This is a genomic window from Streptococcus sp. 21.1 (assembly GCF_016648635.1).
GTDB lineage: Bacteria > Bacillota > Bacilli > Lactobacillales > Streptococcaceae > Streptococcus.
The window spans coordinates 230,687-272,772 of record NZ_JACLQL010000001.1; the positions used below are offsets into that span (position 1 = coordinate 230,687).

A 42,086-nucleotide genomic window follows, 5' to 3' on the forward strand; every position below is an offset into this window, starting at 1 on the left:
GAACAAACTCCGCAAAGCCTCGTTGGTTCCCGTAACCTAAGACCTGACTTACAGTCATTCCCTTTGCCAAGCCACTACCAGTCAAGGCATTTTTCAAATCTTCCAATTTATCCGAACGAATAATCGCTTCTACTTTTTTCATCTGTATTCTCCTACGAATCTAAGCCCATAAAGGTTGGATAGGCTGTTTCCTTGTGTTCACAGTCATCAAGACCAATAGCTTCATCACGGTCACTAACACGCAAAGGCATATAATGAGCAATTACTTTAATAATACCATAGGTCACAAGAGCAGACCAAATAGCTGTAAAGATAATAGCTAAAATAGTCACTATAAACAGATGCGCCTTTCCATAGATCAAACCAATATTAGCCTTATCTAGAGCTAAATCTGGTGTCGTAAAAATCGCAGTAGCCAAACCACCAAAGATTCCTCCAACGCCGTGGCAACCAAAAGCATCCAAAGCATCATCATAGGCAAAACGTTTCTTCAAGACAGAAATAGCATAAAAACAAATCGGACTAACCATAAGACCAATTAGAATCGCACTCCAAATTGAAACAAAACCAGCCCCAGGTGTGATTGCAACCAGACCTGCCACCAAACCGGTTGAACCACCAACCAAGGATGGATGTCCTGTGACATGTTTTTCAATTGCCAACCATGAAAACATGGCTGCAGCTGCTGAAACATGGGTGGTCACTAGCGCGTGAACTGCCAAGCCATTAGCAGCCAAGGCTGATCCTGCATTAAAGCCAAACCAACCAAACCATAAGAGACCCGCTCCCAATAGAACAAAAGGAACATTATGAGGACGGTGTTCTAAAATGGCAAAATCACGACGTTTACCAACAACGATTGCCAGAACCAAGGCCGATACACCAGAGGTAATATGAACCACATCACCACCTGCGAAGTCAATCGTCCCCCATTTAGCAAGGAGCCCTTCGTCCCAAACCATATGTGCAAATGGATAGTAGACAAGAAGTAACCAAAAGACAACAAAAATGGCTAAAGGCGTAAAGCGCATCCTTCCTACTACTGAACCCGTCAAAATCGCCACACAGATAATCGAAAACATCATCTGAAAAGCAGCAAACAGCATATCAGGAATGGTTAGACCACGACTTGAAGCCGTTTCAGACACGCCATTTAAAAAAAGGTGACTGAAATTACCGAAGAAGTTCCCATGACCGCCAAAAGAAAGCGAGTAGCCAGCAACAATCCACAAGAGGGAAGCTATAGCTAAGGGAAGAACAGACATCATCATGGTATTGATAACATTCTTACGACGTCCAAGCCCACCATAGAAGAAGGCCAAGGCCGGTGTCATCAAACAAACCATGGCTGAACAAATCAATATAAAGGCACTGCTACCTGTATCCATGAAACCACTCCAATGCGTAAATTATTTTATGTCAGATAATATAACACAAAATTACGAGGCATACAAGTTTATTTGCGGAATTTTTTGATAATTCTTTCTTTTCTAACATCTTATGTTGCCACAAAAAAAAGAGCCTCTTAAACCCCATGAAAAAGGTTATAAAGCTCTTGTCTGTTCATTTTTCGCTCTTTAGCAACGGTTTTTATAGCCTGATTAGGTTTCATTCCAGAGGCAATTAAAGCTTCTATAGCCTCTACCGGGGTAACATTTGATGTTAGATTTTCTTCCTTATCATTTTCAGAAGCTCCAGCCACAATCAGTAAACATTCACCCTTGAGAGGATTACTAGCAATATAATCTAAAACTTCTGAAATAGATCCTCGTTGGTACTCTTCATAAAGCTTGGTCAATTCTCGAACTAAAGTTACTTGACGGTTGCCATAGACCTCATGCATATTTTCAAGAGTATCCGCCACACGGTAAGGTGACTCGTAAAAAATCTGTGTCTCAGGATAAGATACTTTTTCTTTAAAGAAATCAATCTGCTGTCCTTTTTTACGGGGTAGGAAGCCATAAAAAATATGAGGTTGAGGTGCTAAACCACTGGCAATCAAGGCTGTAATACCAGCCGATGCTCCCGGTAAGGCCACCACTGGAATATCCTCTGCAATGGCAGCTTTGACCAAATCATGCCCAGGATCCGAAATAGAAGGCATCCCCGCATCAGAAACCTGAGCCAAAGAAAGACCTGACTTCAAGCGCTCCAGTAAATCTGGAATTTTCTCATAAGCATTGTGCTCATGAAAAGAATACTGCTTCGTTTCAATCTCAAAATGCTTGAGCAAGAGACCCGTATTGCGCGTGTCCTCCGCACAAATAAAATCCACCTCTTTCAGGATTTGCACACTGCGAAAAGTCATATCCTGCAAATTCCCAATAGGTGTGGGAACCAGATAGAGGGTACCGTAGCTAGATTGTCCCTTAAAACTCTTTTGAACCTGCATGTTTAGTCTCCGTACAACAATTCTGCACAGAAGCCACAAGCTTCATTATTATCACGACGTTGGCCATAAAAATCTGGACAAATATGGAATCCATCATCATAAATAGCCTCGAGGTTCACCTTACCATGAGACATTTTAGTCCCCGTCTCCTCTTGAACCACCTGACTCAAGTGCTCACGTAGCTTGTCGTTTTCCAACTTGAGGGCCGTATTTTCATCAAGAATCCCTGAGAAGTTCGCCTTAATTGCTTCCACTTCTGCCAACATCGACATCAAATTTTGTGATAATTCCTCGAATTTATCATACAATTCACGCTTTTCCATTTAGCTGAACTTCCTCCACTCCATAAGTTAGGGGCGCACGCCCTTTTTCAAATACAACCTTAATGGTCCCTGCAATTACATCAATGGCAACAACCTGACCTGTACCATCCTTGGTTTCAATGTCATCACCCAAGTCAGGATAACTAGCCTTGCTATCTCGGTAAAAGTCATCTTCATAACTGAGACAACACATGAGTCGTCCGCAGACTCCGTTCATCTTACCAGAATTCAAAGATAAACTTTGGTTTTTAGCCATCTTAATCGATACTGGTGGGAATTCACCCAAAAAACTAGAACAACAAAGTGCCCGCCCACAAGGTCCTAAGCCACCATAAATCTTTGATTCCTCACGACTTGAAATTTGGCGCAACTCAATACGTGTCTTAAAGTAAGAAGCCAGATCTTTGAGTAACTGACGAAAATCTACCCGTTTTTCAGCAACAAAACTGATTAGTACATAAGAGCAATTTAGCGGAAAGACAATGTCAACGACCTTCATTTCTAGCTGATTTTGAGCAATTAAATCAGCTACTACTCCCATACTCTTTTCAGCCTTCAAAAGATTTTCATCATATCTGGCAAAATCCCTCTCTCCAGCTAGGCCTTCAACTCGATTCAAATCAGTAGGCAAACTAACTTCAGGAAAATTTGTATTCTCCATAACGACCTGAGCCAGACGCTTATCCTTTTTATCCAAAACGACTACAAAGTCATCTTTGGCATAATTTCTATCAGGTACAACATATTCTATTGTACCAGTTTCTTCAAATTTTATTCCAATGACTTCAGTCATGATAACACCATATACTCCATCGCATTTTGAAAACTGACATTAGCTAGCCACATTTTTCGTGCCTCATATACTAAGTCTAGCCATCGTCTTGCTTGTGGATTTTGTATATCCTTCCCCAATTGATAAGTTAAAAAAGCCCAGACCATCTCTTGTTCTGACTTTTCACTACACTGGACAGCCAGTTTTGCAACATCCAGATAAAGCAGGTCCTGATTAGCCAGCAGAGACTGTGAAAAACGCTCCACTGTATTGACCAAATCAAGAACCTTATTATCCTTAGCTAGCTCCAAAGCCTGTGCTTCATCCTTAGCAAAATCTGCCAAGACCTTAGCTTGTGTCAATAACAAACCTTCCTTCTGCAGCAAGTCTTCCAGATAAACTCTGTTCTTAGGAAAATAAAAGAGTTGAGCTCGGCTTTTAATCGTCGGTAACATACGACTATCATCAGCTGTCAAAAGAAAAATATAAATCTGACTTTGAGGTTCTTCAATAAACTTTAATAGACTATTGGCAGCATTGACATGCATCTTATCTGCATCACGAATGATAAAAACCTGAGCCTGCCCTTCAAAACTCGATTGACTAAACTCTCTAGTCAACTGACGAATCGTGTCCGTCTTAATAATCTGTCCTTGTGGCTCTACTAATTTAACATCAGAAAAGTCCCCCTGAGCAATCAAACGACAAGGACGACAGTGACCACAAGGTAGACTATTCTCAGGAGTCACACAAAAACGACTCTGTGCTAGCCAAATAGCCATGTCGAGACTTCCAAAATCACCCGAAAACAAATAAGCATGACTCAAACGATTTTCTCTGATAATTTGTGAAAACTCTTCAAATAGTTTGCTTTGACTTTCAGCTAACTTCATCTTGCTCCTTATAAATAGTCTTTAATTACATTCCAAGCTTGCTCTACAACATCCTCAAAATCCTGTGAGGCATCAATTAGCTTGATACGTTCTGGTTCAGCCTGTGCCAAATCCAAATAACCTTGACGTACACGCTGATGTAGGTCAAGTTTCTCTAAATCCAACCGATTGACTTCACGTTCGCCGCTAGCTGCAATGCGGTCCAAACCAGTCTCAGAATCCACATCAAACAATAGGGTCACATCAGGTTTATACCCATCAGTCGCATAGGCATTTAACCAGGCAATCTCATTCTGATTCAAGCCACGACCAGTACCTTGATAGGCAACTGATGAATCAATAAAGCGATCCATGATGACCATATTGCCCTTTTCAAGCTCTGGCAAAACCTTCTCAACCAGATGTTGACGGCGAGCAGCAATATAGAGCAAGAGCTCTGTCTTAGCATCCATAGCCGTATTATCTACATCCAGAATAACCTCACGGATTTGCTCTGCAATAGCTACTCCTCCTGGTTCACGTGTCGTCACGACTTTGGCTGGATAGGCTTCTCTAAGACGAGGTAAAAGTGCCTCCAAAACTGTGGTCTTTCCAGCACCATCTGGCCCTTCGATTGAGATTAATAACCCTTTTGACATGATACTTCCTTTTTGATTTCTTTACTTTCTATTTTATCAAATTTTAGCTCAAATGAACAATCAAGGGCAAAAGAAAACAGAGGTTTCTAAAAACCCCTGTTTCTATCTGAATACTTCTGACCATGCCGATTGCAGGTTTCGAACCTGTGACCTACGCGTTACGAGTGCGTTGCTCTACCAACTGAGCTAAATCGGCTGACACAGTCATTCTAACACTATGTCCTAAAAAGTCAAGTTCTGTATGAAATTTACAAAAAAGAACTTGGACTAGCCAAGCTCATTCTTTTCTTACAATGATTTGTAAAGTTGACTTGCATTTTCAACAGTGAATCCATATTCTTTAAAGATACGGTCACCAGGTGCTGAGGCACCCCAAGTATCAATAGTAAGTGTTTTACCTGCAAGACCAACATATTTGCCCCAACCAAAGCTAGTTCCAGCTTCGATAGCCAAACGTTTTGTCACAGCTGCTGGAAGAACTTCTTCTTTATATGCAGCATCTTGTTCATCAAAGAGATTTTGTGATGGCATTGAAACAACACGAACATGCACACCTTCAGCTTCAAGAGCAGCCTGCGTATCAAGAGCCAATTTTACTTCAGAACCAGTTGCAATGATGATACCATCAAGATCACCTTTTGCTTCTGAGATGATGTAAGCTCCTTTATTGACACCAGTTTCAGCATTTTCAGCAGTACCATCAAGGACTGGCAAGTTTTGACGTGTCAAGACTAGCATTGTTGGACGTTCAGTCTCAGCCAAGGCACGTTTCCATGCAGCATTAGTTTCATTACCATCTGCAGGACGGATAACGTTAAGGTTAGGCATTGAACGCACACTTGCCAATTGTTCGATTGGTTCGTGAGTAGGTCCATCTTCACCAACTGCTACTGAGTCGTGTGTCATAACATAAGTTACTGGCAAGTTTTGAAGAGCTGCCATACGTACTGCTGGAAGCAAGTAGTTTGAGAAGACGAAGAAGGTACCACCATAAACACGAGTACCACCATGAAGAGCAATACCATTCATCGCTGCAGCCATAGCAAACTCACGCACACCAAACCAAATATTACGTCCAACATAGTTATCTGCTTGGAAATCAGACTCAGCCTTAACCATAGTATTGTTAGAAGCTGAAAGGTCTGCTGAACCTCCCCAGAATGAAGGAACTTGTTCAGAAATCTGTTGGATAGCTTGTTGGCTTGATACACGGCTAGCTACTGCTGAACCCAATTCATGAGCATTCAAGTTAACGTTTACAGGTTCATTTGCAAAGGCAGCCTTGTATTCAGTAGCCAATTCTGGGTAAGCAGTTTCATATTCTGCAAATTTAGTTTGCCAAGCATTTTCAGCAGCTTCACCACGGAATTTAATACCAACTTCAAAACGACGAGCAACTTCATCTGGAACTGTAAATGCCGGTGCATCATAACCGTAAACACCTTTTGCGTGATCAATGCCATCTTGACCGATTGGAGCACCGTGGACAGCTGATGTCCCTTGTCCTTCAGCTCCATAACCAATGATTGTCTTAACTTCAATGATAGATGGTTTATCTGTCTCAGCCTTAGCTTCTTCGATGGCTTTAGCAATAGCTTCCAAATCATTACCATCTTTGACAAGAATGTGTTGCCAACCATAAGCTTCAAACTTAGCCTTAACATCTTCTGTGAAAGCCATTGAAGTTGGTCCATCAAGTGAGATATCATTTGAATCGTAAAGAAGTACCAACTTACCAAGTTTAAGGTGACCAGCAAGACTGGCAGCTTCTTGAGAAACACCTTCCATCAAACAACCATCGCCATGGAGGGCATAAGTATAATGGTCAACAATATCAAAACCAGGTTTGTTAAATTTAGCTGCCAAGTGAGCTTCAGCCATTGCCATACCTACAGCATTAGCAATCCCTTGACCAAGAGGACCTGATGTTGCTTCAACACCATCAGTATGGTTAACTTCAGGGTGACCTGGAGTCTTAGAGCCCCATTGACGGAAATTCTTCAAGTCGTCCATTGTCACATCATAGCCAGAAAGATGCAATAGACTATAAAGCAAGGCAGAACCATGACCAGCAGAAAGAACAAAACGGTCACGGTTTGTCCAGTTACGGCTAGTCTTTGGATTAACATTCATCACATGGTTCCAAAGCACATAAGCCATTGGCGCTGCACCCATAGGAAGACCTGGGTGCCCAGAATTCGCGGCTTGAATTGCCTCGATCGAAAGCGAACGAATAGTGCTGACCGCCATTTGGTCAATTGCATCAAAAGTCATGATTCTAACTCTCCTTTTTTGGAAAAAAATGCGGAGCATACAGACTATTAGCGTCTGAGCTCTAGTTATACTATTTTAATTATAGCATATTATCTATCTCTTTGGGCAATCCAATTCTATTTGTGAGCCCCTAAACCTATAAAATACAGGACCTAAAGCGTTCGTTTTTACAAACCAATAGCATTTGTCTTATCCCAAGCAATTATTAAATCTATTCATCAAAAAAAGCCGAGGGAAACCCCGACTTTATGTAAAATTATTTAACGAAGTCAAGCAATGCCAAGAAGCTTTCAGCTTCAAGTGATGCACCACCTACAAGAGCTCCGTCAACGTCTGGACAAGCCATGTATTCAGCAACGTTTTCAGGTTTAACTGATCCACCGTATTGAACACGTACTTTGTCAGCAACTTCTTGACCAAAGTCAGCAGCTACAACGTCACGAACAACTTTACACATTTTTTGTGCGTCGTCTTGTGAAGCTGATTTACCAGTACCGATAGCCCAGATTGGTTCGTATGCGATTACTGTTGAAGCTACTTGTTCTGCAGTCAATCCAGCAAGAGCAGCTGAAACTTGAGCTCCTACGAATTCTGCTGCTTTACCAGCTTCGTAAGTTTCAAGTGATTCACCACAACAGATGATTGGAAGCATACCGTTAGCAAAGATTGCTTTTGCTTTTTTGTTGATGTCTTCATCAGTTTCGTGGAAGTAGTCACGACGTTCTGAGTGACCGATAACAACGTAGTCAGTACCGATTTCTTTCAAAACTTGTGGGCTAGTTTCACCAGTGAAGGCACCAGCATTTTCAAAGTAAGTGTTTTGTGCAGCAACTTTAAGGTTTGAACCTTTAGCAGCGGCAAGTACAGCTGTCAAGTCAACTGCAGGAGCTGCGATACCAGCTTCAACAAGATCTGATGAAGGAAGTTTTGATGCTACAGCTTCAACGAATGCTTTTGCTTCTTCTGGATTTTTGTTCATTTTCCAGTTACCAGCGATAAATGGTTTACGTGACATTTCACATACCTCTTCTTTTATTTATTTACTCGTTTATTTTATCACAAATCCCTTACTATTACTAGGATTTTAGGAAAATTCCGAAAACTCGACTTGCTTTATGATTTTTTTCACTATCAAAACTTAGCTTAAGCACCTTAAACAGTTTAAAAGTATAGAATCACAAGTATTTTTTAACACCAAAAAGAGCCGAGTAACCTCGACTCTCTCAATTATTGTCTGACGAATAATTGTATTGGGAACTTAATATTAATTAAGCTTCGATTTCAGATACGATACCTGAACCAACAGTACGTCCACCTTCACGGATAGAGAATGTTGTACCTTGTTCAACGGCGATTGGGTGGATCAACTCAACGTCGATAGTCACGTTATCACCAGGCATAACCATTTCAGTACCTGCAGGAAGTTCGATTGAACCTGTTACGTCAGTTGTACGGAAGTAGAACTGTGGACGGTAGTTGTTGAAGAATGGAGTGTGACGTCCACCTTCTTCTTTAGAAAGGATGTAAACTTCACCTTTGAATTTAGTGTGTGGGTTGATTGAACCAGGTGCAGCCAATACTTGACCACGTTCGATTTCATCACGTTGGATACCACGAAGAAGGACACCGACGTTATCTCCGGCAATACCTTCGTCAAGTTGTTTACGGAACATTTCAACACCAGTAACAACTGCTTTTTGGATTTCTTCTTTAAGACCAACGATTTCAACTTCGTCATTGACACGAACAACACCACGGTCGATACGTCCTGAAGCAACAGTACCACGACCAGTAATTGAGAATACGTCTTCGACTGGAAGCAACAATGGTTTGTCAGTGTCACGTTCTGGTTCTGGAATGTATTCGTCAACAGTGTTCATCAAGTCCATGATGATGTCTTCGTATTTAGAATCACCTTCAAGAGCTTTAAGAGCTGAACCTTGGATAACTGGAATGTCATCACCTGGGAAATCGTATTCTGAAAGAAGGTCACGGATTTCCATTTCAACCAATTCAAGCAATTCTTCATCGTCAACCAAGTCAACTTTGTTCATGAAGACGATAAGGTGTTTAACACCAACCTGACGTGAAAGAAGGATGTGCTCACGAGTTTGTGGCATTGGTCCGTCAGTAGATGCTACTACAAGGATCGCACCGTCCATTTGAGCGGCACCAGTGATCATGTTTTTAACGTAGTCCGCGTGTCCTGGCGCGTCGATGTGAGCGTAGTGACGTTTTTCAGTTTCATACTCAACGTGTGCAGTGTTGATTGTGATACCGCGTTCACGTTCTTCTGGAGCAGCGTCGATTGAAGCGTAGTCTTTTGGTGTGTTAACTGCGCTAGGAAGACGACGAGCCAATACAGTTGTGATAGCAGCTGTCAAAGTAGTTTTACCGTGGTCAACGTGTCCGATTGTACCAATGTTAACGTGTGGTTTACTACGATCGTATTTTTCTTTTGCCATTTAGGAAAAGCCTCCAATAAAATATATTTTATAGATAGACAGTAGGCAATACAGTCTAACTTTACTCTACTATTCTATCAAAATGTCATAGAATTGCAAGTATTTTATATAGTTTTCAGTTTTTCTTTAGAGTAATTACAAATATTCCTTTCACTAATTCTATTTCTACTGCTCCTATTAGCTTTCACTATATTCATACTACTGACTAACACCATCTAACGAAAAAAGAAGCCGTATTAACGACTTCTTCTTAAAGGTACGATTTTTTCATCTTGATTTTCCAATTCTTGAGTCTGAGATAACTCATCCTCAATCGCTTGAACAATATTATCACGCTTTTCATTAGCAGCGATGTTCAAGACAAAGGCTATCCCAACTGAAGTCACTAAAAGAGAGTTACCTCCTTGCGAAAGGAAGGGGAAGGTAACCCCTGTTGATGGAATTAGCCCTGAGATTCCTCCGATGTTAACGAAGACCTGCATTAGCATTAAGGCACCTACACCCAATGCCATCATAGAGTTAAAAGGATTTCGTGCCTTTACTCCCACAATCATAATACGAAGAATGAGGAAAAAGAGGAGGGCCAGAATCAAGCCAGCTCCGATAAGACCTAACTCTTCAATTGCAATTGAAAACACAAAGTCTGTTGTAGCTTCTGGGAGATAACCAGTTTTTTCAATCGAATTTCCAAGTCCAAGACCGAACCAGCCCCCATTACTCATAGCATAGTAGGAATGAGATAGCTGGAGACCAGATCCAGTCAAATCCTTGAACGGATTAAAATATGCTGCGAAACGCTTGGCAACATAACCGAAGATAGGTACCTTAGCCATGGTTTGAACCCCAACCAAGGCAATTAAACCAAGGAAGGCTGATGAAATCCCTACAATGCCTGCAAATAAGGCCGTGAACCAACGGTAGCCAACACCAGAAATTGAAAACATAACTACCGTAGTCAATACAATGATAGCCGCATTACCCAAGTCAGGTTGGATAGCAACCAAACCAATCATTACAAGCAAATAAACACGCCAGTCATTAAGTTCCTTACCATTCCTAGGAATCCATCTATTCTTCGTCAAGGCTTGGTAGTCATAACGTTCTATAGCAGACTGTTTTTTTGAAAAAGTGTGTGCCAAGAACCAGACAACAATGATCTTAAGGTACTCCGCTGGTTGGAAAGACAAGGGGCCAAGCACAATCCAACCATTGGCACCATTGATTTCCCTGGTGAAAAATTTGGCAATGACCAAAAGTAAAATCTCAAAGGCAATAACAACACCCAAAAGCTTATCTTTCCTGAGAAAGTTCAACTTCAGTCGGTAGATGAAAAAAATAGAGAACAAGGATACCAACCAAAAGGCTCCTTGGTTTATAACAGATGCGAAGGGATTAGCTCCCAAGGCTACTAAACGAGCACTTGTTGTTGAATACACTACTATTAAACCAACTATGGATAAGATTAAATAAGGTATCAAGATGGTGTAATCTAAAAGATGCTTCTTTTCAATTTTCATATCTTTAAAAAACTCATACTTTCTATTACGTTACTCTACATTTTCTCTTAAAATATAAAGCTAACAGCTTATATTATAACACTTTGATACCTTAAACTAAAGTAAAAGCTAAATTAACCGTTTTCAGGACTGGAAATTTGATTTTTTATCTTACCTTCAGATAGGTTTTACAATGAGCTTTCTTTGATAACTTTGCTACTTCTCATGTTTTCTTTTACGACAAATAAAAAACGGGACCAAAGTCTCGTTTTTTTTTTGTCTTATTTTGTACCGACACTGATACGATTAAGTGCTCGACGGAGAGCAACCTGAGCACGTTGAACTTCATCAATACGGTCAGATTTAGTTGCTTCTTCCAAGTCACGTTCGGCACGTTGCTTGGCACGTTCGGCACGAGAAACGTCAATGTCGCGTTCACGTTCTGCTGAATCGGCAACGATAGTAATAAAATCATCTTTAACTTCGATGATACCACCGTTTACGGCAATCCAATCGACGTGACTCTCGTCATCCACACGACGAACCTTGAGTTCATCCACTTCAAGTGGCGCAATCAAGTTAATATGGCCTGGCAAGATACCAATTTGACCATCTTTAGTAACCGCGTGGATAAAGCTGGCATGGTGATCATATTTCAGACCATCCGGAGTTACCACTTGTACGGTCATTTGTGCCATATCTTCACCTCATTAGTAGCCCATAGCTTTAGCTTTAGCTACTACATCCTCAATTGGACCTACGCTACGGAAGGCATCTTCTGGAAGATTATCATATTTACCTTCAAGGATTTCTTTAAAGCTACGAACGGTTTCAGCAACTGGAACATAAGAACCTGGTTGACCTGTAAACTGTTCAGCAACGTTAAAGTTTTGTGACAAGAAGAATTGGATACGACGAGCACGTCCAACCAATGTTTTTTCTTCGTCTGACAATTCATCCATACCAAGGATAGCGATAATATCTTGCAATTCACGGTAACGTTGAAGCACACGTTGAACTTCAGTCGCAACAGCATAGTGTTCTTCACCAACAATTTCAGGTGAAAGGGCACGTGAGCTTGATGCCAATGGGTCAACGGCTGGGTAAATACCCATTTGTGTCAACTTACGTTCAAGGTTGGTTGTTGAATCCAAGTGAGCAAATGCTGTAGCTGGCGCTGGGTCAGTATAGTCATCGGCTGGAACGTAGATGGCTTGGATTGATGTAACAGAACCTTTTTTAGTTGATGTGATACGTTCTTGCAATTGACCCATTTCAGTAGCAAGTGTAGGTTGGTAACCAACGGCTGATGGCATACGACCAAGAAGGGCAGAAACCTCAGAACCTGCTTGAGTGAAACGGAAGATGTTATCGATGAAGAGAAGCACGTCTTGACCTTCGACATCACGGAAGTATTCCGCAATTGTCAAACCAGTAAGAGCAACACGCATACGTGCTCCAGGTGGTTCGTTCATTTGACCGAAGACCATGGCTGTTTTCTCAATAACGCCAGATTCTTTCATTTCCCAGTAAAGGTCATTACCTTCACGTGTACGTTCACCAACACCTGTAAACACGGAAATACCACCGTGCTCTTGGGCAATGTTGTGAATCAACTCTTGAATAAGAACGGTTTTACCAACACCGGCACCACCAAAGAGTCCGACTTTACCACCTTTAAGGTAAGGGGCAAGCAAGTCGATAACTTTAATCCCTGTTTCAAGGATTTCAGTAGATGTTGACAATTCATCGAAAGTTGGTGCTTTTTTGTGAATTGGTTCACGCTCTGCATCTTCTGCAAAAGGTGCTTCCAAGTCAATGGTATCACCAAGAACGTTAAAGACACGTCCAAGGGTATCTTTACCAACAGGAACGCTGATTGGACGACCAGTGTCCAGAACTTCTAGTCCACGAGTCAATCCATCAGTAGATTCCATGGCAATGGTACGAACCACACCTTCTCCAAGTTCAAGAGCTACTTCGAGCACGATACGTTTAGACTTTTGTTCATCAGTATAAACGACCAATGCATTGTTAATCTCAGGGAGTTTATCACCAGCTGCAAACGCTACGTCTACAACAGGACCAACAACCTGAGCAATTTTGCCTGAGCTCATTGTTTTCTCCTTATGATAGTTTTTTGGATGACAATCATCCCTTTTTCATGTGTGTCTAATTAAGACAAATCTCTAGCTATTCAAGTGCACTTGCACCACCAACAATTTCAGTAATTTCCTGAGTGATGGCAGCTTGACGCGCACGGTTATATTGGATTGTCAAATCGTTAATCACATTCTTAGCATTATCAGTGGCTGTCTGCATTGCAGTCATACCCGCTGCGTGCTCAGCTGTTTTGGCATCTACGATAGCACCGTAGATAAGACTCTCCGCATATTGTGGTAAGAGTTGATCCAAAATAGTGTCACGATCTGGTTCCAATTCAAACTTGGTCAACACATGACCTTCTGATTCATTGGGATCCAAATCAGCGATAGGAAGCATTTGTTCCACACGAACTTCGCTAGACAAACTGTTAACATGGTGGTTATAGCACACATAGAGTTCGTCAAAAAGTTCATTTTGATACATTCCTACAGCTTTAGAAATGATTTTTCCGACTTGATCAAAACTAGGTTGATCTTCAAGGCCACGAAGTTCAAAAGCAACATTCATGTTACGAGCCTTGAAGAAATCTGAACCTGTTCCACCAATAGAAATGATAGCATATTCATCTTCAGAATCATGGTCACGTTTAATCATGTCCAACACAGCTTTAAGAATTGTTGAGTTATAACCTCCAACAAGTCCTTTATCTGAAGTAATGACAATGTAACCTGTCTTACGAACTGGGCGTGCATCCAACATTGGATTTGACGAACCATTAATCAATTCTGAATGTAGAAGATCTGTTGTGATCTGTCTAATTTTTGAGGCATAGATTTGGAAATCTTTAGCAGCTTGCTCAGAACGTGTCAATTTTGAGGCAGAAACCATTTGCATGGCTCCCGTGATTTGACTCGTTTTCTTAGTTGAAGCAATTTTTGCTTGGATTTCTCTTAGAGAGCCTGCCATATGCTGTCCTCCCTATTTCTATTTGTATTCTGACTGATCTTTGAAAGCTTGGATAGCTTCATTAAGTACAGATTCCTCAGGAATATCCTTAGTTGTACGAATAGTTTCAAAGATATCCTCATGGTGACTATCAAAGTAGTCATAGAGTGCTTCTTCAAAATCCAAGATTTGATCAACCGGAACACTATCCAAGAAACCGTGTGTCAAAGCGTAAAGGATAACAACTTGTTTCTCAACTGGAAGTGGTTTATGAAGCGGTTGTTTCAAAACTTCGATTGTACGACGACCACGGTTCAATTTCGCTTGAGTCGCAGCATCCAAATCTGAACCAAATTGCGTAAAGGCTTCAAGTTCACGATATGAAGCCAAGTCAAGACGAAGTGTACCAGCAACCTTCTTCATCGCTTTAATTTGCGCTGATCCACCTACACGTGATACGGAAGAACCCGCATCAATGGCTGGACGAATACCTGAGTTAAACAAGTTTTCTTGCAAGAAGATTTGTCCATCTGTGATTGAGATAACATTTGTTGCGATATAAGCTGAGATATCTCCGGCTTGCGTTTGGATGATTGGCAAGGCAGTAATTGAACCACCACCAAGATCATCTGAAACTTTAGCTGAACGTTCCAAAAGACGTGAGTGGAGATAGAAGACATCCCCTGGGTAGGCTTCACGACCTGGTGGACGACGGAGAAGCAATGAAAGTTCACGATAGGCCACGGCTTGTTTAGACAAATCATCATAAACAATCAAGACGTGTTTTCCGTTATACATGAACTCTTCAGCCATTGCAACACCAGCGTAAGGCGCGATGTAAAGCAATGGTGATGGTTGTGATGCTGAGGCAGTCACAACGATTGTGTAATCAAGAGCACCATGTTTACGAAGCGTTTCTACTTGTGTACGAACTGTTGATTCTTTTTGACCAATAGCCACATAGATACAGATCATATCTTGACCTTTTTGGTTCAAGATCGCATCAATGGCTACTGAAGTTTTACCAGTTTGGCGGTCTCCGATGATCAACTCACGTTGACCACGTCCAATTGGAACCAAGGCATCAATGGCCTTAAGACCAGTTTGCAATGGCTCAGAAACTGATTTACGTTGCATAACACCTGGAGCAGGTGTTTCAACTGGACGGAAACCTGTTGTTTCGATGTCACCAAGACCATCAACTGGTTGCCCAAGTGGGTTTACTACACGACCAATAAGGGCTTCACCAACTGGAACTTCCATGATTTTTCCAGTACGTTTAACAATATCGCCTTCACGAATTGCTACGAAATCCCCCAAGATAATGATACCGACATCATTAGTTTCAAGGTTTTGGGCCATACCATAGGCACCATTTTCAAATTCGAGCAACTCACCACTCATGGCATTATCAAGACCACGAGCACGTGCGATACCGTCACCGATATAGGTAACGACACCAGTTTCAGTGACGTCAAAGTTTGGCTGGAAGTTTTCAATTTGCTTTTTAATTAAAGCGCTAATTTCTTGTGCGTTAATTGCCAAAAGTCACACCACTTTCTATTTCAAATTCGTTTTAAAGGTTTGCAATTGACTGCGAATTGACGTGTCAACAACCTTATTTTTTGCTTTGATGACGAATCCTCCGATGAGGTCCTCATCAATTTTTTCTACTAAACGACGTGTCTTAATCTCAAATTTTTGTGAAACAATTGCCAAAAGTCGGGCTTTTTGTTCCTCAGACAAGGGACTTGCTGATGTCACTGTAACATCGTAAGTATTGTCTTCTTGATCAAAGAGCTCAAGGACCAATTTCAACACATCATAGAGAATGTTGGCACGGTCATTGAGTAAGATTACCTCAAGAAAATTGTTCATATACACTGAACAAGACTCTTGAAACAAGCTCAAACTTTCTTTTTTAGCTTCACTTGTCACATTTTCCTGCGACAAGAAGGTTTTTAGATTTGTTTCAGCAAAAACTGTTAGGATTTGCCTTACTTCTTCTTGGATTGTTGACACGGCGTCTTGTTCAAAAGCGACTTCTACCAGACTTCTGGCATATTGCTCAACAAGAGCTTGTGTTTTCTTATCCATTAAGCATCTCCTAATTGATCAAGATAGCTATCAATCAAGTCAGATTGCGCTTTAGCATCAAGGTTTTGTTTCATAACTTTTTCCGCCAAGAGGACAGTCAAGTCTGCAACTTCACCTTTAACGCCAGCAAGTGCTTCCACACGGCTTTGGGCGATGTCTTGATTTGCTTTTTCTTTCAAGCGTTTAGCTTCATCATGTGCTTCTGCAATGATTTTTGATTCTTGAGTTTTACCAGTTTCCTTGGCCCCATCAATAATTTGAGCTGCCTCAGTGCGAGCACCAGCCAACTCATCTTGACGTTTTTGTGCCAAGCTTTCTGCTTCTTGACGAGCATTTTCAGCACTATCAATATCTGTGGCAATTTTCTTTTCACGAGCAGCAAAGATTCCTGTAATTTGATCCCATGCGAATTTACGGATGAGGTAATACAAGAGAAAAACTGAGCCGAGTGTGATAATGATATTACCAAGTGTCGTACTATTAATAAGTATTGACATTTCATTTCTCCCTTTCTTAATTATTCTTCGTTGACTTTATCACCAATATAGTTTGAACTTAGGATAATAAAGACATAGGCTTGGATAAAGCCGATAAAGGCTGAAAAGGCAACCCAGACAAGGTTCAAAGCAAAGGATACAGGTGCTGCAAAAGCAGACCAGGTCACCAATTGAAGAATCAAGCCAGTAAGTACCTCACCAGAATAAATGTTACCAAACAAACGCAAGGCCAATGAAGCAAGGTTGGTTAATTGTTCCAAAATGTTCATTGGGAGCATAGCTGGGTATGGTGAAAGGTAGCCCTTTAGATAGCCTTTAAACCCTTTTTTACGGATCCCCTCAATATGACTAATGAGGGTAATAATCAAAGAAAGAGTGATAGTAACACCGAAGTTCGATGTTGGAGAAGTCCAAAAATTGTAATGCTCACTTTTTACAGACACAAGCAAACCTAAGTTGTTTGCTGTAAAAACAAAGGTGAAAATTACAAACAAGAGCAAACTATAATTCTTCGTGAATTTCCCAAGACTTTGAGAAATGGTACTATTCACAAACTCATAGATGAACTCAAGCACATTTTGTTTTCCCTTTGGTTTAATGGTCATCTTACGACTTGACCAAAAAACCACTCCAAAAACGATAATTACTGTCAAGAGAGACATGGCAAGGACAGTCAAGTCAAAATCAATCCCAAATAATGAGACGGTTGGATTACTTGTAGTTTCCACTGCTCATCCCTCCTTCATCTTTTATTTGTCTATTAGACAATGTAGCTAAGGGCAAACAATACGAAGAAGGTACCTTCGATAAAGGCAACACCAGTAAACATCAATGTTTGAAGTTTGCTAAACATCTCAGGTTGGCGAGCTGCAGCTTTAGCGATATTGGCAACGAGGATACCCTCACCAACAGATACACCCATAACGGCCAAACCGAGGGCTAAGATAGTTAGATTCATAGTAGAATTCTCCTTTTTAATTATTTTTACCCTGCTATTTTAGTCCTATTTTCCACGAAAGTCAATGAATTGACGGTTTTTTAGACGTTTTCACTGACTTTGCCTAACGTTTTCATTTTACTTACACAAGCGTTTACTTTTAATGAAAAACTTTCTGCTTATTTCATAAAAACAAGCCTAACCTTGTGAGATTAGACTTGTTTGGGAGATTTATGAAAAAAGAAAGATACACTGTCTGACTTAAAACCAGAACATGTGAGCGCTACCGAACGACGTTCAGTAATACTTATTAGGATGACTATAGTATAGCCTGGGTTGCTTAAAGGAAGCTGAAGGGGGGGTGATTATTTTAGAAATTTGTAAATAATTATTTGTCCTTCGCCACCCATCCAATAGCATCAGATGGAGGATTATCAACATCAATCCAGATAAACTCAATACCAATTTCTCCATTTTTGAATTTGCTGAGACGAATACCATTGATTTCTAATTCGTCTAAACGTTGGGCCGTTAGGATTTCTCGTTCAGCAAGTTGAAAGACCCCTCTCAAAATCCAATTCCCAAGAATATCCTGTTTATCTATAGACTGGATTGCTTTCCCAGATTCTTGGTTAATATAGGCATCAATAATATCTCCAGATGGTAAAAATTTCAACTTAAACGTTCGATTTTCTTTTGAAAGAGCGAGCTCCTTTGTTCCAGGTTTAAACGTCCCAATATTCTTTCCAAAAAAATCTGGTCTCTCGGCATGAAAATGGTTTGATTCTGGGATTGGAATATAAACCTCGCTCACAGGTCGGTAAACCAACTTTTCAATACTCTTGATTAAATCTTGATTATTCTTTGAATAAGCAAAATCTACTAATTTCTCACGAATAATCTTCATTTGATGTTTTTCTTCCTTAGTCTTCCAACTCTTTAATAAAATCTCCTCTAATGAATATATCGCAAAAGCCATTTCCTCTGAGGATAACTCGTTTTTAAAGCGATTCTGAAATTTTATAATACGTGGTAAACGGTCTTTCTTAGCTAACTTAGATCCGCCATTAAAGCCATTAAAACCAGAATTTTCTTCTACATTCCCATTTTTATCTGTGATTACCCAAGAAACAGTTTCTAAAATATCAGGAGCTTTCTTATCTGCTGTCAATAAATGAAGATTCTCAAAAAGATAAAAGGGGTCTTCGACATACTGTACATCCCAAGTATCGACAATAATTTCCTTATTATTAAAAGTCATATGTAGCTGACTATCTGCAGCAGTATACTTGTAATCATGATGACCGTCAGTAAACCTAAAATTCGTTGGATTTTTCAGATTGGTCGACCCTTTGATTTGTAAGTTATCCAAATCAACTGGTAAATAAGATGTCTCGCCCACATGAATTTGAGGGACGCTACCTTTTGGTGTCGGCATTAATACATGATACACAGCCTCCACATGAGTTGAATCTGACTTAAAACCCTTAATCAATGCTTTGGAAGATTCAATTCGTTGATTCCGTAAAGTTGCAATTTTTCGAGCTAATTTTTCATATCGCTCATAATTTTCCCTGTCTGCACTTTCTTTATCAGGAGAAATCTCAGCATAAAAAGTAATTTCACTTAGTAATTCATTCCAAGACTGTGAGTCTTTCTTAAACTGAGCAATCTTTTGGTCGCCTGAATTAAGACCAAATGATTTGATTCCGACGAGATATTTGTGCTTCTCATCAACGACAACCGAAGCATCATAGGAGGTATTTGCAATATCCTCTCCAACTGCTTGAAAAGCTCTTTGAAAAACAGTTTCCTGAAATTTAGAATTAACAATTGGAGCTACAAAATCTTCGGTGCTATTCTTTTCATCTGCTTCTGCTTTTTGTGAAAAGGCCTCACTCAGACTAGCAAAATTGGTAATGAGAGTCTTGTATTTTTCTTTTTGTTCTTGTTTTAAGTGTTCCCACATCAATCAATCCTCACTTCTTGCTTAAGTATATCAAAAGAAGACTAGATTTTCACTAGTCCTCTTTCTTATATAATTCGTTAAATAATGATGTAAAATGCTAAATTGCTACGATTTTCAGATAACCTAACATAATTTTAGCTGGAAAAAACGAAACGTATAGATTCATTATCTATTTATGGACAGCATATAAAATTCTTTACTTCTTTTATTACGAATCAACGATCTATACTGTTCATCAGTAATAACTTCAAGATTGCCATCATATTCTTCGTAGATTTTTTTGTATGCTTCTGCTTCATTATTTACAAAATCTTTAACATACGACTCGCCTTCAAATTGTCCATTGATCTTGATATAGATAATTGCGATATTTCCTGAACGGTTATGGTGAGATTTACCTATCCCCTTGTTTAAAGCCTTGGCAACATTTTCCGCAATGCGTTTAATTACAGGGACAACTACACTATTTCCAGCTTGTTTATATAGTTGACCATTTGAAACACCCTCAGGTAACTTAAAGGTCTTTGGATAACCTTGTACATTGAAGGTTTCCTTTGGTGTTAATTTACGAATCTCACCACTGTCTGTCAGAATCAACGGAACGTTATGTCCACCTGTTCCCATATTAGCTGTTAAAGTAGGAACAACGCCGTTTTTATTTTCACGGACATACTGACGGCGCCATTGGTAAACTGTATCCTGACTAGTCACACACTCTTTTAATTCATCATAGAATCTTTGCTTACCTTCTCGGTAATAGAATGCTTCGCCAGGTGTCGCACCAAAATCAATCACATCACTCAGAGAAGTTGTCAAATTGACTTCTTCAGGAAATTCAAAAATATCATAGGCTTCTTTAGTATCAAAGCCAACAATATAGATACGCTCACGGTTTTGTGGGATATTTCCGTAGTCTTTCCCATTGAGAACCTTCCACTTGATGAAGTAGTTGTTCTCGGTCAAGGCTTCACGAATAACCTTGAAAGTATTGCCATGATCATGCCCGACCATGTTCTTGACGTTTTCGATGAAGATAGCACGAGGTTTTCGTCCCTCAATCATGCGTAGCAATTCGAAGAAAAGATCACCACGATCATCATCAAAGCCCTTGCGATAACCCGCAATACTAAAAGCTTGACAAGGAAAGCCTCCCATAATCACATCCACACGTTCAGCTGGAATGTCCTTTGGTTGAACATAGTGAATATCACGACCATCCAAATAGGTATCTGGATGGTTCAACTGATAGGTCTCACGCGCATACTTATCAAATTCATTGGCATACACCACTCTGAACTCGTTGGTCTGTTCAAATCCCAACTCAATTCCCCCAACACCTGAGAAGAAAGCTGCAATGTTGTACTTCTCAGATTGGTTCGAACTTACAGAATTTGTCATGTAGTAACCTGCTTTCTAAAATATTGACTTTTTAGCTTAGTTTACACAAAAGTGTTTCAATTTCCTAAGCTATAATATCATAAATACTGTACATCCCCCAAAATTTATTTATATAAATTTTACTTAAATTCCGATAAATTAAAAGAACAGCCATTCCAAAATGTAAACTTTCTTCCATTTCTTTCTTCCGTTAATTCAATTAAACATTTCTTTAGATCCTTTTTGTTTATTGCGACAAAATACTTTCTATACTCTTCAAATTGATAAAAATCAGGATTGGAACAAAAAATTAAATGTCTAGCCCATTCTTCTCCTGCACATAATTGAGCCATTATATCGTTTTTTTCCCATCTAAATTTTTTTGGCTTCTCTGATTTCAACTCTATAAAAAATATTTCTTTTTTCTTTTCTCGTATCAATATATAATCGCAATCTTTAGGCATAAAATGCCTTAAAGTGTATGGTAAATCTTTTTGTTTTAAATCTTCAATATTTTTTATTAATATAACATCACTATCTCCGCTAATACGGATTGTAACTGAGTAATTCTTATTTGTCTCTGTTAATATAATTTCTCTTTCAGTATTTTGAGAAACATATCGACTATTTATATTATCCAATAGTTTCTGAGAAAGCGTCATTGTCATCCTCCATCTGTTCAATAATATCATAGTAATCATCTATTAACTTCTCTTGAATTCTATCGAAAATAGGAAGTGACTTAATTTTTTGTACGTCTTTTTTACAAAATGTTTCTTTTGTATCATCATATTCAAATAGATTAATTCTACCTGGGGCTTCTTTCAATGAGATATTAACAAATTCTCGAACTAAATTATACGAATGGGTTGAGATAATTACTTTGACACCAAATTCAATACAACGATTTAAAAAAGTTGCCATATTAGCTTGGGAACTAGGATCTAAGTTCATTTCTGGTTCATCAATGAATAAGATATCTCCATTTGATACTAAATGCTCAAAATATATGTCTAACCCATATAAAGATTTTGCAGATGATGATGCTACTTGAAAAGGAATATTTTTCCTCTTATATTTCAATCCACGTCTATCTTTTCTATAAAATTGGCGGAAGAAAATATCATCATTCACCTTTTCAAATTTACCCTTTATAATATTTTCGGAAAGAAAATTATATAAATCTAAATCAGAATTATCAAAAAAGCTATTAATATCAATCATATTTAAATAATTCAAATAATCAGAAATCGGACGAGGATATTTTGATATTCTCTTATTTGTTGAAACACCATCAAAAATAGAAGAACGAGAGGCTAGTAATTCCTTCCTAAAGACATTTAAACCATTTCTTTCAGCTGGTATATAAAGAATATTGTTAATTTTAAATAATAATCTGCGAATAGTAAAACCATTTAATATATCTTTTACGTTTTCAATATCAATTTGTGAACTATTAATTTCAGACTCAGTAAAATCAAAACTAAAATTAAGCGTCACATTCTTTTCATCACTTGAAATTTCAGATGTGACCCAAAATAAATGTTTTTGTAAAGGAAGAGGGGCATTATTTGATTTTGCTTTATCTTTAAAAAAAAGTAGTTCAATAATATCCAACAATTCTTTACTTGAAATTTTAACGGCTGTATCTTTAAAGTTGCTCGCTGAAATATTAAAATATTCAGGTAAATCATTTATATTTATATCATGTATTTTTTTAAGTACACTATTTGCCAACTTATTTTTTAATAAGGACAAATCTAAAGTTACCGTTCCATTATCAATTAATTCCTGAGCTACTTCATCTGTTATAAAATTACACTTGACATCATTTATTACGTTCAAAATAGCATATAAACTATAAGTTAGATAGGTCTTTCCGCAATTATTGGGACCAATAAAAATCATCCCATCTGATAACTCAACATTTACCTTTTTTATCGGCCCTAGATGATTAATTTCCATCTTGATTATCTCCTTTATCTCACCAACTTCTTCATCTCATCAATACGTGCTACGGTTGCGTCGTATTTAGCTTGGTAGTCAGCTTGTTTGTCGCGTTCTTTTTGGACGACTTCTGGTTTGGCATTGGCTACGAAGCGTTCGTTGCTAAGTTTCTTACCAACCATGTCGAGTTCCTTTTGCCATTTGGCTAATTCTTTTTCAAGACGAGCCAATTCTTCTTCAACATTGAGAAGGTCAGCGAGTGGCAAGTAGATTTCTGCACCTGTGATGATGCTTGACATAACCAAGTCAGGTACTTCGACATCTGCTGCAATTTCTAAGTGTTCTGGGTTTGTGAAGCGTTTGATGTAGTTGACGTTATCATTGAAGAAGGCATCGAGCTTGCTGTCGCTTGTCTTAATCAAAATAGTGATTGGCTTGCTTGGAGCTACGTTCACTTCTGCACGTGAGTTACGTACTGAGCGAATCACGTCTTTAAGAGCTTCAACGCCGGCTGCTGCTTCTTCGTTTTCAAATTCTGGACGAACCACTGGGTATTCAGCAGTCACGATCGTTCCTTCAGAGATTTGGCCATAGATTTCTTCGGTTACGAATGGCATGATTGGGTGAAGGAGACGCAAGATTTGATCCAAGGTATAAAGAAGAACAGAACGTGTGATGACTTTTTCGTCCTCGTTGTCGCTATAAAGCACTTCCTTGGTCAACTCAACATACCAGTCCGCAAACTCATCCCAGATGAAGTTGTAGAGGATGTGACCAGCCACACCGAATTCAAACTTATCAAAGTTTTCAGTGACTTTTCCGATAGTTTCGTTAAGGTTGTGGAGAATCCAATGGTCTGTGACGTTACCTGCTTGACCAGCAGCCACTTTAGCTACATTTTCACGTGCCGCATCCAAGGTCAACCCTTCATTGTTCATGAGGATATAGCGAGAGATGTTCCAAATCTTGTTAATGAAGTTCCAAGACGCATCCATTTTCTCATAAGAGAAGCGCACGTCTTGACCTGGTGCAGAACCATTTGAAAGGAACCAACGAAGGGCGTCAGCACCATATTTCTCGATGACATCCATTGGGTCAATACCGTTACCGAGTGACTTAGACATCTTACGTCCTTGCTCGTCACGGATAAGACCGTGGATAAGGACATTCTTAAATGGTTGACGTCCTGTGAATTCCAATGATTGGAAGATCATACGAGACACCCAGAAGAAGATGATATCGTAACCTGTAACCAAGGTCGATGTAGGGAAGTAACGTTTGAAATCCTCTGCTTCCACGTCAGGCCAACCCATAGTTGAGAATGGCCAGAGGGCAGAACTGAACCAAGTATCCAAGACATCTTCGTCTTGTTTCCATCCGTCGCCTTCTGGTGCTTCTTCACCAACGTACATTTCACCCTCAGCATTGTACCAAGCAGGGATTTGGTGACCCCACCAGAGCTGACGAGAGATTACCCAGTCGTGAACATTTTCCATCCATTGAAGGAAGGTATCGTTGAAACGAGGTGGGTAGAAATCAACCTTGTCGTCTGTGTCTTGGTTTGCGATGGCATTTTTCGCCAATTGATCCATCTTAACAAACCATTGTGTAGACAAACGTGGCTCAACGGGAACACCTGTACGTTCTGAGTGACCAACTGAGTGAGTCATTTTCTCAATTTCAACAAGGGCACCGATTTCTTCCAATTTCTTAACAACAGCCTTACGTGCTTCAAAGCGGTCCATACCGTTGAATTCTCCAGCCAATTCATTCATGGTACCATCATCGTTCATAACATTGACTTGTGGCAAGTTATGACGTTGACCAACCAAGAAGTCATTAGGGTCGTGGGCAGGAGTGATTTTAACCACACCAGTACCAAACTCAGGGTCTGCGTGTTCGTCCCCAACGATTGGGATTGGCTTGTTCAAGATTGGCAAGATAACATTTTTACCAATCAAGTCTTTATAACGGTCATCATTTGGGTTAACCGCTACGGCTGTATCCCCAAACATGGTTTCGGGGCGTGTTGTTGCCACTTCAAGGGCACGTGAACCGTCTTCCAACATGTAATTCATGTGGTAGAAGGCACCTTCCACATCCTTGTGAATCACCTCGATATCAGAAAGGGCTGTACGAGCTTTTGGATCCCAGTTGATGATAAATTCACCACGGTAAATCCAGCCCTTCTTGTAGAGCTCTACAAAGACCTTACGAACAGCTTTTGATAGACCTTCGTCAAGGGTGAAACGCTCACGAGAATAGTCTACAGAGAGCCCCATCTTACCCCATTGTTCCTTGATGGTCGTCGCATATTCGTCTTTCCATTCCCAGACTTTCTCAAGGAATTTTTCACGACCAAGGTCATAACGAGAGATGCCATTTTCAGCCAAACGCGCTTCTACTTTAGCCTGAGTTGCAATCCCAGCGTGGTCCATACCAGGAAGCCAAAGTGTATCAAAACCTTGCATGCGTTTTTGACGGATGATGATATCCTGTAAAGTCGTATCCCAAGCGTGACCAAGGTGAAGTTTACCGGTTACGTTTGGTGGTGGAATCACGATGGAATAAGGCTTAGCCTTTTTATCGCCTGAAGGCTTGAAAACATCTTCATCAAGCCATTTTTGGTAACGACCAGCCTCAACCTCGGCTGGATTGTATTTAGGTGAAAGTTCTTTAGACATGTGTGTGTCCTTTCTCTATTGTTTTCATTTTTTCTTGAATCTGCTTTGCAACTTCTTCTGCGGACAGATTCGTATTATCAATTTTAAGGTAGTGGTGAAGACCACTCGGTTGCTTTTGGGAATTAAGTTGATTCATTTTATCAGTCTCTAAAATCTCTCTTTCAGATACCTCAACATACCGTTTCAAGGGCTTATACTTCAACCGATTCTCCGTCCGATTTCGACGTAAGCGCTCCTCAAGAGACGTTTCTAATTCAACAAAGAGAATCTCTTGATGATACTCATTTAATAAATCTTGAATATTCTTCAAATACATCAGTTGGTATTGATTTGAAAAGTCAATTACGCCTGTTAAAATCACCGACCGATGATTCCTGGCGCTTGTTCCAAGAAAAGAAAAGTTAATTCCACGAACAAATTCCCACATTTCCTCTGTAAAATCTTGATAGATTTCGAGTGCGAAATCAATTGGTTGATGGTTGAAAAAGAGAGTCGCACCGGTGAGTTTCGAAAGTTCCTGACCAATGGTCATTTTCCCTGAGGCTGGAGCTCCAATGATAAAAACATGCATCAATCCACCTCCCACTCACTCTTCAGCAAGCCGTATCTCAAATCATCACAGCGATTTCCTTGGGCATCTTTGCGGTCTCGGATGCGAGCTTCGAGGGTGAAACCAAGTTTCTCAGCGACTCGTTGACTTTGGATATTGTAGCCAAAGCAAGTTAGCTCAATCTTGTGAAGCTCCAGTTCTTTAAAAGCTAAATCAATCAAAGCACGCGCTGCTTCTGGTACATAACCTCGGCCCCAATAGTCTGGGTGCAAGGTATAACCAATCTCAAGTACATCGTCTTCGTGGCGATTGTTGAAATCAACAGAGCCAATGACTTTATCAGTCCCTTTAACCACAATGCCGTAACCAGCTGGGAGATTATCCTTTTGATTGCGCTCTGGAAGGATATGTTCTAGGTAATAAATCTCATCTTCCAAGGTCTTGACGGGCGGAAAGCCTGCTGAGTAAGAAACTTCTGGGAGACTAGCGTAGGCATGGATATCCTCTGCATCCGCCACTGTACGGACTCGCAAAACGAGACGCTCCGTTTCGATTCGTTCGGGCAATTCAGTTCTTGTCATCCTTCTTCCTCGCTTTCTTGATGAAGATTCCCATAGGATCGACTCGGTCATCTAGATAACGATAAACGCGCTGATGACCATCCCCCATAAAGTAAGTTGGGGCAAAGCGGTCATTTATAAAATGCCCCTTGTCATCTACCAAATCAGAATCAGCAAGTCGCTCGAGAATCTTAGCAAAGATATGGCAGATGCCATCTTCCTCGATAATCCGCTCTACCTGGCAATCCAATACGACTGGGCAAGCCTCCAGGATAGGTGCTTGTGTCAAATCAGAAGGTTGAAAATCTATGCCGAGTTTAGCAATCTTCTCACGATGACTAATAAAACCAGCCTGCTCCATCTCCAGCATAAAACTTTCATCAGGAATATTCACTGTGAACTTCTGATAATGTTTAATCTGGTCTGCCGCATTTTCCTCACTACCGACCCCTATAACGAGCCAATCTCCTAGACTATAAGAAGAACTACAAGTCGTCACATTATAGCCATAGGTCTGGTCCTGGTAACCCAAGATAAAAATGGGAAAACCATAGTACAATTTACTGGTTTCAAAAGATTGCTTCATGTCACCCTCCTCTGATAGGAACGTAGACCTCGCTTTCGCTCTGTCTGCATCAATATCTCTAAATTCACCTGCGACCTTCGGTCTTGGTTCTTTAAAAGCTATAGAAAATCCCTGTCATAACCATGACAGGGACGAATGTGTATCCGCGGTACCACCCAGTTTTGAGTGGTAACCACTCACAGCTTTCTTGATTCAATTTGACCATCAGCAACCAGCTTTGACATTTGTGCGGATTTCTCAGTACCACCGCTTCCTGTGACAAATGGGCTTCAAAGCACCTCTGAATGCTCTTATTTTATCACAATTTTAAGACCAAGACAAATGAAATTGTGATGGAAATCTTATTGATTTTTGAATTTGAAAGTAGGTCCTCTGTCTTACTTTTCCTCACAATTTTCAATGGCTACTATTACCTTTCATGACAAGTTCTAACTTTGCTTGACTTTCCAAATATCTCTTACGGTAAGTTATTGCCATCGTTTTATACTCTTCGGAGGACATTTTATAAAAATCTGCTTCTTCTTTGTAAGATTCTACAAACTTTTTGTAATAATCGATATCTTTTATCGGATTCTTAATAATCTTATCTATCAACACATAAATCCCTAAAAATACACCACCAAGAATCATCCCAAGAAAATAGGGCGCCACAAGAAATGATTTAATTAACTCCATGAAGTTCACCATCACTTTCCTTCAAAATCCTTCTGAAAATGTTCTTTATGAACTTTTAATTCAAGCCCACAAACATCTTTGAGCTTTTTCCCAGCTGCAACTCGTCTTTGATGTGCTCTTATTAAAACATGTTCAGACTGTGTATGACTAATAAAATAACACAATAGCAGGTAAGTAACTATAACCCCTAACATCATAGTAATTATCCTAACCACCAAGAAAATCATCTCTCTACTCCTCTCTTAAGGAACTTGCTGAAACCATTGTAACAAAACATCGGCTAAAATTGAGACCGTTTTCACAAGAAATGGCTCATTTATCATAAGTAAAAGCATTTATTTTATTTTGAGTACATAAATGATAGTACTATAGATATTTCAAGACAGATAATCTACATTCTAGATAACTTTATTTTCCATTAGAAAAATCCCTGTCTTCCGACAAGGATTTCATCTTATTTTTCTTCCTTAGCTCTTTCTTCTTTTAGCCATTTTTCATAGCTTTCGAGTAGATTGATAGCCATTTGGGTTGCCAAGGCTAGTGAGAAGGCTTCTGTACCTTCAGTTGTTTCGTCTTGGACTTCCAATTTACTTTCTTCGTAAATGGCTTTGAGAGCCTTATTGCTAAGCGTGTCTTTAAATGCTTGGAATTCTTTCATGGTCAAAGCCTCCTTGATTCTACGGCAAGATCTACAGCTACTGTTACCGTTTTCACTTTTAGTTTACACCATTTCAGAGAAATTGCAAGAATTTTCCTTAATAATAAGGAGGGCCTTCACTCTATCTGCGACCTACTGAGCAGGAGTCGCAGCCCCTGTGAGATACTCAGTCGTATAGGCTACGATAGCTCCCGAATCAGCATTTACTGCGTATTTATAACGTAGACCGCTAGCAGCATAGTCAAAGCTGATATTGTAGACCTTACCGTCTCCTTCAGTCTTCAATTCCGTTTTCAAGTTTGTCACAGAACCTTCAGCTAGGCCAGCATGGTTAAGAGCTGTTGTTTGTGCAGTTTCTTTGGATACTGCTGTCTCTTCCTTGCTTTCACTAGGTTGAGTCTCGTCTTTAGGTTCTTCACTTTTTTGAGCGTCATCCTTATCCTTAGTTGTTGGATGGTCACTCTTATGTTTCAAAATAGATCCTGACTGACCATCAATTGTATACTCAAAATGGTTGTCTGACGTTGTGAAACTAATCTCATAACTTCCGTGAAGCCCAGAACGTGCTTTCGAAACTGTTGATTGAGAAATCTCAGAAGTTTTGACACCTGCATTTTTGTAAGCAATGTCTGCCGCATCTTGTTCTGACAAGCGATAACCTGAACCGTTAAAGATAAACAGGCCTGCAGCGATGGCAACTGGGATAGCGAGCAGAAGCAGATAGCCCGCTAGCTTTTTCATTTTTCGCATAAAATTCTCCGCTATTTTAATCTAATACTACTATTATATCTTAAAGTTCTAAAATTGTCAGATAAACTTGGCTCATTTTTAGGACAACATCATAAAAAGTTCCCGATAGCTATCAGGAACTTCTACGAAATGTTACTATTTGGCCAGTTACAAAGACTAGTATGGCCATCCAGATAAAGAGGAAGCCTTTCAACTCTCCAAAGCTGACCGTCTCACCAAAAATGAGGATGGCTACCAGAAGTTGAATCGTAGGATTAAGATACTGGATGAAACCAATAAGGTTAAGCGGTGCCCTTTTGACTGCTTCTGAGAAGCAAAGCAAGGGAACGGCCGTCACCACACCGGATATGGCTAGGAGAAACATTTCCATGCTCGAATAGGAAGAAAATGATTCTGGAGAAAAGAAAACGAGATAGATAGCTACAAAAGGTAGTAGCAAGCCACTTTCCACTAGCATGGCTACGTCACTGGAGAGCCTAACCCCCTTTTTGATTAGACCATAGAAACCAAAGCTCAGAGCTAACCCCAATGAAACGGGAAGTTTTCCTGTATTGGCAACAAGAACCAGTACTCCTATAAAGGCCAATACTACTGCTGCCCACATGCTCCTACTCAATGATTCACGAAGAAAAATGAGGGCAAACAGGATAGAAACAATAGGCATAATGTAATAGCCCAGGCTAGCCTGCGTTGCTTGACCATGACCCACAGCATAGATATAAATCAACCAGTTAGCTGCTATGAGAAAACTAGCAAGTAGCATACGAAGCAAGGCTTTCTTATCCTGCCAAAGTTCCACAAGCTCCCCTTTGAAACGTGTATTTTGCTTAGCAACTAGGGCGTAAGTCAGCATAGTCACCACTGTAAAAACAATCCGCCACGAGAAGGTGCTGTAAGCCGAAACACCTGCTAAAAGCTTCCAAAAAAGGGATAAAAATCCCCATTGAATATAGGTGGCTAGACCAAAGAGTAGCCCTTGATTTTTTCTAGTCAACCACAACACCTGCTTTATCCACAGACAGGATGAAGGTTTCACCATCTAAACCAAGACCATCGATAGCCGTTTTAAGAGCTTCAGCCTGATCATTTGGCGTCAGGGTCATAACTGTTGGGCCAGCGCCTGAAAGATAGGTCGCATAAGCACTGTATTGGCCTGACAATTCCTTAATAGTCGCAAATTCTTTAACCAATTTTTGACGGTAGCGTTCGTGGAACATATCCCCTTGAATAGCATGTCCCGCCTTAACCAAATCGCCTGCAAAGAGGGCAGCAATGGCAACATTGGCAATAGATGATGCAGCTACAGCTTCTTTGTAAGACAGGTCACTTGGAAGTACCCCACGTGAATCGGACGTCTTAAGTTCATAGCTCGGAATGAAGGCTACAAAGGCACACTCTGGAAAGTCTGTCACGATGCTATTAACATGTTCATCCACATAAGAGGCTACAACGAGATTCCCAAAAATAGCTGGGGCAACATTGTCCGGATGACCTTCAATCTTGGTTGCAATATCAAGTTTATCATCGTCTGAGAGCTGCAAGTTTGCCAATTGATTGGCTAACTCGATTCCTGCGACAATAACAGAACTTGAAGAACCTAGCCCACGCGCCAAGGGAATATCTGATGCCATCACCAATTTATGGGGTTGCAAATCAGACTTAACTTGCAAGGCAGTTGAAATGAGGAGGTTATTTTCATCTGAAGGAATATCTCCCAAATCATGTTCAATATGCCATGCATCCGCTGGTTCAAGCACCTCGACTGTCAAATATTTAGAAACGGCAACACCCACAGAGTCAAAACCTGGACCAATATTGGCAGATGTTGCTGGAACAGTAATTTTCATAATAATACACCAAAAGGAGGAAAGCCATCAGCGACTTTTCTCCTTGAATACCTTTCTTATACGCACCAGTATGGGCTTATCAATTAGTTAGACAAAACTTTCAATGTGTTGACAACAGTGAAGTCTTCTGCTGCTTCAAGTTTTTCAGTAACAGCTTTGAGTTGTGTCTTAGACATAGCATGTGTAATCACAACGATACGAGCTGTTGTGCCATTTGCTTTTTGTTGCAAGACTTGTTCAAATGAAATATCTTCTGAGTTGAAGATTTCAGACAAGTGAAGGATTTTACCTTTTTCGTCTGGCGTATCAAGGGCAAAATAGTAGTTGCTCTTAACATCTGCTGGATTAGCCAATGGCAAGTCACGACGGAACTCATTAAATGGTTTACCCACATTGCCATCTGAAAGACGACGAGCAATACGGATAATGTCTGCCAAAACAGATGTTGCTGTTGGTTTTTGACCAGCACCTGGACCGTAGTACATTGATTCGCCAATACCGATAGATTCAACAAAGACTGCATTCATGACATCGTTGACGCTAGCAAGTGGGTGATTTTTTGGCAAGAATGTTGGGGACACTTCTGCTGAGATACCTGATTCTACTTCACGCACATCACCAACCAATTTGATGACATAACCTAATTCTTGAGCAACAGCTACATCATCAGTAGAGATGTTTGTAATCCCCTTGTGAGTCACATCGTCGAAATCAATTGTGGCACCAAATCCAAATTGGCTAAGGATAACAGCTTTATAAGCAGCATCAATACCTTCAACGTCGTTAGTTGGATCACTTTCGGCATAACCAAGTTCTTGAGCAGTCTTAAGAGCGTCCTCATATGACCAACCTTCGTCAACCATCTTAGTCATCATGAAGTTAGATGTTCCGTTAAGCACACCAAGGATACGTGTCACCTTATCAGACGTCAAAGAGTTAGCCAAAGTACGCAAAATTGGAATACCACCAGCAACAGCAGCTTCATAGTAGAAAGCCACTCCCTTATCTTGGGCAAGAGAAATCAACTCTTTTCCATGAGTAGCAATCAAGTCTTTGTTAGCAGAAACAACGTTTTTACCTGCTTCAAGTGCTTTTGTGATGAAGGTACGAGCTGGCTCGATACGACCCATCAATTCAACAACGATTTGAATCTCTTCATCATTAAGGATTTCGTCAACATTTGTGACAAAATTGTAGTCGTTTCCGGCAGCAATAAGACGATTTTTTTCCTCGTCATCTTTAACCAAAACTTTGGCAATTTCGAGTTGGTCACGTGAGGCTGCAAGAACCTTTTCACCATTTTCCTTCAAGAGGAAAGGAATACCGCTAGCTACTGTACCAAAGCCAAGCAATCCAATTTTAATAGACATTTACGATTTCTCCTTAAAAACATACATTTTTTTAATTGTACCACATTTCTATCGGAATTGACAGAATATTGTTGCCATTTAAGGAGGCAAGTATTCTTTTTACTGAAAATTCTGTGCATTTCCATCCCATTTTTGTTAGAATAATAACTAGACCTATTTGAAAGGGGATACAATGACTTCTCAAAAGAAAAAAACAACTCAAGCTAACAGAAAGAAACTGAACCTTCTTCTGCTTTTCCTAAATATTGTCCTTCTTGGCTTACTAGCAGTCTTTATGCTTAACCGACCAAATCAGTCGAAAAGCAAGCAACAACAGTCTCAGACCAGTCAGTCTAAGACGACAGCTAAATGGAAAACCTATGACGATCCTGTCCAAATCCCTATCCTCATGTATCATGCGGTACACGTCATGGATCCATCTGAAGCTTCTAACGCTAACCTTATCGTTGACCCAGACCTCTTCGAAGCACAAATCAAGGCTTTGTCAAAGGCAGGTTACTATTTCCTAACGCCTGAAGAAGCCTATAAGGCCTTCACTGAAAACGCTCTACCTGCTAAGAAGGTTGTCTGGCTGACCTTTGACGATGGTAACGAAGATTTCTACACCATTGCCTATCCTATTCTCAAAAAATACAAGGCTAAAGCAACCAATAATGTGATCACTGGCTTTGTCAAGAAAGGGAACGCTGGAAATCTTACCGTCAAACAGATGAAAGAAATGATGGCTCACGGTATGAGCTTCCAGTCTCATACGGTTAACCACCCCGATTTGTCAACCACTGATAAGGCGACACAAAAGGTTGAATTAACGGATTCTATTGACTTCCTTGAAAATAAACTCAATACCAAGGTCAATACCATTGCCTACCCATCAGGTCGCTACAATCAAACGACACTTGACCTAGCTAAGAAAACTTACAAGTTAGGACTAACAACCAACGAAGGGCTAGCCAGTGCCAAGGATGGTCTTCTCTCACTTAATCGTGTCCGTATTCTGCCAACAACAACAGCTAAAGGACTTCTCAGCGAGATTGATACTGACAATGAGTAAAAGAAATCACTTGATTCAAGAATCAAGTGATTTTTATGTTCTAGTCAAATATTTCTAATAGGATAGCCACACCCTTTTCAATTTCAGCATCACTTAGGGTGATTGGTGGCAAAAGACGAATCACGTTTGTCCCTGCAGTTAAGACAATTAACCCCTTATCTCGAGCCGACTGGACCAATTCTCCTAAATTGCCAGCAGTCTCAATCCCAATCATATAGCCCAAGCCACGTACAGTGGTAACCGTCTCTTTATCAGATAAAGCTGCCTGCAATTTTGCTTGTAGCTGGTTTCCATTTTCAAGGGCAGTATCTAGAAAACCTGGGACCAACATAACTTCAAGCGTAGCTTTGGCCGCCGCCATAGCCAGTTTATTTCCTCCAAAGGTAGAGCCGTGACTTCCGTAAGAGAAGGCTTCTCCAAGAGATGACTTAGCAAGCATGGCACCAACTGGCACCCCATTTGCCAAACCTTTTGCCAGAGTAAAGATATCTGGTTCAATATCGTAGTGCTCATAAGCATAAAGCTTACCAGTACGACCAAGTCCTGTCTGAACCTCATCTACAATAAGATAAATACCCGTCTCCTTACAAAAGTCAGCCAAAGCCTTAACAAAGTCCTTATCAGCAGGTTGAACACCTGATTCCCCTTGAACCAACTCCAACATAATAGCCGCTGTTTCGTCACTAGCTAGGGCCTTGACACTATCTATGTCATTGAAAATAGCATAGCTAAAGTGGGGCACACCCTCACCAAAGCCTTGTTTGATTTTATCCTGACCAGTGGCAGACATGGATCCAAACGTTCGACCATGGAAGGAATTTTGGAAGGTAATGATTTCTTGTTTACCCGATGCCTTACGAGCGATTTTTATAGCTGCCTCATTGGCCTCTGCACCACTATTACAGAAAAAGGCTAGATAGTCCTTGTCACCAATTAAAAGTCCAGCAACATCTTCTTGCAACTGATTGTGATAAAGATTAGGCTGGTGCAAAATCTTACCCACCTGCTCTGTCAAAGCTTGATTGACAGAGGGATGATAGCCCAGGTTAGTTACCCCGATACCTGATGAAAAATCCAAGTAGGTCTTGCCAGTGGTATCAGTCAAATAATTGCCCTGTGCCGAAGCGAAATCAATCGCTGCCCGTTTATAATTTGAAAATAATTTTGTCATCGTTTACTCCTTGATTATGGTACCATCTGTCAGGTTATCACCAATAATGACCTGCTCAACACCAGATTCAACCGTCTGAACAGCACTTTGAATTTTAGGAATCATGCCCCCAGTTATCACGCCTGAATCTATTTTTTCCTGAACGTCCACAAGATTCAGATGCTCCAAAACCTGATCATTCTCTAAAACACCCTTGACATCTGTCATAAGGATAAGTTTTTTGGCACCTATACTAATTGCCACAGCTCTAGCAAGGTAATCCGCATTGATATTGAGCAAATCTCCCTGCTCACTGTAACCCAAACTAGGAATCAAGGGGATCTTACCTTGAGCAAAGAGTGCTACTAAGGTCTGATTGGCGATGTTTTTGACCTCACCCACAAAGTCATAAGTCTCTTGATCCAAAAAATCAGCATGAACAAGGTCTGGCAATTCATCAACAAGCTGATAGGCTGGCAAACCTGCAGTTGTCAGCTCACCTGCTAAGTTTTTCCCAACTATGTCAACCAAGGCTTCTTTAATCAAGGCCATATCTGACTGACTCGTCACACGAAGACCATTAACCTTATGAATTGGGATGTCATGTTCCTCCATGAGTTGGTTGATAGCAAAACCACCCCCATGGACGATAACAATTTTCTGACCAGCCTGCTGCCATTCTGACAGTTTAGCCAATATCTCGGGAGTTAGCTGCTTACTGGCTACTCCACCAATCTTAATTACAATATATTCAGTAGTCATCAGTTAACTCCTTTTCCTTAGATAGTCTAAGTGTGATAGAGGGCATTAATCTTAACGTAATCGTAAGAAAGATCACAACCCCAAGCGGTTCCTTTTTCATGTCCAGCATGAAGATCTACCGTAATGGTCACTTCATCCTCATGCATGATGTCTTTCATTTCCTCATCATCAAAGCTCACAGGACTAGAGGCTAGCATGACTGGCAGACCGCCAAGCATAATATCAACATTGTCCACAGGAACGTCCACACCGGCATAGCCAACAGCAGCTAGAATACGCCCCCAGTTAGGATCTTCACCAAAAATGGCTGTTTTGACCAGGCTTGAACCGACAACAGATTTTGCCATCATACGAGCATCAAGGGCATTAGGGGCATTAACCACATCAACTTGGATGAGTTTATTGGCACCTTCACCGTCCTTGGCAATTTTCTTAGCCAATTCTTGCATTACGAAATTAAGCATTTTTGAAAACTTATCAAATTCTGGTGTACCTGGCAGAATCTCTTCATTGAGCGTGCAACCATTGGACATGACAAGAACCATATCATTAGTTGATGTATCCCCATCAACTGTAATCTGATTAAAGGTCTTTTCCACATTTTGGCTCAAGGCTAATTGAAGGGTGTCACTAGAAATATTAGCATCACAAGTAATAAACCCAAGCATGGTTGCCATATTCGGGTGAATCATGCCTGAACCCTTAGCGACACCAGCCATAGTGACAACATCACGACCAAAAGTCTCCGTCACAGCAATAGTCTTAGTTGCTGTATCTGTCGTCAAAATTGCCTTAGCAAAATCATCAGCATTCCCATTAACCACCAACTTGGAAAGGCCATTTTTCAAGGTATCCATTGGTAGCAACTCACCGATAACCCCTGTAGAAGCCACACCAACCAAATCTGGTTCAACACCTAACTTTTCAGCGGTCCACTCCTGCATGGTGTAAGCATCCTCCAATCCTTGAGTCCCTGTACAAGAATTGGCTACACCTGAGTTAACAACGATGGCCTTCATTTTCCCAGCCTTTTTAACTGAGGTCTTGGTCACAATAAGAGGAGCTGCAATCACCTTATTGGTCGTATAAACTCCTGCGACACTGGCTGGTTTTTCAGAGACAATCCAACCAAAATCCATTTTTCTCTTTTTAAATCCTGCATGTAGCCCATCTGCTGAGAATCCCAACGGACTGGCAATTGTTCCTTCAATGACTTTCATATTTTTTCTCCTAACTCTATGCTTACATCTACAAGTATGACGGTGTCAGAAGCAAACCTTCCGTCTCATCCCACCCCTGCATGAGGTTAAGATTTTGCACTGCCTGTCCAGCAGCACCCTTGATCAAATTATCAATGACCGAAATAACTGTCAGAACATTGGTTTTCTCATTATAGGCAAAGCCAATATCTGTAAAATTCGATCCAATAACGTTGTGTAGTTCTGGCAAACTGTCTTGCACACGTACAAAGGGTTTATCGCTATAAGCCTTTGTGAACGCTGAAGCCACATCAACTACAGTCACGTCCTTCTTCAACTTACAATAAACCGTAGCCATGATTCCACGATTAACGGGTAAAAGAGACGTTGAAAACTGAATCTCAGGCATTTCCGGATTAAAGACCTGCAAGGTTTGAACAATCTCAGGAATATGCTGATGATGATTGAGTTTATAAGTCACGTAATTATCGTGAACATTGACAAAATGACTAGACTCACTCAAAGCCTTACCTGCACCAGTTAAACCAGACTTAGCATCCACAATGACACTCTCCGTCTCAATCAAACTAACTGCCACCAAAGGAATCAAGGCTAACTCTGTCGCTGTCGCATAGCATCCAGGATTGGCAATAAATTTCTTATCCTTCACATCTGCATATTCTGACAATGCGTATGTAAATTTATTCAAAACACTCTGCTTAGCAGGTGATTTTTTATACCATTCTTGATAAACATCTGCTGGCAAGCGATGATCGCCAGACAAATCAATAATAGGAAAATCAGCCAGAACAAATTCCTCTGCTAGCGAACTAGCGACTCCTGAAGGTGTGGCAAAGAAAACCAAATCCGCCTTTTGCATAATCTTTTCCGCATTGTAAGCTTCAATTTCTAAGTCACAAACACCTGTCAGATAGGGATACACATCAGACAATCGTCGGCCCACTTCTTTGGTTGCGTGAATAGAAACAAGTTCCACTTTTTTATGATTATTCAAAATTTTAACTAACTCTAAACCACTATAACCAGTGATACCAACGATTGAAATTTTCATTTATGCACTCCTTTTGAATAAATATGTAACTAGTTTATTGTATTTTTATTCATTTGTCAAGGGAGAATTGAAATTAACATGAAAAAAACAAGCAGTCTTTTTCAACTACTTGTTTCATGATTGTTATCTAGTTATTAAATAATTGCAAGTTAGCAATACGATCGACTGCTTCGACCAGACGTTCTGGCTCTACCAAAAGCCCGATACGAACATAAGCATCTCCTGCAGGACCAAATCCTTTACCTGGTGCCACAGCAACATGGGTTTTCTCAAGCAAAAGATCCGCAAAACTCTCACTAGTGTAACCCTCTGGTACAGGCATCCAAGCATAGAAAGAACCTTTGGATGGAAAGGCCTTCCAGCCAATCTTAGCAGCTGCCTGGACAAAAGCATCTCGACGGCTATCATAAGTCACATTCAGTTGAGCAACAGCCTCCTCAGATTTAGGACCTAAGAGGGCTGCAATCCCAGCCTCCTGCAAGGCAGGAAAGATTCCTACAAAAAGATGGTCTTGAATCAGATTTAAGGCTTCAATCATTTGGTCATTCCCAGCAGCAAAGGCCAAACGCCAACCAGCCATATTGAAGGTTTTCGAGAAAGTATAGAACTCAATGCCCACATCTTTAGCACCAGGTGTTGATAAGAAGCTAGGATTCTCATAGCCTCGATAGCCCAAAGCTCCGTAAGCTAAATCACTCACCACACCAACTTCGTAGGTCTTAGCCCAGGCAACCAACTTTTCATAAAAGGCCTTAGTCGCCACAGCCCCCGTAGGATTATTCGGATAATTGATATAGATAAACTTAGCGCGCCGAGCTGTCTCTTCAGGAATGGCATCCAAATCTGGTAAGAAATCATTTTCAGCCGTCAAAGGAAAGGTCTTATAGGCTACACGTCCTAGACTCACTCCTGATAAATAATCAGGATATCCTGGGTCAGGTAGGAGCAGGAGGTCACCTGGATTCATCAAAGCTAGGGGCAATTCCACAAGCCCAATTTTAGCCCCACCCATGACACAAATCTCACGCTCCGCATCCAAATCGACCCCATAATGTTTCTTGTAAAAACTAGCAGCAGCTTCCTTAAAAGGACGATTGCCTCGAAACTGTGAATACTTATGGCTAGCAGGATTTTTCGCTGAGGTACAAAGCGCCTCAACAATATGGTCATAGGTCGGTTGGTCAGGATTGCCCTGACCAAGATTGATAACATCTGCTCCTTCCGCCACCTTGGCATTAACTTTAGCAACCAAACCTGCAAAAAACTGTTCTGGCAATGCCTTCAATAAGTCAGATTCTTCAAATAACATAAACACTCCTTAATGATACAAGTCCGTGCGACGATCCTCAAAAACAGGAATCTGACCTCGAACCTTATCTACCTCTTCAAGATTAATATCAGCTGTAAAAACTCCCTCCTCATTCTCCTTGGTTTGTAAGACCACATTTCCAAGTGGATCTATAACCATAGAATGTCCTGAAAAGATATCGTTCGGTCCTGCTCCAACACGATTGACAGCAACTACAAAAGCTTGATTTTCAACCGCACGCGCCTTTAACAAAATCTCCCATTGCTGCACTCGAGGTTCCGGCCACTGCGCTACCACAAAAAGCACCTTGGCCCCTTGTGCCATCTGTGTTCGCACCCATTCAGGAAAACGGATATCATAACAAATGACACTGGCAGCTATCACACCATCAAGCTCAAAAACAGACTCATTCGACCCAGCAGACATGTACTGGTCCTCTGCCATAAGGCCAAAGAGATGGACCTTGCTATAGGTATTGATTAAGTCCCCAGACTTATTGTAGACATAGGTCGTGTTGTAAAATTTACCATCTTTCTCAATAGCAACGGACCCTCCAATAATAGCTACAGCATGTTTCCTAGCAAAATGAGACAAGAGTTCTTGAGAGTCCAATCCATCCTTATCCGCAAGCCCATCAAGTTCATTTAAAACATAGCCTGTATTCCACATTTCAGGAAGCACAATAACATCGGGATTAGCAACAAGTGCTTTTTCCAGCATCTCTATGACGTGTTTTTTATTTTCCACAGGATATCCGTGAACGACATCCATCTGTACCAACGCAATTTTCATAATAACCTCGATTCTATATTAACCATTATAGCACTCCAAAAGACGTCACAAAAATTGAAAAATTCAATCTCATGATAAAGAAAGGCTATCAAAAAAGGCTGGACATAATGTCCAACCTAATCATTATTACACTAAGCAATATCAACGTAACGACGAACACCGCTCACTGTCATGTATGAAAGCCATGTGTGACCATCCGCTGTCAAAACCTTATCGTAGTTAACGCTCATACCTTTATCATAGTAAGCCAACTCTGGGCTTGAAACCTTGGCTTCTGCCTTGATTGACGCACGACCTGTAAAGGTATAACGGCCTGATTCTGGGAGACTTGGTTTATCCGCTGGCTTAGCAACTGGTTTAACTTCTGGCTTAGCTGCTGCAATATCAACATAACGACGAGCACCACTTGTTGTCACGTATGAAAGCCATTGACGACCATCGGCTGTCAAAACCTTGTCGTAGTTAACGCTCATACCCTTATCATAGTAGGCCAACTCTGGGCTTGAAACCTTAGCTTCTGCCTTAATTGACGCACGACCTGTGAAGGTATAAGTGCCTGATTCTGGCAGACTTGGTTGGTCCGCTGGTTTAGCAACCGGTTTAACTTCTGGTTGACTTGCTGGCTTAGACTCTGCCTTGGCTGCTGCAATGTCAACGTAACGACGAGCACCACTTGTTGTCATGTATGAAAGCCATTGACGGCCATCGGCTGTGAGAACCTTATCGTAGTTAACGCTCATACCCTTATCATAGTAGGCCAATTCTGGGCTTGAAACTTTAGCTTCTGCCTTGATTGACGCACGACTTGTGAAGGTATAAGTGCCTGACTCTGGGAGACTTGGTTGGTCCGCTGGTTTAGCAACCGGTTTAACTTCTGCAGCTTTAACTGTTGCAATATCAACGTAACGACGGGCACCGCTTGCTGTCATGTATGAAAGCCATTGATGACCATCGGCTGTCAAAACTTTGTCATAGTTAACACTCATGCCCTTGTCATAGTAGGCCAACTCTGGGCTTGAAACCTTAGCTTCTGCCTTGATTGACGCACGACCTGTGAAGGTATAAGTTCCTGTCGCTGGAAGGTTGATGGCACCTGTAGTGGCTGGTTTGCTTTCAGCAGGTTTGCTGCTAGTAGCATAATCGCCACCTTCGATACCAAAGTACTCTTCCAAACTCAATCCTGAATCGTGGATGTCTTTAGCTTCTTTACCCACATAGCGGATATGCCATGCTTCTGGCATGTAGCCGGTTGAAGCTTCTTTACCTGTTTGGAAACGCACAATAAAGCCATAGTTATGTGCATTGTCTTTAAGCCATTGACTAGCTCGTGAATCTTCAAGCAAGTTACCAGATTTATCAGTCAAATCAAAGACCAAACCAGTTTGGTGCTCGCTATATCCAGGACGAGCTGAGTAACGATCTGCAGCTGCCTGACCATCACGGCTAACATAATTGTCGTAAAGAGTCTTTTGATAGTCATAAGAACGGAAACCACTGTATGAACGTCCGACATTCAAACCTTGGTTAATCATATCATCACGAAGGCGAACAAAGGCTGCCTTAGCTGTAGGATTTTCACCTGGATTGTAGTCCTTAGAAAGACCATGCTTCTTATTGACAATGATAATATCATCGTATTTACCACGAACACTGTAGTAAGAACCGTTATTGGTCAATTTCCCTGTTACATGGGATTCATTAGATTGAGGCACTGTGGCTGTAGTTTCGGTAATATAAGTTCGTTTACCATCTAACATATAGTAAAGATGCACAGAATAGGTACCAGCATCACCCTTATGGCTTGCTTTATCTACATGAACCTTGTAGCTTCCATCTGATTGTTTATCGGCATGATACCAAGTAAGATCATCTTGACCATTCTTATCTGACCAGATTGGAACACGGACTTCTTTAACTTCTTTGCCACCACCTGAAACATTAGT

General features: G+C 40.6%; 42 protein-coding genes and 1 tRNA gene (1 of these 43 cut by a window edge). 1 reads left to right on the forward strand and 42 read right to left on the reverse strand.

The window, feature by feature from the left end; genetic code table 11:
- The 35 genes from H7U01_RS01155 to H7U01_RS01325 form a co-directional block, all read right to left on the reverse strand.
- Positions 1–142, reverse strand: partial view of a P-II family nitrogen regulator gene (locus tag H7U01_RS01155; RefSeq protein ID WP_048790594.1) — the 5' end (the start) only. 200 nt of this gene lie to the left of the window's left edge; the window shows 142 of its 342 coding nt (coding positions 1–142); the start codon lies at positions 140–142; its stop codon lies beyond the left edge, outside the window.
- Positions 143–152: 10 nt separating this feature from the next.
- Positions 153–1,388, reverse strand: coding sequence for an ammonium transporter (locus H7U01_RS01160; RefSeq protein ID WP_064524812.1), 1,236 nt, complete (start codon positions 1,386–1,388; stop codon positions 153–155).
- A 137-nt stretch (positions 1,389–1,525) separates the two neighbouring features.
- The gene (gene rsmI, locus H7U01_RS01165) at positions 1,526–2,392 is read right to left on the reverse strand and encodes a 16S rRNA (cytidine(1402)-2'-O)-methyltransferase (RefSeq protein ID WP_014633487.1); all 867 of its coding nucleotides are present in this window, start codon (positions 2,390–2,392) and stop codon (positions 1,526–1,528) included.
- 2 nt (positions 2,393–2,394) lie between these two features.
- Positions 2,395–2,715, reverse strand: coding sequence for a DNA replication initiation control protein YabA (yabA, locus tag H7U01_RS01170; protein ID WP_002887582.1), 321 nt, complete (start codon positions 2,713–2,715; stop codon positions 2,395–2,397).
- Complete coding sequence (gene ricT, locus H7U01_RS01175; RefSeq protein WP_014633488.1) at positions 2,702–3,508, reverse strand: regulatory iron-sulfur-containing complex subunit RicT; 807 nt, start codon at positions 3,506–3,508, stop codon at positions 2,702–2,704. Before ricT ends, yabA begins: the two co-directional genes overlap by 14 nt.
- Positions 3,505–4,380, reverse strand: a complete 876-nt coding sequence (locus tag H7U01_RS01180) for a DNA polymerase III subunit delta' (protein WP_070438791.1) — start codon at positions 4,378–4,380, stop codon at positions 3,505–3,507. The genes ricT and H7U01_RS01180 overlap by 4 nt, the downstream gene beginning before the upstream one ends.
- Before the next feature lie 8 nt (positions 4,381–4,388).
- Positions 4,389–5,018: a dTMP kinase gene (gene tmk / locus H7U01_RS01185; RefSeq protein WP_070438794.1), complete on the reverse strand. Its 630-nt coding sequence runs from the start codon at positions 5,016–5,018 to the stop codon at positions 4,389–4,391.
- Positions 5,019–5,141: 123 nt separating this feature from the next.
- Positions 5,142–5,214 (reverse strand) — tRNA-Thr (locus H7U01_RS01190).
- 92 nt (positions 5,215–5,306) lie between these two features.
- Positions 5,307–7,292 carry a transketolase gene (gene tkt, locus H7U01_RS01195; RefSeq protein WP_201040951.1) on the reverse strand — a complete coding sequence of 662 codons (1,986 nt, stop codon included), beginning with the start codon at positions 7,290–7,292 and terminating at the stop codon, positions 5,307–5,309.
- Positions 7,293–7,548: 256 nt separating this feature from the next.
- On the reverse strand, positions 7,549–8,307 hold the full coding sequence (gene tpiA, locus H7U01_RS01200; RefSeq protein ID WP_002890214.1) for a triose-phosphate isomerase: 759 nt from the start codon (positions 8,305–8,307) through the stop codon (positions 7,549–7,551).
- Positions 8,308–8,560: 253 nt separating this feature from the next.
- Positions 8,561–9,757 carry an elongation factor Tu gene (tuf, locus tag H7U01_RS01205; RefSeq protein WP_002890213.1) on the reverse strand — a complete coding sequence of 399 codons (1,197 nt, stop codon included), beginning with the start codon at positions 9,755–9,757 and terminating at the stop codon, positions 8,561–8,563.
- Positions 9,758–9,993: 236 nt separating this feature from the next.
- Complete coding sequence (gene ftsW, locus H7U01_RS01210) at positions 9,994–11,274, reverse strand: cell division peptidoglycan polymerase FtsW (protein WP_037599630.1); 1,281 nt, start codon at positions 11,272–11,274, stop codon at positions 9,994–9,996.
- Positions 11,275–11,534: 260 nt separating this feature from the next.
- On the reverse strand, positions 11,535–11,951 hold the full coding sequence (locus tag H7U01_RS01215; protein WP_002890211.1) for a F0F1 ATP synthase subunit epsilon: 417 nt from the start codon (positions 11,949–11,951) through the stop codon (positions 11,535–11,537).
- A gap of 12 nt (positions 11,952–11,963) precedes the next feature.
- Complete coding sequence (atpD, locus tag H7U01_RS01220) at positions 11,964–13,370, reverse strand: F0F1 ATP synthase subunit beta (RefSeq protein ID WP_002890209.1); 1,407 nt, start codon at positions 13,368–13,370, stop codon at positions 11,964–11,966.
- Between the two features lie 76 nt (positions 13,371–13,446).
- Positions 13,447–14,325 carry a F0F1 ATP synthase subunit gamma gene (locus H7U01_RS01225; RefSeq protein ID WP_002890208.1) on the reverse strand — a complete coding sequence of 293 codons (879 nt, stop codon included), beginning with the start codon at positions 14,323–14,325 and terminating at the stop codon, positions 13,447–13,449.
- An 18-nt stretch (positions 14,326–14,343) separates the two neighbouring features.
- Positions 14,344–15,849, reverse strand: a complete 1,506-nt coding sequence (gene atpA / locus H7U01_RS01230) for a F0F1 ATP synthase subunit alpha (protein ID WP_060933918.1) — start codon at positions 15,847–15,849, stop codon at positions 14,344–14,346.
- 15 nt (positions 15,850–15,864) lie between these two features.
- The gene (locus tag H7U01_RS01235; RefSeq protein ID WP_002885901.1) at positions 15,865–16,401 is read right to left on the reverse strand and encodes a F0F1 ATP synthase subunit delta; all 537 of its coding nucleotides are present in this window, start codon (positions 16,399–16,401) and stop codon (positions 15,865–15,867) included.
- Entirely contained in the window at positions 16,401–16,898 is a 498-nt protein-coding gene (atpF, locus tag H7U01_RS01240; protein WP_014634008.1) for a F0F1 ATP synthase subunit B, read from the reverse strand. The genes H7U01_RS01235 and atpF overlap by 1 nt, the downstream gene beginning before the upstream one ends.
- 20 nt (positions 16,899–16,918) lie before the next feature.
- Entirely contained in the window at positions 16,919–17,626 is a 708-nt protein-coding gene (gene atpB, locus H7U01_RS01245; protein WP_002885921.1) for a F0F1 ATP synthase subunit A, read from the reverse strand.
- Positions 17,627–17,658: 32 nt separating this feature from the next.
- The gene (locus H7U01_RS01250; RefSeq protein ID WP_002890193.1) at positions 17,659–17,856 is read right to left on the reverse strand and encodes a F0F1 ATP synthase subunit C; all 198 of its coding nucleotides are present in this window, start codon (positions 17,854–17,856) and stop codon (positions 17,659–17,661) included.
- 367 nt (positions 17,857–18,223) lie between these two features.
- On the reverse strand, positions 18,224–19,804 hold the full coding sequence (locus H7U01_RS01255; RefSeq protein ID WP_201040953.1) for a hypothetical protein: 1,581 nt from the start codon (positions 19,802–19,804) through the stop codon (positions 18,224–18,226).
- A gap of 165 nt (positions 19,805–19,969) precedes the next feature.
- Entirely contained in the window at positions 19,970–21,202 is a 1,233-nt protein-coding gene (locus H7U01_RS01260; RefSeq protein WP_201040955.1) for a DNA cytosine methyltransferase, read from the reverse strand.
- 119 nt (positions 21,203–21,321) lie between these two features.
- Positions 21,322–21,843 carry a hypothetical protein gene (locus tag H7U01_RS01265; RefSeq protein WP_201040957.1) on the reverse strand — a complete coding sequence of 174 codons (522 nt, stop codon included), beginning with the start codon at positions 21,841–21,843 and terminating at the stop codon, positions 21,322–21,324.
- The gene (locus H7U01_RS01270; protein ID WP_201040959.1) at positions 21,815–23,146 is read right to left on the reverse strand and encodes an AAA family ATPase; all 1,332 of its coding nucleotides are present in this window, start codon (positions 23,144–23,146) and stop codon (positions 21,815–21,817) included. The genes H7U01_RS01265 and H7U01_RS01270 overlap by 29 nt, the downstream gene beginning before the upstream one ends.
- Positions 23,147–23,160: 14 nt before the next feature.
- Complete coding sequence (locus H7U01_RS01275) at positions 23,161–25,812, reverse strand: valine--tRNA ligase (protein ID WP_201040967.1); 2,652 nt, start codon at positions 25,810–25,812, stop codon at positions 23,161–23,163.
- The gene (locus H7U01_RS01280) at positions 25,805–26,383 is read right to left on the reverse strand and encodes an AAA family ATPase (RefSeq protein ID WP_104020713.1); all 579 of its coding nucleotides are present in this window, start codon (positions 26,381–26,383) and stop codon (positions 25,805–25,807) included. Before H7U01_RS01280 ends, H7U01_RS01275 begins: the two co-directional genes overlap by 8 nt.
- The gene (locus tag H7U01_RS01285) at positions 26,383–26,943 is read right to left on the reverse strand and encodes a GNAT family N-acetyltransferase (protein WP_201040969.1); all 561 of its coding nucleotides are present in this window, start codon (positions 26,941–26,943) and stop codon (positions 26,383–26,385) included. The genes H7U01_RS01280 and H7U01_RS01285 overlap by 1 nt, the downstream gene beginning before the upstream one ends.
- Complete coding sequence (locus H7U01_RS01290) at positions 26,930–27,508, reverse strand: flavin reductase family protein (RefSeq protein ID WP_201040971.1); 579 nt, start codon at positions 27,506–27,508, stop codon at positions 26,930–26,932. Before H7U01_RS01290 ends, H7U01_RS01285 begins: the two co-directional genes overlap by 14 nt.
- A gap of 396 nt (positions 27,509–27,904) precedes the next feature.
- Positions 27,905–28,183, reverse strand: a complete 279-nt coding sequence (locus H7U01_RS01295) for a hypothetical protein (RefSeq protein ID WP_141760026.1) — start codon at positions 28,181–28,183, stop codon at positions 27,905–27,907.
- A gap of 11 nt (positions 28,184–28,194) precedes the next feature.
- Positions 28,195–28,410 (reverse strand): hypothetical protein, encoded by a 216-nt coding sequence (locus tag H7U01_RS01300; protein ID WP_037612505.1) that lies wholly within the window; start codon positions 28,408–28,410, stop codon positions 28,195–28,197.
- A gap of 227 nt (positions 28,411–28,637) precedes the next feature.
- Positions 28,638–28,841, reverse strand: a complete 204-nt coding sequence (locus H7U01_RS01305; protein ID WP_002886082.1) for a hypothetical protein — start codon at positions 28,839–28,841, stop codon at positions 28,638–28,640.
- A gap of 132 nt (positions 28,842–28,973) precedes the next feature.
- Entirely contained in the window at positions 28,974–29,591 is a 618-nt protein-coding gene (locus tag H7U01_RS01310; RefSeq protein WP_195414158.1) for a PepSY domain-containing protein, read from the reverse strand.
- 112 nt (positions 29,592–29,703) lie between these two features.
- Complete coding sequence (gene rarD, locus H7U01_RS01315) at positions 29,704–30,585, reverse strand: EamA family transporter RarD (RefSeq protein ID WP_195414159.1); 882 nt, start codon at positions 30,583–30,585, stop codon at positions 29,704–29,706.
- Positions 30,578–31,438: a homoserine kinase gene (thrB, locus tag H7U01_RS01320; RefSeq protein WP_195414160.1), complete on the reverse strand. Its 861-nt coding sequence runs from the start codon at positions 31,436–31,438 to the stop codon at positions 30,578–30,580. Before thrB ends, rarD begins: the two co-directional genes overlap by 8 nt.
- Positions 31,439–31,521: 83 nt before the next feature.
- Positions 31,522–32,808, reverse strand: coding sequence for a homoserine dehydrogenase (locus H7U01_RS01325; RefSeq protein WP_002890168.1), 1,287 nt, complete (start codon positions 32,806–32,808; stop codon positions 31,522–31,524).
- 172 nt (positions 32,809–32,980) lie between these two features.
- On the opposite strand from H7U01_RS01325, the gene H7U01_RS01330 reads away from it, so the two are divergent.
- Positions 32,981–33,859, forward strand: a complete 879-nt coding sequence (locus tag H7U01_RS01330) for a polysaccharide deacetylase family protein (RefSeq protein WP_201040973.1) — start codon at positions 32,981–32,983, stop codon at positions 33,857–33,859.
- A 40-nt stretch (positions 33,860–33,899) separates the two neighbouring features.
- Here H7U01_RS01330 and H7U01_RS01335 read toward each other — a convergent pair whose 3' ends face one another.
- The 7 genes from H7U01_RS01335 to ldcB all read right to left on the reverse strand — a co-directional run.
- The gene (locus H7U01_RS01335; RefSeq protein WP_201040975.1) at positions 33,900–35,030 is read right to left on the reverse strand and encodes an acetylornithine transaminase; all 1,131 of its coding nucleotides are present in this window, start codon (positions 35,028–35,030) and stop codon (positions 33,900–33,902) included.
- A gap of 3 nt (positions 35,031–35,033) precedes the next feature.
- A complete protein-coding gene (gene argB, locus H7U01_RS01340) occupies positions 35,034–35,771 on the reverse strand; it encodes an acetylglutamate kinase (RefSeq protein ID WP_201040977.1) in 738 nt (245 codons plus the stop codon).
- Between the two features lie 26 nt (positions 35,772–35,797).
- Positions 35,798–36,991, reverse strand: a complete 1,194-nt coding sequence (gene argJ / locus H7U01_RS01345) for a bifunctional glutamate N-acetyltransferase/amino-acid acetyltransferase ArgJ (protein WP_201040979.1) — start codon at positions 36,989–36,991, stop codon at positions 35,798–35,800.
- 28 nt (positions 36,992–37,019) lie between these two features.
- Entirely contained in the window at positions 37,020–38,042 is a 1,023-nt protein-coding gene (argC, locus tag H7U01_RS01350) for an N-acetyl-gamma-glutamyl-phosphate reductase (RefSeq protein WP_201040981.1), read from the reverse strand.
- Between the two features lie 127 nt (positions 38,043–38,169).
- Complete coding sequence (locus H7U01_RS01355) at positions 38,170–39,351, reverse strand: pyridoxal phosphate-dependent aminotransferase (protein ID WP_175057091.1); 1,182 nt, start codon at positions 39,349–39,351, stop codon at positions 38,170–38,172.
- 9 nt (positions 39,352–39,360) lie between these two features.
- Positions 39,361–40,143, reverse strand: a complete 783-nt coding sequence (locus tag H7U01_RS01360; protein WP_175057090.1) for a carbon-nitrogen family hydrolase — start codon at positions 40,141–40,143, stop codon at positions 39,361–39,363.
- A 131-nt stretch (positions 40,144–40,274) separates the two neighbouring features.
- Positions 40,275–42,086, reverse strand: a 1,812-nt coding sequence (ldcB, locus tag H7U01_RS09960) for an LD-carboxypeptidase LdcB/DacB (protein WP_260318060.1), incomplete at its 5' end; no start/stop codon positions are given.

What these genes read in the sequence shown, in the direction of transcription:
- ftsW (WP_037599630.1), bottom strand. Translation starts at nt 11,274, where the DNA reads ATGAAAATTGAAAAGAAGCATCTTTTAGATTACACCATCTTGATACCT.
- H7U01_RS01180 (WP_070438791.1), bottom strand. Translation starts at nt 4,380, where the DNA reads ATGAAGTTAGCTGAAAGTCAAAGCAAACTATTTGAAGAGTTTTCACAA.
- ricT (WP_014633488.1), bottom strand. Translation starts at nt 3,508, where the DNA reads ATGACTGAAGTCATTGGAATAAAATTTGAAGAAACTGGTACAATAGAA.
- H7U01_RS01360 (WP_175057090.1), bottom strand. Translation starts at nt 40,143, where the DNA reads ATGAAAATTGCGTTGGTACAGATGGATGTCGTTCACGGATATCCTGTG.
- H7U01_RS01335 (WP_201040975.1), bottom strand. Translation starts at nt 35,030, where the DNA reads ATGACAAAATTATTTTCAAATTATAAACGGGCAGCGATTGATTTCGCT.
- H7U01_RS01250 (WP_002890193.1), bottom strand. Translation starts at nt 17,856, where the DNA reads ATGAATCTAACTATCTTAGCCCTCGGTTTGGCCGTTATGGGTGTATCT.
- atpD (WP_002890209.1), bottom strand. Translation starts at nt 13,370, where the DNA reads ATGAGCTCAGGCAAAATTGCTCAGGTTGTTGGTCCTGTTGTAGACGTA.
- rsmI (WP_014633487.1), bottom strand. Translation starts at nt 2,392, where the DNA reads ATGCAGGTTCAAAAGAGTTTTAAGGGACAATCTAGCTACGGTACCCTC.
- atpF (WP_014634008.1), bottom strand. Translation starts at nt 16,898, where the DNA reads ATGTCAATACTTATTAATAGTACGACACTTGGTAATATCATTATCACA.
- H7U01_RS01355 (WP_175057091.1), bottom strand. Translation starts at nt 39,351, where the DNA reads ATGTTATTTGAAGAATCTGACTTATTGAAGGCATTGCCAGAACAGTTT.
- H7U01_RS01330 (WP_201040973.1), top strand. Translation starts at nt 32,981, where the DNA reads ATGACTTCTCAAAAGAAAAAAACAACTCAAGCTAACAGAAAGAAACTG.
- H7U01_RS01305 (WP_002886082.1), bottom strand. Translation starts at nt 28,841, where the DNA reads ATGAAAGAATTCCAAGCATTTAAAGACACGCTTAGCAATAAGGCTCTC.
- argJ (WP_201040979.1), bottom strand. Translation starts at nt 36,991, where the DNA reads ATGAAAGTCATTGAAGGAACAATTGCCAGTCCGTTGGGATTCTCAGCA.
- H7U01_RS01310 (WP_195414158.1), bottom strand. Translation starts at nt 29,591, where the DNA reads ATGCGAAAAATGAAAAAGCTAGCGGGCTATCTGCTTCTGCTCGCTATC.
- H7U01_RS01215 (WP_002890211.1), bottom strand. Translation starts at nt 11,951, where the DNA reads ATGGCACAAATGACCGTACAAGTGGTAACTCCGGATGGTCTGAAATAT.
- thrB (WP_195414160.1), bottom strand. Translation starts at nt 31,438, where the DNA reads ATGAAAATTACTGTTCCAGCAACATCTGCCAATATTGGTCCAGGTTTT.
- tkt (WP_201040951.1), bottom strand. Translation starts at nt 7,292, where the DNA reads ATGACTTTTGATGCAATTGACCAAATGGCGGTCAGCACTATTCGTTCG.
- H7U01_RS01235 (WP_002885901.1), bottom strand. Translation starts at nt 16,401, where the DNA reads ATGGATAAGAAAACACAAGCTCTTGTTGAGCAATATGCCAGAAGTCTG.
- H7U01_RS01325 (WP_002890168.1), bottom strand. Translation starts at nt 32,808, where the DNA reads ATGTCTATTAAAATTGGATTGCTTGGCTTTGGTACAGTAGCTAGCGGT.
- H7U01_RS01285 (WP_201040969.1), bottom strand. Translation starts at nt 26,943, where the DNA reads ATGACAAGAACTGAATTGCCCGAACGAATCGAAACGGAGCGTCTCGTT.
- argB (WP_201040977.1), bottom strand. Translation starts at nt 35,771, where the DNA reads ATGACTACTGAATATATTGTAATTAAGATTGGTGGAGTAGCCAGTAAG.
- H7U01_RS01255 (WP_201040953.1), bottom strand. Translation starts at nt 19,804, where the DNA reads ATGTGGGAACACTTAAAACAAGAACAAAAAGAAAAATACAAGACTCTC.
- H7U01_RS01160 (WP_064524812.1), bottom strand. Translation starts at nt 1,388, where the DNA reads ATGGATACAGGTAGCAGTGCCTTTATATTGATTTGTTCAGCCATGGTT.
- tmk (WP_070438794.1), bottom strand. Translation starts at nt 5,018, where the DNA reads ATGTCAAAAGGGTTATTAATCTCAATCGAAGGGCCAGATGGTGCTGGA.
- tpiA (WP_002890214.1), bottom strand. Translation starts at nt 8,307, where the DNA reads ATGTCACGTAAACCATTTATCGCTGGTAACTGGAAAATGAACAAAAAT.
- H7U01_RS01300 (WP_037612505.1), bottom strand. Translation starts at nt 28,410, where the DNA reads ATGATTTTCTTGGTGGTTAGGATAATTACTATGATGTTAGGGGTTATA.
- H7U01_RS01295 (WP_141760026.1), bottom strand. Translation starts at nt 28,183, where the DNA reads ATGGAGTTAATTAAATCATTTCTTGTGGCGCCCTATTTTCTTGGGATG.
- H7U01_RS01280 (WP_104020713.1), bottom strand. Translation starts at nt 26,383, where the DNA reads ATGCATGTTTTTATCATTGGAGCTCCAGCCTCAGGGAAAATGACCATT.
- H7U01_RS01290 (WP_201040971.1), bottom strand. Translation starts at nt 27,508, where the DNA reads ATGAAGCAATCTTTTGAAACCAGTAAATTGTACTATGGTTTTCCCATT.
- H7U01_RS01260 (WP_201040955.1), bottom strand. Translation starts at nt 21,202, where the DNA reads ATGACAAATTCTGTAAGTTCGAACCAATCTGAGAAGTACAACATTGCA.
- H7U01_RS01265 (WP_201040957.1), bottom strand. Translation starts at nt 21,843, where the DNA reads ATGACGCTTTCTCAGAAACTATTGGATAATATAAATAGTCGATATGTT.
- tuf (WP_002890213.1), bottom strand. Translation starts at nt 9,757, where the DNA reads ATGGCAAAAGAAAAATACGATCGTAGTAAACCACACGTTAACATTGGT.
- H7U01_RS01270 (WP_201040959.1), bottom strand. Translation starts at nt 23,146, where the DNA reads ATGGAAATTAATCATCTAGGGCCGATAAAAAAGGTAAATGTTGAGTTA.
- yabA (WP_002887582.1), bottom strand. Translation starts at nt 2,715, where the DNA reads ATGGAAAAGCGTGAATTGTATGATAAATTCGAGGAATTATCACAAAAT.
- argC (WP_201040981.1), bottom strand. Translation starts at nt 38,042, where the DNA reads ATGAAAATTTCAATCGTTGGTATCACTGGTTATAGTGGTTTAGAGTTA.
- H7U01_RS01275 (WP_201040967.1), bottom strand. Translation starts at nt 25,812, where the DNA reads ATGTCTAAAGAACTTTCACCTAAATACAATCCAGCCGAGGTTGAGGCT.
- H7U01_RS01225 (WP_002890208.1), bottom strand. Translation starts at nt 14,325, where the DNA reads ATGGCAGGCTCTCTAAGAGAAATCCAAGCAAAAATTGCTTCAACTAAG.